The organism is Luteibacter sp. RCC_6_2 (assembly GCF_041360655.1).
In the GTDB taxonomy this organism is placed as follows: Bacteria; Pseudomonadota; Gammaproteobacteria; order Xanthomonadales; family Rhodanobacteraceae; genus Luteibacter.
The window spans coordinates 57,672-102,399 of sequence record NZ_JBFUPQ010000015.1; the positions used below are offsets into that span (position 1 = coordinate 57,672).

At 65.0% G+C, this 44,728-nt stretch carries 43 protein-coding genes and 1 pseudogene (1 of these 44 running past the window's edge); 18 read left to right on the plus strand and 26 right to left on the minus strand.

The window, feature by feature from the left end:
* Positions 1–1,084, minus strand: partial view of a glycosyltransferase family 39 protein gene (locus AB6730_RS15855; protein ID WP_371024578.1) — the 5' portion only. The gene continues 494 nt to the left of window position 1, outside the view; only the first 1,084 of its 1,578 coding nucleotides appear in the window; the start codon lies at positions 1,082–1,084; its stop codon lies off the left edge, out of view.
* Positions 1,085–1,202: 118 nt separating this feature from the next.
* Between AB6730_RS15855 and AB6730_RS15860 the strand changes: the two genes are divergently transcribed.
* Entirely contained in the window at positions 1,203–2,168 is a 966-nt protein-coding gene (locus AB6730_RS15860; RefSeq protein ID WP_371024579.1) for a glycosyltransferase family 2 protein, read from the plus strand.
* A 32-nt stretch (positions 2,169–2,200) separates the two neighbouring features.
* Here the strand turns inward: AB6730_RS15860 and AB6730_RS15865 are convergent.
* From AB6730_RS15865 to AB6730_RS15890, 6 genes and pseudogenes are all read right to left on the minus strand, one after another.
* Positions 2,201–2,665, minus strand: a pseudogene (locus AB6730_RS15865) (acyltransferase); the annotation flags it as partial.
* Positions 2,662–4,491 carry a glutamine--fructose-6-phosphate transaminase (isomerizing) gene (gene glmS / locus AB6730_RS15870; protein WP_371024580.1) on the minus strand — a complete coding sequence of 610 codons (1,830 nt, stop codon included), beginning with the start codon at positions 4,489–4,491 and terminating at the stop codon, positions 2,662–2,664. The gene glmS and the pseudogene AB6730_RS15865, both read right to left, overlap by 4 nt.
* A 16-nt stretch (positions 4,492–4,507) precedes the next feature.
* Positions 4,508–5,878, minus strand: a complete 1,371-nt coding sequence (locus AB6730_RS15875) for a pyridoxal-phosphate dependent enzyme (protein WP_371024581.1) — start codon at positions 5,876–5,878, stop codon at positions 4,508–4,510.
* 180 nt (positions 5,879–6,058) lie between these two features.
* A complete protein-coding gene (locus AB6730_RS15880) occupies positions 6,059–6,286 on the minus strand; it encodes a YdcH family protein (RefSeq protein WP_371024582.1) in 228 nt (75 codons plus the stop codon).
* 464 nt (positions 6,287–6,750) lie between these two features.
* Positions 6,751–7,416 (minus strand): DUF4398 domain-containing protein, encoded by a 666-nt coding sequence (locus AB6730_RS15885; RefSeq protein WP_371024583.1) that lies wholly within the window; start codon positions 7,414–7,416, stop codon positions 6,751–6,753.
* Entirely contained in the window at positions 7,416–7,943 is a 528-nt protein-coding gene (locus AB6730_RS15890) for a DUF4398 domain-containing protein (protein WP_371024584.1), read from the minus strand. Before AB6730_RS15890 ends, AB6730_RS15885 begins: the two co-directional genes overlap by 1 nt.
* A 120-nt stretch (positions 7,944–8,063) precedes the next feature.
* Here AB6730_RS15890 and AB6730_RS15895 point away from each other — a divergent pair, with 120 nt between their 5' ends.
* Positions 8,064–9,146: a PilT/PilU family type 4a pilus ATPase gene (locus AB6730_RS15895; protein ID WP_371024621.1), complete on the plus strand. Its 1,083-nt coding sequence runs from the start codon at positions 8,064–8,066 to the stop codon at positions 9,144–9,146.
* 117 nt (positions 9,147–9,263) lie between these two features.
* Here the strand turns inward: AB6730_RS15895 and maiA are convergent, their stop codons facing one another.
* A complete protein-coding gene (maiA, locus tag AB6730_RS15900) occupies positions 9,264–9,911 on the minus strand; it encodes a maleylacetoacetate isomerase (RefSeq protein ID WP_371024585.1) in 648 nt (215 codons plus the stop codon).
* A 99-nt stretch (positions 9,912–10,010) separates the two neighbouring features.
* Between maiA and AB6730_RS15905 the strand changes: the two genes are divergently transcribed.
* Both AB6730_RS15905 and AB6730_RS15910 read left to right on the plus strand, forming a co-directional pair.
* A complete protein-coding gene (locus tag AB6730_RS15905) occupies positions 10,011–11,192 on the plus strand; it encodes a phosphoglycerate kinase (RefSeq protein ID WP_371024586.1) in 1,182 nt (393 codons plus the stop codon).
* Positions 11,192–11,842 carry an HAD hydrolase-like protein gene (locus AB6730_RS15910; RefSeq protein WP_371024587.1) on the plus strand — a complete coding sequence of 217 codons (651 nt, stop codon included), beginning with the start codon at positions 11,192–11,194 and terminating at the stop codon, positions 11,840–11,842. Before AB6730_RS15905 ends, AB6730_RS15910 begins: the two co-directional genes overlap by 1 nt.
* A gap of 16 nt (positions 11,843–11,858) precedes the next feature.
* Here the strand turns inward: AB6730_RS15910 and AB6730_RS15915 are convergent, their stop codons facing one another.
* Positions 11,859–13,952, minus strand: a complete 2,094-nt coding sequence (locus AB6730_RS15915; RefSeq protein WP_371024588.1) for an acyltransferase family protein — start codon at positions 13,950–13,952, stop codon at positions 11,859–11,861.
* 108 nt (positions 13,953–14,060) lie between these two features.
* Entirely contained in the window at positions 14,061–16,073 is a 2,013-nt protein-coding gene (gene tkt / locus AB6730_RS15920; protein ID WP_371024589.1) for a transketolase, read from the minus strand.
* Positions 16,074–16,300: 227 nt separating this feature from the next.
* Between tkt and AB6730_RS15925 the strand changes: the two genes are divergently transcribed.
* Both AB6730_RS15925 and AB6730_RS15930 read left to right on the plus strand, forming a co-directional pair.
* Positions 16,301–17,032 (plus strand): porin family protein, encoded by a 732-nt coding sequence (locus AB6730_RS15925; RefSeq protein ID WP_371024590.1) that lies wholly within the window; start codon positions 16,301–16,303, stop codon positions 17,030–17,032.
* 216 nt (positions 17,033–17,248) lie between these two features.
* On the plus strand, positions 17,249–17,833 hold the full coding sequence (locus AB6730_RS15930; RefSeq protein ID WP_371024591.1) for a porin family protein: 585 nt from the start codon (positions 17,249–17,251) through the stop codon (positions 17,831–17,833).
* An 81-nt stretch (positions 17,834–17,914) separates the two neighbouring features.
* Here the strand turns inward: AB6730_RS15930 and AB6730_RS15935 are convergent, their stop codons facing one another.
* The 4 genes from AB6730_RS15935 to AB6730_RS15950 form a co-directional block, all read right to left on the minus strand.
* Positions 17,915–18,940 (minus strand): class I fructose-bisphosphate aldolase, encoded by a 1,026-nt coding sequence (locus AB6730_RS15935; RefSeq protein ID WP_371024592.1) that lies wholly within the window; start codon positions 18,938–18,940, stop codon positions 17,915–17,917.
* A 106-nt stretch (positions 18,941–19,046) separates the two neighbouring features.
* Complete coding sequence (locus tag AB6730_RS15940) at positions 19,047–19,517, minus strand: energy transducer TonB (RefSeq protein ID WP_371024593.1); 471 nt, start codon at positions 19,515–19,517, stop codon at positions 19,047–19,049.
* Between the two features lie 293 nt (positions 19,518–19,810).
* Positions 19,811–21,280 (minus strand): pyruvate kinase, encoded by a 1,470-nt coding sequence (pyk, locus tag AB6730_RS15945; RefSeq protein ID WP_371024594.1) that lies wholly within the window; start codon positions 21,278–21,280, stop codon positions 19,811–19,813.
* A gap of 6 nt (positions 21,281–21,286) precedes the next feature.
* Entirely contained in the window at positions 21,287–22,114 is an 828-nt protein-coding gene (locus AB6730_RS15950) for a S1/P1 nuclease (RefSeq protein ID WP_371024595.1), read from the minus strand.
* Between the two features lie 173 nt (positions 22,115–22,287).
* Here AB6730_RS15950 and gap point away from each other — a divergent pair, with 173 nt between their 5' ends.
* Both gap and AB6730_RS15960 read left to right on the plus strand, forming a co-directional pair.
* On the plus strand, positions 22,288–23,304 hold the full coding sequence (gene gap, locus AB6730_RS15955) for a type I glyceraldehyde-3-phosphate dehydrogenase (protein WP_371024596.1): 1,017 nt from the start codon (positions 22,288–22,290) through the stop codon (positions 23,302–23,304).
* 80 nt (positions 23,305–23,384) lie between these two features.
* Complete coding sequence (locus AB6730_RS15960) at positions 23,385–23,924, plus strand: hypothetical protein (RefSeq protein WP_371024597.1); 540 nt, start codon at positions 23,385–23,387, stop codon at positions 23,922–23,924.
* Here AB6730_RS15960 and AB6730_RS15965 read toward each other — a convergent pair.
* The 3 genes from AB6730_RS15965 to hppD are packed head-to-tail and all read right to left on the minus strand — an operon-like array spanning position 23,914 to position 27,321.
* Positions 23,914–24,894 (minus strand): fumarylacetoacetate hydrolase family protein, encoded by a 981-nt coding sequence (locus AB6730_RS15965; protein WP_371024598.1) that lies wholly within the window; start codon positions 24,892–24,894, stop codon positions 23,914–23,916. The genes AB6730_RS15960 and AB6730_RS15965 overlap by 11 nt on opposite strands.
* A 15-nt stretch (positions 24,895–24,909) precedes the next feature.
* Positions 24,910–26,220: a homogentisate 1,2-dioxygenase gene (hmgA, locus tag AB6730_RS15970; protein ID WP_371024599.1), complete on the minus strand. Its 1,311-nt coding sequence runs from the start codon at positions 26,218–26,220 to the stop codon at positions 24,910–24,912.
* Positions 26,221–26,256: 36 nt separating this feature from the next.
* On the minus strand, positions 26,257–27,321 hold the full coding sequence (gene hppD / locus AB6730_RS15975) for a 4-hydroxyphenylpyruvate dioxygenase (RefSeq protein WP_371024622.1): 1,065 nt from the start codon (positions 27,319–27,321) through the stop codon (positions 26,257–26,259).
* Between the two features lie 113 nt (positions 27,322–27,434).
* On the opposite strand from hppD, the gene AB6730_RS15980 reads away from it, so the two are divergent.
* A complete protein-coding gene (locus AB6730_RS15980) occupies positions 27,435–27,884 on the plus strand; it encodes a MarR family winged helix-turn-helix transcriptional regulator (RefSeq protein ID WP_371024600.1) in 450 nt (149 codons plus the stop codon).
* A 203-nt stretch (positions 27,885–28,087) separates the two neighbouring features.
* Here AB6730_RS15980 and AB6730_RS15985 read toward each other — a convergent pair whose 3' ends face one another.
* Entirely contained in the window at positions 28,088–29,593 is a 1,506-nt protein-coding gene (locus AB6730_RS15985) for a peptide MFS transporter (protein ID WP_371024601.1), read from the minus strand.
* 71 nt (positions 29,594–29,664) lie between these two features.
* A complete protein-coding gene (locus AB6730_RS15990) occupies positions 29,665–30,513 on the minus strand; it encodes a tryptophan 2,3-dioxygenase (protein WP_371024602.1) in 849 nt (282 codons plus the stop codon).
* A gap of 228 nt (positions 30,514–30,741) precedes the next feature.
* Here AB6730_RS15990 and pdhA point away from each other — a divergent pair, with 228 nt between their 5' ends.
* The 5 genes from pdhA to AB6730_RS16015 all read left to right on the plus strand — a co-directional run bounded on the left by pdhA (position 30,742) and on the right by AB6730_RS16015 (position 35,243).
* Positions 30,742–31,821, plus strand: a complete 1,080-nt coding sequence (gene pdhA / locus AB6730_RS15995; protein ID WP_371024603.1) for a pyruvate dehydrogenase (acetyl-transferring) E1 component subunit alpha — start codon at positions 30,742–30,744, stop codon at positions 31,819–31,821.
* 13 nt (positions 31,822–31,834) lie between these two features.
* Entirely contained in the window at positions 31,835–32,815 is a 981-nt protein-coding gene (locus tag AB6730_RS16000; protein ID WP_371024604.1) for an alpha-ketoacid dehydrogenase subunit beta, read from the plus strand.
* A 13-nt stretch (positions 32,816–32,828) separates the two neighbouring features.
* Entirely contained in the window at positions 32,829–34,217 is a 1,389-nt protein-coding gene (locus tag AB6730_RS16005; protein ID WP_371024605.1) for a dihydrolipoamide acetyltransferase family protein, read from the plus strand.
* Positions 34,218–34,314: 97 nt separating this feature from the next.
* The gene (locus AB6730_RS16010; RefSeq protein WP_371024606.1) at positions 34,315–34,779 is read left to right on the plus strand and encodes a DUF1456 family protein; all 465 of its coding nucleotides are present in this window, start codon (positions 34,315–34,317) and stop codon (positions 34,777–34,779) included.
* An 80-nt stretch (positions 34,780–34,859) separates the two neighbouring features.
* Positions 34,860–35,243: a VOC family protein gene (locus AB6730_RS16015; RefSeq protein ID WP_371024607.1), complete on the plus strand. Its 384-nt coding sequence runs from the start codon at positions 34,860–34,862 to the stop codon at positions 35,241–35,243.
* A gap of 86 nt (positions 35,244–35,329) precedes the next feature.
* On the opposite strand, the gene AB6730_RS16020 is transcribed toward AB6730_RS16015, so the two are convergent.
* The 4 genes from AB6730_RS16020 to AB6730_RS16035 form a co-directional block, all read right to left on the minus strand.
* Positions 35,330–35,656 carry a hypothetical protein gene (locus tag AB6730_RS16020; protein WP_371024608.1) on the minus strand — a complete coding sequence of 109 codons (327 nt, stop codon included), beginning with the start codon at positions 35,654–35,656 and terminating at the stop codon, positions 35,330–35,332.
* Positions 35,657–35,659: 3 nt separating this feature from the next.
* Positions 35,660–37,075 carry a tryptophan--tRNA ligase gene (locus tag AB6730_RS16025; protein WP_371024609.1) on the minus strand — a complete coding sequence of 472 codons (1,416 nt, stop codon included), beginning with the start codon at positions 37,073–37,075 and terminating at the stop codon, positions 35,660–35,662.
* A gap of 320 nt (positions 37,076–37,395) precedes the next feature.
* Positions 37,396–38,316 (minus strand): arginase, encoded by a 921-nt coding sequence (gene rocF / locus AB6730_RS16030; RefSeq protein WP_371024610.1) that lies wholly within the window; start codon positions 38,314–38,316, stop codon positions 37,396–37,398.
* A gap of 10 nt (positions 38,317–38,326) precedes the next feature.
* On the minus strand, positions 38,327–38,716 hold the full coding sequence (locus tag AB6730_RS16035; protein WP_371024611.1) for a rhodanese-like domain-containing protein: 390 nt from the start codon (positions 38,714–38,716) through the stop codon (positions 38,327–38,329).
* A 97-nt stretch (positions 38,717–38,813) separates the two neighbouring features.
* Between AB6730_RS16035 and AB6730_RS16040 the strand changes: the two genes are divergently transcribed.
* Entirely contained in the window at positions 38,814–39,710 is an 897-nt protein-coding gene (locus AB6730_RS16040; RefSeq protein ID WP_371024612.1) for a LysR family transcriptional regulator, read from the plus strand.
* On the opposite strand, the gene AB6730_RS16045 is transcribed toward AB6730_RS16040, so the two are convergent.
* Complete coding sequence (locus tag AB6730_RS16045) at positions 39,707–41,071, minus strand: serine hydrolase domain-containing protein (protein WP_371024613.1); 1,365 nt, start codon at positions 41,069–41,071, stop codon at positions 39,707–39,709. The genes AB6730_RS16040 and AB6730_RS16045 overlap by 4 nt on opposite strands.
* Before the next feature lie 315 nt (positions 41,072–41,386).
* Here AB6730_RS16045 and AB6730_RS16050 point away from each other — a divergent pair, with 315 nt between their 5' ends.
* Positions 41,387–41,626: a hypothetical protein gene (locus AB6730_RS16050; protein WP_371024614.1), complete on the plus strand. Its 240-nt coding sequence runs from the start codon at positions 41,387–41,389 to the stop codon at positions 41,624–41,626.
* Between the two features lie 5 nt (positions 41,627–41,631).
* Here the strand turns inward: AB6730_RS16050 and AB6730_RS16055 are convergent, their stop codons facing one another.
* Positions 41,632–41,967, minus strand: a complete 336-nt coding sequence (locus tag AB6730_RS16055; RefSeq protein ID WP_371024615.1) for a hypothetical protein — start codon at positions 41,965–41,967, stop codon at positions 41,632–41,634.
* A gap of 420 nt (positions 41,968–42,387) precedes the next feature.
* Here AB6730_RS16055 and AB6730_RS16060 point away from each other — a divergent pair, with 420 nt between their 5' ends.
* The gene (locus tag AB6730_RS16060; RefSeq protein ID WP_371024616.1) at positions 42,388–42,975 is read left to right on the plus strand and encodes a class I SAM-dependent methyltransferase; all 588 of its coding nucleotides are present in this window, start codon (positions 42,388–42,390) and stop codon (positions 42,973–42,975) included.
* Between the two features lie 85 nt (positions 42,976–43,060).
* On the opposite strand, the gene AB6730_RS16065 is transcribed toward AB6730_RS16060, so the two are convergent.
* Complete coding sequence (locus tag AB6730_RS16065; RefSeq protein WP_371024617.1) at positions 43,061–43,888, minus strand: hypothetical protein; 828 nt, start codon at positions 43,886–43,888, stop codon at positions 43,061–43,063.
* Between the two features lie 361 nt (positions 43,889–44,249).
* On the opposite strand from AB6730_RS16065, the gene AB6730_RS16070 reads away from it, so the two are divergent.
* Positions 44,250–44,728 (plus strand): helix-turn-helix domain-containing protein (locus AB6730_RS16070; protein ID WP_371024618.1); only part of this gene is annotated, 479 nt, incomplete at its 3' end.

Sequence of the window (44,728 nt, forward strand, 5' to 3'; positions counted from 1 at the left end):
TCAGCAACGCGGGCAAAAGGTAGACGAACGGCAGCAGCACGCTGAAGTGGTGGGCCCAGAGCCGGTGACCGAACAGGGAAGCGACCGCGACGAATGAGATCGGCAGCAATGCCGGCAGGATCGCCATTGCCGAGCGCGGCTGACGTCCGAGCACATGAATGATGCCGAGTACGATCAGGCCAAGGACACTGCAAGCAAGCCACCACACCTTGCTTGCACCCCAGGGACTGGATATCGCCTGGCCGAAGATCATGCCCTCGTTGGCGGCATCGCTCGTCGCCAGGCCGAACATGTCCCACGCGTAAGCGAAGTTGTTCCTCGAGGCACCACTGGCGTCGAAGGGTTTCAGTTGACCCAGCATCCCGCGGACGAACTCGAGCGTCGGCTCCAGGCCGTGTTTCTTAGCCAGCAGCGACAGAAAGCCGAGCAGGAAGGGGCTTACGCCTAATGCGGCCCCCGCTACCCAGCGCCCCCAGTCACGGCGGGGAACCCAGCACGCGACAAGCACGACCATGGCGGGGGCGAAGAACGAAAGGACGAAGTAGCCGTAGCTGGCAAGGCCGAAACATACACCGGACCATAAGACCCGGCGTCGTACGATCCTGGACCCGGCCTCGGCGGGAAGTGCCAGCAGCATCGACAGGATGAACCACGCCGCCCCACCCAGCACGATGTAGAACTGCGTACGGAACGACGCGGTGAATGCGAGTTCCGTGGCAAGGCCGACGCAGACGGCAACGGCCAGCCCGCGCGACCCCGTGAGCCGGCGGCTCAGGTGGTACAGCGCGAGGAGCAGGATAAGGCCAAACACCGCCTGTTCGAGGCGCAGGGACGTAACGCTGAAGCCGGCTACAGCGAAAAAGGGCAGACCCAGGTAAGCGTTCTGCAACCCGTGGTAGAAGCTGCCGAGGATGGGAAAGATCTTCGACGGTATGCCTGCGCCGGGATTATGGCCGCGATGCAGCCATTGCGCCGCGAGGAAGTCGGGGTTCGCCGCGTCCATGTAGATGCCGGGGAGGTCCGCATGGAGCAGGACGAGGCCCAGGAACATCGCCAGGGGCAGCAGCCAAGCCAGGCGCGACATCCATGCTTCCTTCCGCTGAACCAAGGCGATCCCCTCTTTGGCACGCCCCGGTGGCGGCGCCGGCGATTATACAATCGCCGGATTGAAGCGCCCCGATCCTCCGAAGGACGAACGTCACATGCAGACAGATATTCCAGGCCATGGCCAGGACGTCGCCGTACTGATCCCCTGCTTCAACGAGGCATTGGCGATCGCCCGGGTGATCAGGGACTTCCACACCGCGCTACCGCATGCCCGCATCCACGTGTTCGACAATGCCTCCACGGACCGTACGGTCGAGATTGCCAGGGAAGCCGGAGCGATCGTGCGCACGGTGGGCCTCCGCGGCAAGGGCAACGTGGTGCGGCGCATGTTCGCGGACGTGGATGCCGACATCTACGTCCTGGTCGACGGAGACGCGACCTACGACGCTTCGAGCGCGCCCGTGATGATCCAGCGGCTGCTGCATGAAGGGGCTGACATGGTGGTCGGCGCCCGCAAGGACGACAACCTCGCGGGGGCTTACCGTAGCGGGCACCGGCTCGGCAACCGGCTGCTTACCGGCTGCGTTGCCATGATCTTCGGCGGCACATTCACGGACATGTTATCCGGCTACCGAGTATTCACTCGCCGCTACGTGAAATCCTTCCCCGCCCTGTCCGCCGGCTTCGAGACGGAAACGGAGCTGACCGTGCATGCGCTAGAACTGCGCATGCCTTGGAGTGAAGTGGACACGCCCTACTCGACCCGGCAAGAAGGCTCGGAGAGCAAGCTTTCGACTTACAAGGACGGTCTGCGCATCCTGCGGATGATCCTGCGCCTGTTCGTCGCGGAGAGACCCCTTCATTTCTTCGGGCTCGTGGGCGCGCTGTCGCTGGTCACCGGCATCGCCATCGCCGTGCCGTTGCTCACGACGTACCTTGCCACCCATGAAGTGCCACGGCTTCCCACGGCGCTGCTGTCCACGGGCCTGGCACTCGTGGCGGTGATCTCGCTGGTGTGTGGCCTGATCATGGACGCCGTCACCCGCGGGCGCAGGGAAATGAAGCGCCTGTTCTACCTGAGCATCCCAGGGCCCACGAAGCCTGACGACATCAGGCCCTAGACGGCGTCGCCGCCATGGGACGGCGCGCCGTCCACATAGCCGATCACGCGCGCGGGATTGCCGACGACAATGGCCCTTTCGGGCACGTCGTGCGTGACCACCGCCCCAGCCCCGATCATCGCCCTGGAGCCGATCTCTAGGCCAGGCAGGATCGTGGCGCCTCCGCCTATCGATGCACCGGTCCGGACCACCGTCTGCTGGAACGGCTGGCTGTGCTCCCTCGACCGCGGAAACCGGTCATTGGTAAACGTCACATTCGGCCCGACAAAAACATCATCCTCAAGCCGCAACCCATCCCACAACTGCACCCCACTCTTCACCGTCACCCGATCGCCAACGACCACATCGTTCTCGATAAAGCAATGCGAGCAGATATTGCAATCGTCACCAATAGTGGCCCCCGGCAGGATCACGACGAACTGCCACACCCGCGTCCGCTCGCCGATGCGCAACGACTGCACATCGGCGAGGGCATGGATGTACGGCTGGTCGCTCATTCCACCGTCACCGACTTGGCCAGGTTCCGGGGCTGATCCACATCCGTCCCGCGCTGCACCGCCACGTGATACGCCAGTAGCTGCATCGGCACGGTAAACACCGCCGGAGCGATCAGGTCGCCACCACCGTCGACACGCACGGTGGCGATATGCTCCGCATCCGTGTCCATCTCGGCGCGCTCATCGGCGAACACGATCAACTCGCCGCCACGTGCGCGCACTTCCTGCAGGTTGGACTTCAGCTTATCCAGCAGCGGACCGTTCGGTGCCACGGCGACGATCGGCATGTTCTCGTCCACGAGCGCCAGCGGGCCATGCTTCAACTCACCCGCCGGGTAGGCCTCGGCGTGGATGTACGAGATCTCCTTGAGTTTCAGCGAACCTTCCAGGGCCACCGGGTACTGCGCGCCGCGCCCCAGGAACAATGCGTGCTGCTTGTTGATGAAGTGGTCGGCGATCTTCAGGACTTCCGGCTCGCTCTTCAACGCATTCTCGATGTAGCGCGGCAACGACTGCAGTTCCTTGCAATGGTCGAGGTAACGGGTGCCATCCAGGCCACGGCGGCGGCCGAGGTCCAGCGCCAGCAATGCGAAAGCGGCCAACTGGGTCGTGAAAGCCTTGGTCGAGGCCACGCCGATCTCGGGGCCCGCCCGGGTCATCAGGCGCAGGTCGGATTCGCGCACCACCGAGGACTCCGGCACATTGCAGATGGCGAAGGTGGCGAGGTAGCCGCGGCGGCGCGATTCGCGCATGGCAGCCAGGGTGTCGGCGGTTTCGCCCGACTGCGACACGGCCACGAACAAGGTGTTTTCCGGCACCACCACGTCGCGGTAGCGGTATTCGCTGGCCACCTCGACCACGACCGGGATGCGTGCCAGTTCCTCGATCCAGTACTTGGCGACCATGCCGGCGTGATAGCTGGTGCCGCAAGCGACGATGTGGATGCCACGTGTCTTGTCGAGGATGGGGTCCGCATCGATGCCGAAGATGTTCGGCAGCACGCCATGCGGCCCGATGCGGCCTTCCAGCGTGTCGGCGACGGCCCGCGGCTGCTCGAAGATTTCCTTCTGCATGTAATGGCGGTATTCGCCACGCTCGACGGAGTCGGCGCTGATCTCGCTTTCATGCGCGGTACGGTCCACCGGGTGGCCATCGAGGTTGAACACCTCGACGGTGTCACGGGTGATCTCGACGACGTCGTCCTCTTCGAGGTACATCATCCGGTTGGTGACCTTGATCAACGCCTGCGCGTCGGACCCCAGGAAATGCTCGCCAATGCCGATACCGACCAGCAAGGGACAGCCGCGACGGGCGCCGACGATACGCTCGGGTTCGTCCAGGCTCATCACGGCGATGGCGTAGGCACCTTCCAGTTCGCGCACGGCGGCGGTCACCGCCTCGCGCAGCGGCATGCCGGCCTGCACGTGCTCGTCGATCACCGCGCCCATCACCTCGGTATCGGTTTCCGAGTGGAACGTCCGGCCCTTGGATTTCAGCGACTCGCGCAGCGACGCGTAGTTCTCGATGATGCCGTTATGCACGATCGCGATGCGGCCCTGTACGTGCGGGTGCGCGTTCTTCTCGCTCGGCACGCCGTGCGTCGCCCAGCGTGTGTGCGCGATACCGGTACCGCCCCGCACGGGATCGGCGTCATAGAGGGCTTCCATCTCGCGGACCTTGCCCTTCGCGCGGACCCGGCGGATCTCGCCGCCATCGGCGATGGCCATGCCCGCGGAATCGTAACCACGGTATTCCAGGGCTTTCAGCCCGGCGATGAGGATGGGCGCGATGTCACGCTGCGCGACTGCGGCGACGATTCCACACATGACGCTTCCCCTTTCCTTAATTGACTTTGCGGCGCAGGTAATTGAGCAGGTCGATACGGGTGATGAGGCCGAGGAACTGCTCGCCATCCATCACGATCGCGACGTGGCCCTTCTCGAACACGGGTAACAGCGCCTCGATCGGCGAGGTGACCTGGAGCATCTCCGGCGAGGCGATCATCGCCGTCGACACCGGGTCACGAAACCGGGTTTCGTCCGCGTGCACGTGCAGGAGCACGTCGGACTCGTCCAGAATGCCGACCAGGCGGTCGTCTTCCATCACGGGCAGCTGCGATACGTCGTACAGCTTCATGCGGTTGTAGGCGGTGATCAGCATGTCGTCCGGCTTCACCACCACCGTGTCGCGCTGGGCGTACGGACGCAGGATGAGGTCGCGCAGGTCGCCGAAGCGCTCGCGTTCGAGGAAGCCGTTGTCGAGCATCCAGTAGTCGTTGTACATCTTCGACAGGTACTTGTTGCCGGTGTCGCAGACCAGGGTCACCACACGCTTCGGCGTGGTCTGTTCACGGCACCACTTCAGCGCGGCGGCGAGCAGCGTGCCCGTGGACGAGCCACCCAGTACGCCCTCTTTCGCCAGCAGTTCGCGCGCGGCGAGGAAGCTTTCCTTGTCGCTGATGGCATACGCCTTCTTCACCATCGAGAAATCGCTGATCGAAGGGAGGAAGTCTTCGCCGATACCTTCCACCATCCAGCTGCCGGACTTCTCCGAGAGCGTGCCCTCGTTGATGTACTGGGCCAGGATCGAGCCGACGGGGTCGGCCAGCACGATCTCGGTGTTCGGCGAATGCTCGCGCAGGTAGGCGGTGAGGCCGCTCATCGTGCCGGACGAACCGCAACCGACCACGATCGCGTCGACCCTGCCATCGAGTTGCTCGAGGATCTCCGGACCGGTGGTCTGCACATGGGCCAGCGGGTTATCCGGGTTGCCGAACTGGTTGATGAAGTAGGCCCCCGGCGTTTCGCGGGCGATGCGCGCGGCCATGTCCTGGTAGTACTCGGGATGACCCTTGGCCACGTCCGACCGCGTGAGCACCACCTCGGCGCCCATGGCCTTGAGGTTGAAGATCTTCTCGCGGCTCATCTTGTCGGGGACGACCAGGATCAGGCGGTAGCCCTTCTGCTGCGCGACCAGCGCCAGGCCGAGGCCGGTGTTGCCGGCGGTGCCCTCGACCAGGGTATCGCCCGGCTTGATCTTCCCGGCGCGCTCGGCGCCCTCGATCATGGACCGGCCGATGCGGTCTTTCACCGAACCGCCCGGGTTGGCGCTTTCGAGCTTCAGGAACAGTTCGCAACAGCCCGCATCCAGGCGCTGGGCACGCACCATGGGGGTGCGACCGATCAGTTCGAGGACGCTGTCATGAACACTCATTGGGACTCCGTGGATGATCCGGCGCGGCCCCTTCGACCTCGCCCTTTGGGCGCACATGATAAAGGGTGGCGCGCTGAACCGATGCCCGGCTTCACGGCCGATCCAAAACGATGTATGGGAAGACCACAAAAAAACGGGCACGTTCCCGTGCCCGTTTTCGTCCTGGACCGGTCAGCCGGCTCAGTGTCGTGAGTTTTGCCAGCTTTCCCACATTCGCTGGAGTTTCTCCTTGGCCTGCAGCTTTTCCTTCTTGAGTCCGGCCAGGCTCTTGTCATCGATGGGCAGGCAGCCGATGTTGGCATCGTGCAGCTTGGTATCGAGTTCCTGGTGACGGTAGAAGAGACGACGGGTTTCGGCATCGGCGTGGATGAACTTTTCGACGTCGTCGCGCTGCTGGTTTTCGAACATAGCAATCTCCTCGCGGTGGGATCGGCCCGCGGCGCGGACCGGTCGTGAGGGGAGACATGCGAGGCACTGTCCGCGCATCGGCGGAAGGGAGGATCGCGATGCGATGTGCCTGGTGAACGTACGCATGCTCCGGCAGGGCCGCCACGTGTTTTTCCCGTGACGGGAGTTCGAAGCTACTCCGCTCGCCAAGGGGGTGCAAGGGCGATCTTTCTGAATTTCCCGTAGGAAAAAAGTTGCCGGTGCAACGGTTTACGCGGCAGGCTTCCGTCAGGCCGCGTGGTTGCTGATGGCGCGCCCGAGGTAGCGGCCGGGAGGCGGTGGGTCCTAGCCGCAAGGCTTAGGGATCGAGGGTGGGAAGCCGCTTAAGCGGCGATGGGTGCTCGCATCACCCCGTCCCGCTGCCGCGGGATCGCCGCTTAAGCGGCTTCCCACCCTTCCTACCCACCTATCTACCAGGGGACGGCTTAGTTGCCGCCACCCTTCTTGCTCTTCTTGGGCGTGCCCGTGGCCGGCGTGGACGCGGGGGCGCCGCCGTCGGACGAGTTGATGTCGCGCATCGCCCGGGCGGCGGCTTCCGCCAGCGCCGCCTGTTTCTTGGCGGCGTTGGCGACCTTGGCCTGCGCGGCGGCGACCTGGCGGGCTTTCTCGCCCTCGGCTTTGGCCTGCTCCAGCGCCTGGGAGTACTCCACGCCCTGCTGCTGCAGGCGGGCGGCCTCTTCCTGGATCATCTGGTTCTGCATGCGCTGCTGTTCGAGCTGGCGGCGGGCCATCTCGGCGTCGAGGCGGCTGGCCTCGAGCAGGATGGCGTCGTGCTCGCGGTCCAACTGGGCGCTCTTGTTCTGGGCATCCTGGTACTGCGCCATGGCCTTGGCGATGTCCACGCGGCGCTCGGCGATGTACCGGTAGTGGGCGTGTTCCTTGTCCTTGGGCTTGAACTGGGCCATCTGGTTGATCGCCTCGCGGGCACGCGCCTGTTCCGCCTGGGCGTAGCCGCCAAGGGACGGATCGGACGAAAGCTGGTCGAGGCTGGAATTCAGGCGGCGCACGTCGAGGTCGTCGGTGGCGGCCATGGCGCTACCCGCCGAAACGGCAAGGACGAGCGCGGAAAGGAGGAGAGTCGAACGCTTCATCACTGGCCTCCCTGGTTGTCGTTCAGGGGCTGGGTCTGGCCGCCGGCCGGCGGTGGGGTGTTGTCGGTCGGCTCCGGCAGGACCGTCTCGGATTCATGCACGTTGCTGGGAATCGGCACCGTGTCGTTGGCATGGTTGTCGATCATCTCCACGCGCATCCGCGAGTTTTCCTGGCTCTTGGCGGTGTTCTGCGCGCGGGCCGCGCCGAGGCGCGCCTTGGCGCGAGCCAATTCGCTGTCCGCGCGGGACTCCTCGGCCAGCGCGGCCGCCTCGTCGTACTTGCGGCTGGCCATGGCCGCCTGGGCCTGGCGGAACTTGCTTTGCGCGTAATCGAGGTCGACCGGCGCATAATCGGCCGCCCCCGCATCGCGCGCGGCTTGGAGTTGGGCGAGGGCCTGATTCATGGCGCCATCGGGCGGGGGCACGCTGGCACAGCCAGCGAGGGTGGCGATCGCCATGGTCAGGGCGGCCACGGCAAGGAGCCGGCGGCCCTGGGACAGGGCTTTCGACGGCAAGTTGTGCACCATCACTCGTTCCTCATACAGATTTGCGAGATATTGTCGATATACAGGTCAGTGAGACCGTCGTCTCGATTGTAATGCGAACGCCCGGGGGTTTAGGTGGATATCGGTTATTTCCTGAAGCTAATGGTGGACAAGGGCGCGTCGGACATGTTCCTGACGACCGGCGCCCCCGTGAACATCAAGGTGGAAGGCAAGCTTTACCCGCTCGGAAATACCGGCCTGCCGAGCGGCATGGTCAAGAAAATCGCCTATTCGCTGATGGACGAGGGCCAGGTACCCCAGTTCGAACGCGACCTCGAGCTCAACATGGCCCTGGCCGTGAAGGAAGCCGGGCGCTTCCGCATCAACGTGTTCAAGCAGCGCGGCGAGATCGGCATGGTCATCCGTGCGATCAAGAGCGAGATCCCCTCGCTGGAAGAACTGCGCCTGCCCACGATCTTCCGCGACCTCATCATGGAGCCGCGCGGCCTGATCCTGGTCGTGGGCGCCACCGGCTCGGGCAAGTCGACCACCCTGGCCGCGATGCTCGACCACCGCAACAACAACAGTTCGGGCCATATCCTCACCATCGAGGACCCGATCGAGTACCTGCACCGGCACAAGCGTTCCATCGTCAACCAGCGTGAAGTGGGGCTGGACACCCACAGCTATCACGAGGCGTTGAAGAACGCGATGCGCGAGGCGCCGGACGTGATCATGATCGGCGAGATCCGCGACACCGACACCATGGAGGCCGCCATCTCGTTCTCCGAAACCGGCCACCTGTGCCTGGCCACCCTGCACTCCAACAACGCCGACCAGACGCTGGAGCGCATCCTCAACTTCTTCCCGGAATCGGCGCACAAGAACGTGCTGATGAACCTGGCCCTGAACCTGCGCGCGGTGATCAGCCAGCGTCTGGTGATCGGCAAGGACGGCCGTCGCATGCCGGCCACCGAGGTGTTGCTCAACACCCCGCTGATCCGCGACATGATCCGCCGCGGCCAGATCCACGAGGTGAAGGACGCCATGGACCGGAGCCTGCAGGAAGGCATGCAGACCTTCGACCAGTCGCTCTACCGGCTGTACAAGGAAGGCCAGATCACCCTCGACGAGTGCCTCAACAAGGCCGACTCGCGCGATGGCCTGGCGTTGAAGATCCGGCTTTCGGAAGGGGCGTCGGGCAACGAGTTCGCATCGAGCGACCCGTACGGGATCGGCGTCTAGCCGCTCGATAGCGGCCACGTGTGTGTGACCTATGTGGGAGTCTGTGACCCATGTGGGAGCCGCCCCTGTGGCGATTCCGCCCTGCTCTGGTGGGAGCCGACCCTGTCGGCGATGCTCTCAGGGAGCGTCCGGCTGCGCCTCAGGCGCGGCCCGCTGGAACGCCTCCAACGCCTGGCATGCCTCCGCCACCCGCCGGATCGTCGGGTACGGCGCCAGGTCCACGCCCCAGCGCACGGCGTTATAGAACTGCGGCACGAGGCAGGCATCGGCCAGCGTGGGCGTATCGCCGTGGCTGTAGCGGCCCGTCGGTCCCTGCGCCAGCAAGGCCTCGAGCCCGTTGAACCCATGGGCGATCCAACGGCGCGACCATGCCTCCTTCGCCGCCGCGTCGGCTCCGAACTCCGACTCGATGGCCTTGAGCACCCGCAGGTTGCCCAAGGGATGGATATCCGCCGCGACCGCCTGCATCAGTTCACGGACGCGCGCCCTGCCCTCCGCATCGGCCGGCATCAGGGGTGGCGTGGGCCGCGTCTCGTCGAGGTATTCCATGATCGCCATCGACTGACGGATGACGCGGTCGCCATCGAGCAGCGTGGGTAGCTGCGCCTGGGGGGACACCTCGCGGTAGGCAGGCTTCAGGTGTTCGCCGCCGTCGTTGACCAGATGGATGGGGCGGGCCTCGTAATCGAGGCCCTTGAGGTTCAGGGCGATGCGCACGCGATAGACGGCGCTGGAGCGCCAGTAGGTGTAGAGGACGAGGGACATGCAGCTTCCTTCTATGGCGTGGCGGATTCTAATGGGTGGCGGCGGGGATGCCTTGCGCGGACAATATCCGTTTCCCTCGACCCAGAGCTGGAGTCCACCGTGTCCGTCACCCGCATGCAAGACCTCGACCTGCGCGGCAAGCGCGTGCTGATCCGCGAAGACCTCAACGTTCCCGTGGAGAACGGCAAGATCACCTCCACGCAGCGCCTCGACGCTGCCCTGCCCACCATCGTCGCCGCGCGCGACGCCGGCGCGAAGGTCATGGTCATCTCCCACCTGGGCCGGCCGAAGGAAGGCGAGTTCGACGAGGCTTCGTCACTAAAGCCAGTGGCCGAATGGCTGGGCAAGAAGCTCGGGAAAGACGTGCGCCTGGTCCGCGACTACCTCGGCGGCGTCGACGTGGCCGATGGCGAAGTGGTCGTCCTCGAGAACTGCCGCATGAACATTGGCGAAGGCAAGGACGACGAAGCCCTGTCGAAGAAGTACGCCGCCCTCTGCGACGTCTTCGTCATGGACGCCTTCGGTACCGCGCACCGCGCCCAGGCGTCCACCCACGGCGTGATCCGCTTCGCACCGGTCGCCGCCGCCGGCCCGCTGCTCGCGAAGGAACTCGACGCGCTGGGCAAGGCGCTCGAGAACCCCGACCACCCGTTGCTGGCGATCGTCGCCGGCTCGAAGGTCTCGACCAAGCTCGAACTGCTGCAGAACCTCGTTGGCCGGGTCGACCAGCTGATCGTGGGTGGCGGTATCGCGAATACCTTCATCCTCGCCGCGGGTCATAAGGTCGGCAAGTCCCTGGTGGAGGCCGACCTGCTCGATACCGCGAAGAAGATCATGGCCGACGCCAAGTCGCGCGGCGCCGAGGTCCCGGTTCCGACGGACGTCGTCGTCGCCACCGAGTTCTCCGCCAGCGCCAAGGCCACGGTGAAGGCCGTCGACCAGGTGGGCGACGATGAGATGATCCTCGACATCGGCCCCGACACCGCCAAGCGCTATGCGGATCTGATCGCCAAGGCGGGCACGGTCGTGTGGAACGGTCCGGTCGGGGTGTTCGAATTCGATGCCTTCGGCAAGGGCACCGAGACGCTGGCACGCGCCATCGCCGCGTCGAAAGCCTTCTCGATCGCGGGCGGTGGCGACACCCTCGCAGCGGTCGACAAGTACGGCATCGAGGACGGTGTCTCCTATATCTCCACGGGCGGCGGGGCTTTCCTTGAATTCCTCGAAGGCAAGGAGTTGCCGGCAGTCGCCGCGCTCCAGGCCCGTGCGGATAGCAAGTAATGCTGATCCTCTTCGACCTCGACGGCACCCTGATCGACTCGGAAATCGGCATCTTCGCTGGCGTTCGCCATTCGCTGGCGAGCGTCGGCGCGGAAGCGCCCGACGACACGGCACTGCGTTCCTGGATCGGTCCGCCGCTGCGGGTCAGCTTTGGCGAAGTCCTCGACGGTGACAGCATTCGCGTGGAAGCGGCGGTCGCCGCGTATTCCCAGCGTTTCCGTGAGATCGGCTGGTCCGAGCACACGGCCTACGACGGCATCGCGGATGCCATCGCATCCCTCGCCGGCGCGGGCCACCGCCTGGCGGTGGTGACGAGCAAGGTGCGTGCACACGCGGAACCCATCCTCGCCCACCTCCCCTTCGGCCATCTCTTCGAACGCCTTTACGCCCCCGGCCCTGCGACGGCGCACAGCGAGAAAGCCGAGATGATCGCAGCGGCACTGGCCGATTTCGACCACCCCGCCGACGACACGATCATGGTCGGCGATCGTCGCTTCGACATCGAAGGCGCGGTCGCCAATCGTGTTCGTGGCCTCGGCGTGCTGTGGGGGTTTGGCGATCGCGACGAGTTGGAGACCGCGGGCGCCTGGAAGGTGATCGAAAAGCCGGCCGAGATCGTGGCGGTTGCGGGGATGCTCGTTCCAGGTTGACGCATGACGGGTTCCGTTACGGGTGCGACGTTCCAGAGGGGACTTCGCCACGCGTTGGTCGAGCCGCCCACATGGATGCGACAAATGCAGGGTAGATCACCTGGCTCCCATAGGCACTGAGGTGGTCGCCATCGAAGAACAACGGCCGGCCATCGCGAAACCCATCACATAGCCTCGTCCCTTCGGGACATAGCGATGGAAGTGGGTCGAATATCGTGACGTCATCGTCTGCCTTGGCGAGTGATTCCAGGTCCGCAAGTACCGGAGCACGAAGCACCTCGAACTCCTCCCGAAGCGTCGACGTACCGGCTTCGCAGATGGGATTGCCCCTGTTCCACCAGTCCGCGCAGCGAAATAACGGTGCCTTGAGCAAGAGGTTGGGGGCCTGAATCGAAACATGGGCGCCCGTCTGCCTGAGTCGATGAAGCAAGGCTACCGCCACTAGCGACGCCGCACGCCGTGAGGCTTGAGCTTCGGCGCCATGAACCTGCGCTACGACGGTCTCATCGGACATGACCCAACCCTGTTCGACATACCTGGGCACCCGCAGCGACGGAAGGAAGATGACGTCGGACGGCCCGAGGCGGGGCAACAGGTCCGCGATGGCAAGATCGGCGGCCTCAATGCAGTGTGCGCTGGACTCGCGGCTCCCTTGCAAGCTCAGGAGCGGGCACCCGCCGTTGTTGTAGACGGTTACGGTCGCACCTGTCTCCATGGCATAGCGTGCGAAGAGAGGACCGTATGCCAGTGCGTGCGAGTCCCCTACGACGAAGACCTTGGGGGCGGATACCGCCGCCGGGCATCCGACGCGTTCGAAAGTCTGATGCCATCCCAGCGGGAGGTCGACACGATGGGGGGAAACAGAACATCCGCTTGGCGATCGTAGTCGTAACGCGCGTGATGGATACCAATCGGCACGCTCCTTCGCCACCACGCTTGGGGAAATCCGATGCTGCTGTTTCTGCAGTGTCTGTGCGGTGAAGGCTGCGATCGCGACGGCAAGAACACCAAATCCTATCGTCCGGGCTGGGCGACGCGCCCCTGGCGATGCCTTGAAAGGTCGTTCTATAAAACGCTGCGATACCCATGCCAGTCCGAACGACAACATCAACGCGGACAGCATGTGAAGAGGACCCTCTAAACCGACGGTCCAGCGAAACAAGACGAAGATGGGCCAATGCCACAGGTAGAGCGAATAAGACAACTCTCCGATGCGTCGCAGTGGCTCGATGCCGAGCAGTCGCCCCAACCACCGCCGCGCTCCCTGCCCGTGCAACGCGGCAATCAGGAGCGCAGTAGCTACCATGGGCAACCACGCACCCCGCCCAGGGAACGAGTCGGGGCGACTGGACGCGAATGCGATACCAAGGGCGATGAGCGCGACCGGAGGTGTCCATGTTCCGAGCATTTCCAACGGTCCATGCGCGGAACTAACATCCTTGCGATTTCCCAACAGCCAACCAAGCGCGACACCCGCCGCCAGTTCCCAGAACCGGGTAGTGAGCAGGTAATAGGCCGCGCCACCCTGGTTGCCACCCATCCACGCATAAGCACCGGAAGCCACTGCCGCCATCGCCAGGATGACGCCAGCACCGATCCTCCATCGACCACCGCAAGTCCAACCCCATAGGAGCAAAGGCACGGCGAGATAGAACTGCTCCTCGACCGCGAGCGACCAAGTGTGCGTGAACGGATTGAACGTGGAGACAGGTGAAAAATAATCGTTGGCGTTCCGGGCGAGCTCGATGTTGCTCATCCCGAAGAAAGCGAGGCGACCTGTCCGGGGAATGGAATCACTCAGCCAAGACGCGGGAATCCATAGTGCCGATGCCCACGACGTGACGAGCAGGCAAACGACGAGCGCGGGAAGAATCCGCAGGAATCGGCGTGCGAGGAAATCGCCGAGAAACGTCAGCGGCGAATTGCTTCCCCGGGACAGCGAGGAGATCGTGACGACGAATCCAGAGATGACGAAGAATACGTCGACGCCAGCGAAGCCACCGGGAAGCACCTCTGGAGCGAGGTGGTACAAGACGACAGCGAGAACGGCGATCGCTCTGAGACCGTCGATGTAAGGCAGGTACGTTGCGCGATGGGAGGTCGTCTTCATGACAGTCATGCTCCTGGGCCGCGAAGACTAGCAGCTTTTTTTCAGGACATGGCTTGCCTGATCAAGGTCCCTGAAAAACGAGGCCCCCTTCCGGGGGCCTCGCTCGTCTTACTTGATCACGCTCTTCACCGCATCCACCACGGCCGTGGTGGTGATGCCGAAGTGTTCATACAGCTTGTCGATCGGGGCGGAGGCGCCGAAGGTCGTCATGCCGACCGCCTTGCCGTCCAGGCCGATGTACTTCGACCAGAAGTCGACGCTGGCCGCTTCCACCGCCACGCGGGCACGGCACCACGACGGCAGGACGCCTTCGCGGTATTCAATCGGCTGGGCGTCGAATTCTTCCGTGCAGGGCATCGAGACGACGCGGACCGGCACGCCCTGGTCGCCCAGTGCCTGCGCGGCTTCGACGGCGATGCCGACTTCCGAGCCGGTGGCGATGATGATCGCCTTGAACTTCTCCTGCGATTCCCAAAGGACGTAGCCGCCCTTCTCGATGTCGGCGACCTGCTGCTCGGTGCGCGGATTGTGCTTGAGGTTCTGGCGCGAAAAGATCAGGCACGACGGGTTACCCGCGCGCTCGATAGCCTTCTTCCAGGAAACCGCCGACTCCACGGCATCGGCCGGGCGCCACACGCGATTGTTCGGGATGAGGCGCAGCGAGCCCAGATGCTCCACCGGCTGATGGGTGGGACCGTCTTCGCCCAAGCCGATCGAGTCGTGGGTATAGACATGGATCGCATGCGCCGGGATCAGCGCCGACATGCGCACGCCGTTGCGCGCGTAGTCGGAGAACACGAGGAAGGTGGCGTCGTAGGGAACGAAGCCGCCGTGCAGGGCGATGCCGTTCGAGATCGCCGTCATGCCGAACTCGCGCACGCCGTAGTGGATGTAGTTACCTTCGGCGCCACCGGTGGCGATGTTCTTCGAGCCCTTCCAGATGGTGAGGTTCGACGGGGCGAGGTCGGCCGAACCGCCGATCAGTTCCGGCAGGAGCGGACCGAACGCATCGAGAGCCATCTGCGACGCCTTGCGCGAAGCGACCACCGGGCCTTCCGCCTGCAGCTTCTTGACATAGGCGGCTGCGCTTTCCTTCCAGTTGGACGGCAACTCACCCGCGATACGGCGCTTGAATTCGGCGGCGAGTTCCGGGAACGCCTTCGCGTACGCGTCGAACTTATCGTTCCAGGCCTTCTCGGCCTTGGCACCGGATTCCTTGGCGTCCCACGAGACGTAGATCTCTTCCGGAATCTCGAAGGGACCGTATTTCCAGCCCAGCCTTTCACGGGCGGCCTTCACTTCGTCCGGACCCAGCGGCGCGCCGTGCGAGGATTCCTTGCCTTCCTTGTTGGGGGCGCCGAAACCAATCACGGTCTTGCAGATCACCAGCGAGGGCTTTTCGCTCTGCGAGGTGGCCGCGGCGATGGCCTTCTTGATCGCTTCGGCGTCGTGGCCGTCCACCGGCTTGTCGTCGTCACCGACGACGACGTTCCAGCCATAGGCACGGAAGCGCTCGGCGGTGTTGTCGGTGAACCAGTCGTGGACTTCGCCGTCGATCGAGATGCCGTTGTCGTCGTAGACGGCCACGAGCTTGCCGAGCTTCAGCGTGCCGGCGAGCGAGCAGACTTCATGCGAGATGCCTTCCATGAGGCAACCGTCACCGACGAACACGAAGGTGTGGTGGTCGACGATGTCGTGACCAGGACGGTTGAAGCGCGCGGCCAGCACCTCCTCGGCGATGGCGAAACCGACGGCATTGGCGAGACCCTGGCCGAGTGGGCCCGTGGTGGTCTCGACGCCGGGGGTGTGGTGGTACTCGGGGTGGCCGGCGGTGCGGAACCCCAGCTGGCGGAAGTGCTTGAGGTCCTCGATACCCAGGTCGTAGCCGGTGAGGTGGAGCAACGCATACTGCAGCATGGAGCCATGGCCGTTGGACAACACGAACCGGTCACGGTTGGGCCAATGCGGATTGGTCGGGTTATGGTGGAGGAAGTCACCCCACACCACTTCAGCGATGTCGGCCATGCCCATCGGCATGCCCGGATGCCCGGACTTGGCGGCTTCGACACCATCCATGGCCAGTGCGCGGATCGCGTTTGCGCGTTCGCGGCGTGTCGTCATCGGCGTTCTCCAGTTAGCAGGCGGCGGAAAAACTACGATTGTCGCGCATTGGTTCCTGCTTGTCGTGGACGTTCGTGCCGCAGCGCACAAGTTAACCTCGGCTTAATCTTTTAACACCGATTTTTGAATCTCTTCAGGTACGGGCGGTTCTAATCGTTCACGGCCATCGACCTTCCCCCATCCCCCAAACGGACGGTGGCCGCCCCGAAAAGAAGAGGAACATCTCCATGAAAAAGGCAGCTCTTGCCCTTGCGGTTTCTTGCGTCTCGTTCGCGGCCATTCCGGCCTTCGCCCAGGACAGCAATCCTGCTGTGTCCGGCAACTACCAGCCCAGCCAGGCCGTGGGTAGCGGCAACTGGTTCATCGGCGCCAACGTCGGCCGCACCAACGGCAGCGACACCGGTGGCTTCGGCAGCGACACCGGCGGATTCAACTTCCTTCACGGCGAGAAAGATCGTCGCACGGGCTACGGCCTGCTCGGCGGCTATCGCTGGAAGGTCGGTCCGGACCTCGGCCTCGGCGTCGAGGCGGGCTATGCGGACCTCGGCAACTATCGCGTGAAGAACGTCTTCGAGTCGGGCCAGGACGTGGACCAGAAGGGCACGCGCAATGCACTGCGTGGCTGGATGGTCGGCGTCAACGGCAAGATCAACCTGGTGCCGCAGTGGTACATCAGCGCGCACGGCGGCTACTTCCGCGCCAATGACAACAACCAGAACTACAACAACAGCGTAGGCCAGGATCTCGGCTTCTCCAGCGGCGGCCGCCCGGATCGCGGCAGCTGGTATGCCGGCCTCGGCACCGGCTGGGACGTCAACGAGCATTTCGGCGTGGGTGTCAGCTATGACTACTTCCATGCCGACGCCGGCAAGGTCCGCAACAACACCACGGGCGAAGTCTCCCGCGGCCTGAAGCGTTCCACCGGCATCGTTTCGCTCGCGGGCGAATATCGCTTCTAAGCTTCACGTAAAAACTGTCCTTCAACGACAGAGCCGCGACGCCACCCCCGTCGCGGCTTAATCGTTTCTTAATACTGCACTAAGCGGTATTGAATCTATCGGACAGCCCCACATCTAACGTTCTACGCACGGCACCCCCGCTCGTGCGCCGCAGCGCATACGGCATTCCCCCATGGCCGCGCAGCGAACAAGAACAAGAAGCAGGAGAGATCCACCATGAAGAAGACCCTTATCGCCCTCGCCCTGGTCGCCGCCGGCATGGCCGCGGCTCCCGCTTTCGCGCAGGACGCCAATGGCGCCGGCGGTTGGTTCATCAACGGCAATGTCGGTCGCACGTCGGTCGACAAGGACCGCTACGACGGTCACGACACCGGCTATGCGCTCAACGGTGGTTATCGCTGGGCCGTGACCCCGTGGGCCGCCCTGGGTGTCGAGGCCGGCTATAACGACCTCGGCAACATCAACGCGAAGAACTTCTTCAACGGCGACCGCGTCGTCGACCGCCGCAAGTCGGAACTGCATGGCTGGACCGCCGGCGTGAACGGCCACTTCAACGTCGATCCGAAGTGGTACATCAGCGGCCGCGCCGGTATCTATGGCTGGAAGGGCCATGGCGTCAGCAACGACGACGTCACCCGCCGCGACCTCGACAAGACCAGCTGGTACGCCGGCGTGGGCGTGGGCTACGACTTCACGCCGAACTGGAGCCTGGGCATCAACTACGACCACTACGATGCGAAGAAGGACGGCCTGGACCTGTCGACGAACATGACCTCGGTCTCGGCGGAATACCGCTTCTAAGCCCGCTTCGGCTTCGGTCGAAACAAAAAAACCCGGCGCCTCGCGGCGCCGGGTTTTTTCTGGGCGAAACCGGAGGGGCTATCAGCCGCCCTTCTTCCAGCGGCCGAGCGCGGCATCGCCGTTTTCCTTCGCACGCGCATAGACCACGTCCTGGGCCTTCTTCACGTTGTTCTGCTGGTCCTTCGACCAGACGTTCAGCGCCTCGGCCACGAGGGCGCGACCGTAGGAGAAGCTGACCGGCCACGGGTGCGGGCCCATCTGGTTGATGATGTTCAGGTGTTCGGTGGCCTGGGCGTCGGTCTGGCCGCCGGAGAGGAAGACGATGCCCGGCAGGGTGGCCGGCACGGTGGTCTTCAGGACGCGGATGGTGGCATCGGCGACTTCTTCCGGCGTGGCCTGGGCTTCCTTGGGCGCGTGCTTGCCCGGGATCACCATGCTGACCTTCAGGATGGTGCCTTCGAGCATCACGTTCTGCTCGTACAGGGCGTTGAACAGGCTGCGCAGGACGGCCTCGTGCACCTCGTAGCTGACGTCGAGGTCGTGCGTGCTCTCCGGGCCGTCCATGACGATTTCCGGCTCGACCATCGGCACCAGCCCGGCTTCCTGGCACAGCGCCGCGTAGCGGGCCAGCGTGTGCATGTTGGCTTCGATGGCGGTGGAGCTGGGGTTGTCCTCGGTGATGTTGATCACCGCGCGCCACTTGGCGAACTGCGCGCCGAGCTGGGCGTATTCCTTCAGGCGGTCACGCAGGCCATCGAGGCCTTCGGTGATCATGTCGCCCGGGAAACCCGCGAGCGGCACCGGGCCCTTGTCCACCTTGATGCCGGGGATGATGCCGGCCTTCTTCATGGCTTCGACCAGGGGCACGCCGTCCTTGGTCTTCTGCCGGATCGTCTCGTCGAACAGGATCGCCCCGGAGATGTGCTCACCGAGCTTCGGCGTGGTCAGCAGGAGCTCGCGGTAGGCGCGCCTGTTTTCCTCGGTGTTCTCGACACCCGCGGCGTCGAAGCGCTTCTTGATCGTGCCGGTCGACTCGTCGACGGCGATGATGCCCTTGCCCGTGGCAACCATCGCCTGCGCGATCTGTTCGAGGTTTTCGATGCTCATGACAACTCCGTGGAAGTAGTGGTATGCCCCGCGAAGCCTGGGGGGGCGGATGCAAAAACCGGCGGAGTATATGGGAATACCCCGTGGACGCCGTTGTGCGGCGCGATCAACTGGTCTGGTCGTACCCGGGCAGCTTGCACTGGCTCAGGATCGAAGCCTTGCGGGCCGGATCGTCGGGCAGGTTGAAGCCGGCGACGTAGTAGGTCTGCACGGGCTCGGCGGTACCGTTCTGCGCGCCCTTCACGTAAACCAGCTGCTTCACGATGCTGACGCCGACCTGGCCCAAGTCGCCTTCCGGCACGACCTTCGCGATCGTGGGATTTCGCGTCCTGCCGTCGGAGCCGATCATGTAGGTGACGGCGACACAACCGGGCTGGTTGAGGTTCTTGCCCGTGTTGGGCACATCGGCGTCGATGGTCTTGTTGGTGAGGAACCAGTAGCCGGTGAGGCGCTCGGGGGCGACGCGGCGCACGGTCTGCGCCGCGGCGGTGCCGGCGGCGAGGAGGAGGACGGCGGCGATGGCGCCGGTGCGGAAGCTGATGCGGATCATGACGCCCTCGTGGATTTGCCAGGGCATCGAGTTTACTCCCGCCGGGGGATGCGGTGCGTGTGAAATCGTGCGGTGGGCGATCTGGGCCGGCTCGTGATGGTGTTTGCTCCCCTTGCGAACCCCCGACGGAACCCGTGAAGGAGCCACCCCTGAGGCAGCCCTTTGTGGGAGCCGCTTCAGCGGCGATGGGTGCTAGCCCCAGACTGCCCGCTGCCGCGGGATCGCCGCTGAAGCGGCTCCCACAAGGCGGAGTTTCACCGCGGAGCTCGCGGTGGAGCTTCCACGGTGGCGTACCGCCGTTATGGCCAGAGACGGGCCTCTTACAAGTCGCGCAAGCTATCCGCGATACCGTCTTCCCCGACAACCAGCAACTTCAGCGTATTGGTACCGCCACCCCGGCCGATATGGTCGCCGTGGGTGAGGATCACGCGGTCGCCCTTGGTCAGCTTGCCCAGCGCGAACAGGTGCTGGAGCGCGGCACGGGCGGTGTGAGCGGGGTCGAGGTTGCTCTGCTCGAAGTCCACCGGCTGCACGTCGCGCAACACCAGCATGCGGCGGCGGGCCATGTCGGAAGGCGACATCGCGTAGATCGGCACGGCGAAGCGATAGCGCGACAGCCACTGCGCGGTAGCGCCGGATTCGGTCAGCGCGACGATCGCGCGAACGCCGACCTGGGCGGCCAGCAGCATCGCCGCGAGGGCGATGGCCTGGTCGGAACGGTCGATCGAATGCGTGTCCGGGCGCAGGTCGTCGCGCGGCTCGAACTGGCGCTCGGCACCGAGGCAGATGCGGCGCATCGCGGCCACGGCCTTGTCCGGGTGCGCGCCTGCCGCGCTCTCCTGCGAGAGCATCACGGCGTCGGTGCCGTCGATCACGGCATTCGCCACGTCGAGCACTTCGGCGCGGGTCGGGATCGGCGCGGTGACCATCGACTGCAGCATCTGCGTGGCGGTGATGACCGAGCGGTTGCGCTGCACGGATTCGCGGATGATCTTCTTCTGCAGGCCCGGAAGCTCGGCGTCGCCGATCTCCACGCCGAGATCGCCACGGGCGACCATGACCACGTCGGAGGCGTCGATGATCTCGCCCAGCACGGGGATGGCGTCGGCGCGCTCGATCTTCGAGACGATGGCCGCGTCGCCGCCAGCTTCGCGCAGGAGACGGCGTGCTTCGTGCAGGTCCGCGGCGGAACGGACGAAGGACACGGCGAGGAAGTCAGCGCCCATCTCGGCGGCGAGCTTGATGTCGTTACGGTCCTTGTCCGACAGCGCCGCGACCGACAGGCCACCACCCTGGCGGTTCAGGCCCTTGCGGTCGGACAGGCGGCCACCGATCGCGACACGGCAGCGGATCTCGCTGCCCACGACTTCGACGACCGCGAGCGCGACCAGGCCATCGTCCAGCAGCAGGATGTCGCCAGCGCTCACGTCCTTGGGCAGGTCGTAATAGCTCACGCCGACGCGGGTCTGGTTGCCCGGAGGCGCGTCGGGACGGCAGTCGAGGACGAAGCTGTCACCGGTCATCAGGTCGACCGGGCCACCCGCGAATTTCTCGATGCGGATCTTCGGACCCTGCAGGTCGGCCAGGATGCCGACCTCGCGGCCGACCTTGTCGGCCGCCGCGCGTACCGCGGCGGCGCGAGCGCGATGGTCGTCCGGCTGGCCATGCGAAAGGTTCAGGCGGACGATATCCACGCCTTCCTCAAGGATTTTCTCAAGCATCCCCGGCGCATCGGTGGCGGGGCCGAGGGTGGCGACGATCTTGGTGCGGCGTACCTGGATTTCGGTCATGGAGTATTACCTTGTCAGCGTCTTGTTGAGCAGGTCGGCGAGGCGCTTGGCCGCTTCGCGCAGGCGCGTCTCGGCGATCGGCAGGTTGGTCGCCACATAGGCGTCATCGACGCGGTGGCCGTCGGGATAGAAGCCCGGGGTGGCCACGATCGCGCACGATTCCTCCGCCCACTGCGCGTACGGGTTGTCGAAGGGCGCGATCGGGCGCGGCAGCTTCACCGGGCCTTCGGCGGCCAGGCGATCCGCGTAGGCCTGCCATTTGAGGTCACGCGTATAGAGCATCTGCGAGTCCCACACGCGGTGCAGGTTCGTGCCCTTGCCGTCGAACTGCACCTGGTATTCGTTGCCGCCCTTGTCGTCGCGGTTGCCCGCGTGCAGCGGCTGATGCACGTCGCCGACGAAATGGACCACGAATTTCAGCGCCTCGGCGCGTTCCTCATTGGATTTGTGCCGGTCGCCGAGGATGGCCACGTACTTCTCCAGCCCGCCGACGACGCAACGGCCGTCGGCGCAATCGCGCGGCGGCACGTAATGGCACTTCCCGTCGCGGAAATTCACGTAATGCAGGGGTCCGGTGGCCTTGCCCAGGTCTTCCTTCCCGGGCATGTCGCGCAGATGGTCGGGCCAGCTGGCGATGTCGGGCAGGGAATCGGAACCGTCCGCCTTCAGCAGCCGGGTCACCTCGGCCCGGGCCGAGGGGTCCAGCTGGCGCCAGGCCAGTTCGGCGACGATACGATGGCCTATGTCGCCCCAGGCCTGCACGGTGGCGGCGAAGGCGGGAATGGCGAGGGCCAGCAGGGCGGCGATGGTGCGGCGCTTATGGAGGGCTTTCATGGACCAGCAAACGTTTCCGGGCGGGCGAACGGGCAAGTGTGCCACAGCCGGGCTGAGGTCCGGATGACAAATCGCGGCGATGCAGCAAGCAGGGTCCGGGGGCCTTCCGTTACCATGGAGGTTTACACCACCCGCCCCTACTTCGTTAGCACATCCCATCCCGGAGGCAGCACATGACCATCAAGGTCGCCATCAACGGTTACGGTCGCATCGGTCGCAACATCCTGCGCTCGCTCTACGAGGCGAAGAAGAACGGCCAGGACATCCAGATCGTCGCCGTCAACGACCTCGGCAACGCCGAGACCAATGCCCACCTCACCCAGTACGACACGGCCCATGGCCGCTTCCCGGGCGAGGTGTCGGTCGACGGTGGCGACCTGATCGTCAACGGCGACCGGATCAAGGTGTTCGCCGAGCGCGATCCGTCGAAGCTGCCCTGGGGCGAGCACGAGGTCGACGTGGTGATGGAATCCACCGGCTTCTTCACCTCCAAGGCCAAGGCCGGCGCGCACATCGCCGGCGGCGCGAAGAAGGTCATCATCTCCGCCCCGGGCGACAAGGACGTGGACGGCACCTTCGTCATGGGCGTGAACGACGACAAGCTGACCTCGAAGCTCGAAGTCATCTCGAACGCCTCGTGCACGACGAACTGCCTCGCCCCGCTGGCCAAGGTACTGCACCAGAAGATCGGCATCGTCCATGGCCTGATGACCACCATCCATGCCTATACGAACGACCAGGTCCTGACCGACGTCTACCACTCCGACCTGCGCCGCGCCCGTAGCGCCACGCACAGCCAGATCCCGACCAAGACCGGCGCCGCCGCCGCGGTGGGTCTGGTGCTGCCGGAACTCAACGGCAAGCTCGACGGCTTCGCCATGCGCGTGCCGACGATCAACGTCTCGGTGGTCGACCTCACCTTCACCGCCGCGCGCGCCACGACCAAGGAAGAGATCGACGCCGCCATCAACGAAGCCGCGAACGGTTCGCTGAAGGGCATTCTTTCGGTCAACACGCAGCCGCTGGTCTCGATCGACTTCAACCACAACCCGCACTCGTCGATCTACGATTCGACGCAGACGCGCGTGATGGAAGGCACCCTGGTCAAGGTCCTCTCGTGGTACGACAACGAGTGGGGCTTCTCGAACCGCATGCTCGACATGGCCAAGGCCTTGATGGCCGCGAAGTAAGCGCCGCCACAATCGAATAGGTACGGCCACGGGGGGCCCGCAGCGATGCGGGCCCTCTTTTTTTGCATGGAGAACGACCGATGTATCAAGGATTCATCCTGGCCGCCTGCCTGTTGTGGTTCGCGCCGCCAGTCGCCGCGGCCGATTGCACGGCCACTCGGCCGTCGACGGTGGACATCATGGACGAGGGCCTGTTGACTCCGTCCGTGCCCATCGAACGACGCAGGAGGCTCTCCGACCGCCTGCTCTGCTCCGCACTCGCGGGTAATGCGGCAAGCCAGGAACTGGCGGGAACGCTCTACTACCAGGGGCAGTCACGAAAGGGAAACGTGCTGACTCGCGACATGTCCAGGGCACGCCATATGCTCACCGCGGCGGCGAACCGGGGGCGCCGTCACGCGATGCACCGGCTCGCGGAGCTGGAACTATCCGACGGGCACCTCTATGAGGCCGCTCTTTGGACCCGCGTCGAATACGTGATGCACGGGCTCCCGCTGCCGCCACTGGCGCAGCTGAATCGCACGATCGAGGCACGGGTATCGCGCGATTCCCGACTGGAGGCGGACGTGCTCTTGAAGGTCGCGGCGATACACGAAGCGATGGAGGCTCCTACGCCTTGACGATCGCCTGTTCGATCGATCCGAAGATGGAAGCGCCCTCGTTGTCGGTAACGTCGATCCGCACCGTGTCGCCGAACGACAGGAAGGGCGTGCTCGCCTTGCCGTCGCGCAGGGTTTCCACGGTCCGCTGCTCGGCGAGGCAGGACGCGCCCTTGGACGTGTCCTGGTTGGCGATCGTGCCCGAGCCCACCAGCGTGCCGGCGGTCAAAGGACGCGTCTTCGCCACATGCGCCACGAGCTCGGCGAAATCGAACTGCATATCCACGCCGCATTCGGCTTCACCGAACCACGCGCCATTGATCCACGTGCGCATCGGCAGGTGCAGTTTGTCGTCCCGCCATGCCTCGCCCAGTTCGTCGGGCGTGACGAATACCGGGGATAGCGCCGAGCGCGGCTTCGACTGGAGGAAGCCGAAACCCTTCGCCAATTCGGCGGGAATCAGCCCGCGCAGCGACACATCGTTGACCAGGCCCACGAGTTGGATATGTCCCGCGGCCTGCGCGGGGGTCACCCCCATGGGCACGTCGTCGGTCACCACCAGCACCTCGGCTTCGAGATCGATACCGAACGCTTCGCTCGACACGACCACCGGGTCGCGCGGGCCGAGGAATCCGGCACTCGTCGCCTGGTACATCAGCGGATCGGTGTAGAACGACTCCGGCACTTCCGCGCCACGCGCCTTGCGCACGCGCTCCACGTGCGGCAGGTAGGCGCTGCCGTCGACGAATTCGTAGGCACGCGGCAAGGGCGCGGCGAGCTTCGCGATGTCGAGGTCGAAAGCACCCTCCGCCTTGCCGGTGTTCAACGCCTCGGAAAGGGCGTTGAGGCGAGGCGCCACCGCGTGCCATTCATCCAGCGCCGCTTGCAGCGTCAGTGCGATGCCCGTGGCCTTCACGGCACGGGTGAGGGACCGATCGACCACGACGAGCGTGCCGTCGCGGCCGCCTTCCTTCAGCGAAGCGAGTTTCATGCTGTTCCTTACAGATCAGGTGGCCGATGGATCGAAGTGTTTCTTCAACCCGCGCCAGCATTCGTAGTAATCGCCTTGCAGCGCCGTCGATTCCAGGGCTTGCCGGCTGGGGCGGATGACCTTGCGCGTTTCGAACATGAAGGCCATGGTGCCAACGATATGGTCCGGACGCGAGGTATCGGCGGCCGAGGCCTTCTCGAAGCTCGCCGCATCGGGGCCATGCCCGCTCATGCAGTTGTGCAGGCTCGCCCCACCCGGCACGAAACCGCCGGCCTTGGCATCGTATGCGCCGTCGATCAATCCCATGAACTCGCTGGCCACGTTACGGTGGAAATACGGCGGCCGGAACGTATGTTCGGCCACGAGCCATCGCGGCGGGAAGATCACGAAATCCATGTTCGCCACGCCCGGCGTGTCGCTGGACGAGGTGAGTACCGTGAAGATCGAGGGGTCCGGGTGGTCCACCGCGATCGAACCGATCGTGTTGAAGCGCCGCAGGTCATATTTGTAAGGGGCGTAGTTGCCGTGCCATGCGACCACGTCCAGCGGCGAATGGCCGATGGAGGCAGCCCACAGGTTTCCCTGGAACTTGGCGACGAGTTCGAACTCGCCATCGATATCCTCGTAGGCCGCCACGGGCGTGAGGAAGTCGCGCGGCTGGGCAAGGCCATTCGCGCCGATCGGACCCAGGTCCGGCAGATGCAGCGGCGTTCCGAAATTCTCCGCCACATAGCCACGCGCTTCGCCATCGGGCAACTCGACGAGGAAGCGAATGCCGCGCGGCACGACCGCGATCTCCAGCGGCTCCACGTCGAGCACGCCGAGTTCCGTGCGAACGCGCAACCTGCCCTGCTGCGGCACGATCAGCAGTTCGCCGTCCGCGTCGTAGAAGTAGCGCCCCTCCATCGACCGGTTGGCGCAATAAAGGTGGATGCCGATGCCAGCCTGCTCCGCCGCCCCGCCGTTGCCACCCATCGTGACCAGGCCGTCGAGGAAATCCGTGGCCTGCGCCGGCATCGGCAGCGGATCCCAACGAAGCTGGTTCGGCGTGGCCGGTGCTTCGTCGAAACGGTTGTGGAACGTCGCGTGCCGCCGTTCCGTGAATGGCGAATGCTGCGCCGCCGGACGGATGCGATACAGCCAGCTGCGCCGGTTGCGATGGCGAGGCGCGGTGAAGGCGCTACCCGAAAGCTGCTCGGCATACAGCCCCTTGGCCACGCGCTGGGGCGAGTTCTGGCCGGAGGGCAACACACCGTCCACGGCTTCGGTGGCGAACTCATTGCCGAAGCCGGTCTGGTAGCCGCGGGTATCGTCGGTGTGGCTCATCGTGGTGGTCCTTATGCGATGACGGCCGGTCCGGCGTCAGAGCACGCCGCGGCGCATCTGGTCGCGTTCGATCGATTCGAACAACGCCTTGAAATTGCCGTTGCCGAAACCTTCGTTGCCCTTGCGCTGGATGATCTCGAAGAAGATCGGCCCGATGGTGTTCTGGGTGAAGATCTGCAGCAGCAACTTCTTCTTGGTCTCGTCGTCAGCGTCGATCAGCAGCTTGTTCTCCTGCAGGCGGGCCACGTCTTCGCCGTGGTCCGGCACGCGCACGTCGATCACTTCGTAGTACGTCTCGGGCGTGTCGAGGAAGGCGACATTCCGTGCGCGCATCGCCTCGACCGACTCATAGATGTTGTCGGTGAACAGCGCGATATGCTGGATGCCTTCGCCGTTGTACTCGCGCAGGTATTCGTTGATCTGCGACTTCTCGTCCGAGGACTCGTTCAACGGAATGCGCACGAGGCCATCCGGCGCGGTCATCGCTTTCGACACGAGGCCGGTCTTCGCGCCCTTGATGTCGAAGTAGCGGATCTCGCGGAAGTTGAACAGGCGCTCGTAGTACTCCGACCACTTCTCCATGTTGCCGAAATGGAGGTTGTGCGTCAGGTGGTCGATGAAGGTGAGGCCGAAACCCTTTGGACGACGATCGACGCCCGGCAGCCACTCGAACTCGGCGTCGTACACCTCGCCCTTGGCGCCATAAGTGTCAATCAAATACAGCGCGGCACCACCGATGCCTTCGATGGTCGGCACCTGCAGGGCCAGCGTCTCCGGCTTGAAGCCGATCTTCGTGGCGCCATTGGACAGCGCCGTGGCCTGCACGTCGGTGGCGGGGCGGTTGAAGCGAATGGCGAAACCGCAGGCGGACGGGCCGTGCTTGGCGACGAAATCCGCGGCGAAGGAGTCCGGCTCCTCGTTCACGAGGAAGTTGCAGTCGCCCTGGCGGTAGAGGGTGATCTTCTTCGTCTTGTGCTTCGCGACCGGCGTGAAGCCGAGCCGGGGAAACAAGGCGTGCAGCAGCCCCGGATCCGGTGCTGCGAATTCCACGAACTCGAAGCCATCGACACCTTGCGGGTTTTCGAAGGTGGTGACTTCCATACCGGTGTTGGGCTGGGCGCTCATTGGGCGATACTCCTGCGACGGGCACGGCTTGCGCCGTATACCGCCACGTTATAGTTTCACTTGTAACCATTTGCAAGGACCAGCGCAGCATGACCTTCGAAACCGTCCCCGCACATGCCCCGTTGGAGCTGGAGCGCTTCCTGCCTTACCGGCTTTCGATCCTGTCGAATACGGTCAGTCAGTCCATCGCGGCGGAATACCAGGACCGATTCGAACTCAGCATGACGGAATGGCGCGTGATGGCGGTCCTGGGGCGCTTCGCGGAGCTCTCGGCTCGCGAGGTCGCCGAACGCACGGCGATGGACAAGGTGGCGGTGAGCCGTGCCGTGGCGCGGCTGGTCGAGGCGGGCCGGGTCGACCGCAGCACCCATGGCGGCGACAAGCGCCGTTCCGTGCTGAAGCTTTCCGAGGCGGGCTGGGCTATCCACGACGAGGTCGCGCCGATGGCCAGGGCGCATGAGCGGGAGCTGCTGGCGAAGCTGGATGAGGGCGAGCGGGTGCAGCTCAACCGGATACTGGATAAGTTGCTGGCGTCCTGAGGCTTATCGCCGCTGAAGCGGCTCCCACAGGGTCCGGCTCCGTAGGCACCGGCCACAGGGTTCGGCTTCTGTGGGCATCGGTTCGCATGTCTATCGCCGACAGGGTCGGCTCCCACCGGCATAGCAAAAGTCCGGCTACCTGGTGGGAGCCGCTTCAGCGGCGATGCTCCTGCTTGGTGGGAGCCGACCCTGTCGGCGATGCTTCACTTCACCCCGTGCATCAACCGGTTGATCAGCGGCGCGATCAGGAGCAGCACGATGCCCGCGCCGATCAGCAGTTCGAAGCTGAAGCTGAAACCGGACAGCGCCGAGGACACGGTCATGCCCGTCTCGCCGCTGATGTGGCCCGCCAGCAGGCCCGACAGGTTGTTGCCGATGGCCGTGGAGAGGAACCAGCCGCCCATCGCGAGGCCGACCACGCGGATCGGCGCCAGCTTGGTCACCATCGACAGGCCGATCGGCGACAGGCAGAGCTCGCCGATGGTCTGCAACACGTAGCACGCCGCCAGCGGCCAGAACGGGATCAGGCCGTTGCCGCCCACGAGGCTCTTCAACGCATACATCAGCACGAAGAAGCCCAGCGCGTTGAAGATGAGGCCCAGCCCGAACTTGCGCGGAATGGACGGCTCCTTGCGCAGGCGCGCCGACCAGCCCCAGGCCAGCGCCACGATCGGCGCGAAGACCAGGATCGCCCCCGAATTCACCGACTGGAACCATCCGGTGGGGAATTCCCAGCCGAACATCTGCCGGTCGACGATGTTCTGGGCGAGGAAGTTGAACGAACTGCCTGCCTGCTCGAAGAACATCCAGAACAGCACGTTGAAGGTAAACAGCAACAACATCGCGATCACGCGATGGATCTGGATGCGGTCGTGGCGCACCGCCTCGATCACCAGCATCACCGCCACCCCGATGAACAGGGCGCCGAGCAACCAGGCGATGAAGATCGCGCCGGCCTTGGCCATCAGCAGGTAGACGAGCGGGATGGCGACCAGGATGCCGACGATCACCGCGACGAGGTTCTTCCCCTCGTGGCGCTCCGGCGGCGGGACACCCACGCCCTTGAGCTGGTGCTTGCCGACGAGGAACCAGATGAAGCAGATCACCATGCCCACGCCGGTGGCGGCGAACACGGCCTTGTAGTTGTCCTGCAGCGGCGTGTCCGTCAGCACGGAAGCGAGCCAGCCCGTGACCAGGGGCGCGAGGAACCCGCCCAGGTTGATGCCCATGTAGAAGATCGTGAAGCCACGATCGCGGCGGTCGTCACCGACCGGGTAGATCTGCCCCACCAGCGAGGAAATGTTCGGCTTGAAGAGCCCGTTGCCCACGATCACCGTGGCCAGGCCGGCGAGGAACACCTGCTGGTTCGGCACCATGACCATGAACAGGCCGGCACCCATCACCGCCGCGCCCACCAGGATGGAACGCTGGTAACCGAGGATGCGGTCGGCCACCCAGCCACCGAAGATCGCCGAGGCATAGACCAGCGCCAGGTAGGCGCCATAGGTCCGGCTGGCATAGCCCTGCCCCGCCTGATCGCCGTGGAAGAACTCGGCGACGATGTACAGGGTGAGGGCCCAGCGCATGCCGTAGAAGGCGAAGCGCTCCCAGAACTCGGTCATGAACAGCATCCACAAGGGACGCGGGTGACCCAGGGTCTGCGGGTAGTCGGGCACGGGCCGGGCGGCGGCTGGGGCGGTCGGTGTCATGGCTTTCCCTGTGGAAGATTCGTGCAGGGTGTTTAGCTGGCCCGGCCCCATGCGTCAAATCCGCCGGGTTTTCAGGTGCCCAGGATCGTGCGCACTTCGATCAGTTCCGGGAAGAAACTCTGCTCCAGGGCCTTGCGCAGGAAGGCTACGCCGGAGGAACCGCCGGTACCGGGTCGGAAGCCGATGATGCGTTCCACGGTCTTCATGTGCCGGAACCGCCAGAGCTGGAACGATTCCTCGATGTCCACCAGTTCCTCGCTGAGATGGTACTCAGGCCAATGGTGGGCGGTGTCCTCGTAGATCCGCTTGAACACGGGCAGCAGCGCGGGCTGGCTTCGCCAGGGCTGGGTCAGGTCGCGCTGGAGCAATTCCACCGGCACCGGATGGCCGCGGCGCGCGAGGTAGCGCAGGAATTCGTCGTAAAGGCCGGGCGCCTCGAAGACCGCGCGCAGGCGTTCGTGCGCCACGGGATCGTGCTCGAACACGCGCAGCATGTCGGCGTGCTTGTTGCCGAGCAGGAACTCCACCATGCGGTATTGCAGCGACTGGAAGCCCGACGAGGGCCCGAGCACGTCGCGGAACTGCAGGTACTCCGCCGGTGTCAGTGTCTCCAGCACCCCCCACTGTTCGTAGAGCTGGCGTTGAATCTGCTTGACCCGCGCAAGGATCTTCAGCGTGCCGTCCACGTCGTCGGCGCGCAGGCGCTCGAGCGCGGCGTCCAGCTCGTGGATCATCAGCTTCAGCCACAGCTCGGAGGTCTGGTGCTGCACGATGAACAGCATCTCGTCGTGATGCGCCGGCTGGCTGCGCGGATGCTGGGCGGTGAGCACCTGGTCGAGCTTCAGGTACTCCGAATAGGTGAGGCTCCCGTCGAGTTCGGTGCGGATTCCGGGTTCGAGGTCGCGCCTGGGATTGGCCATGGGGACGAATTCACAATGAGGGGTTGACAGCCGCCAAACCCGCGCCATGACGCCATCCGTGGCCTCTGACGGGGAAATCCATGCTGCGCCGTGCCTTGCCGCGCCATAATACCCCTGATATCTAGTCCGGCTCGCAAGAACCCAAAAGCCGTGTCGCGCCCCGCTGGATGGGCCTGGCCGCTTCCCCAATCGTGCGTGTCGTTTCTAACCTTCCCCTGGGAGCGAGTCGTGTCCATCGCCGCCAAGTTCGAAATCGAATACCTGCAATACCTTGACCAGGACGGCAAGGAAACCGGAAAGGAACTTCCCGCATTCACCAAGGATCTCGACCACATGGTCGAGCTCTACAAGCTCATGGTCTCCACCCGCGTGTTCGACGCCAAGTCGATCGCCTTGCAGCGTACCGGCAAGCTGGGCACCTATGCCTCGTGCCTGGGCCACGAGGCCGCGCATGTCGGCATCGGCAGCGCGATGCGCCGCGAAGACTCCCTGGCGGTGTCCTATCGCGAGTACGGCGCCCAGCTGTACCGCGGCGTGAAACCGCGCGAGGTCTACACCTACTGGGGCGGCGACGAGCGTGGCAACGACTACGCCGATGCCCCCGCGCACGACTTCGCCTGGTGCGTGCCCATCGGCACGCAGTGCCTGCATGCCGCCGGTTCGGCGCTGGCCTTCAAGATTCGCAAGGAACCGCGGGTCGCCGTCTGCACCATCGGTGATGGCGGCTCGTCCAAGGGCGATTTCTACGGCGCCATCAACGTCGCCGGCGCGCAGGAGCTGCCGCTGGTGGCCGTGATCGTGAACAACCAGTGGGCGATCTCGGTGCCCCGCCGCATCCAGACCGGCGCCGGCACGCTCGCGCAGAAGGGCATCGCCGCCGGCCTGCCCTGCATCCAGGTCGACGGCAACGACATCATCGCCGTTCGCGCCGCGATGGAGATCGCACTGGAGCGCGCCCGCTCCGGCCAGGGCGCCTCGGTGATCGAGGCGGTCACCTACCGCCTCGGCGACCACACCACGGCCGACGACGCCCGCCGCTACCGCGGCGAGCAGGAAGTGAAGGACGCCTGGGAACGCGATCCTGTGCCGCGCCTGCGCAAGTGGCTCGAAGGCAAGGGCAAGTGGGACGACGCGAAGGAAGAGGCCTGGAAGGCCGAGTGCGACGACTGGATGGACAACGAAGTGAACGCGTACCTGGAAACGAAGAACCAGCCGGCCACGGCGATGTTCGACTACCTGTACGCCGAGCTCCCGGCCGACCTCGAAGCACAGCGCGAGCTCGTCGCTTCCCTCGATCGCAAGTCGTAAGGAATTTCGTCCCATGGCACAAATCACTCTTATCGAAGCGGTGACCCAGGCGCTCGCCTATGAGATGCGCAACGACGACAGCGTCGTGGTGCTCGGCGAAGACGTCGGCGTCAACGGTGGCGTGTTCCGCGCCACGCAGGGCCTGCAGGAACAGTTCGGCGAGATGCGCGTCATCGACACGCCGCTGGACGAAGGCACCATCGCCGGCCTCACCGTCGGCCTTGCCGCGCAGGGCATGAAGCCGGTGGCCGAAGCCCAGTTCGAAGGCTTCATCTACCCGATGATGGAACACATCGCCTGCCATGCCGCGCGCATGCGCAACCGCACCCGTGGCCGCATGACCGTTCCCGCCGTATGGCGCGCCCCCTGGGGTGGCGGCATCCGTGCGCCCGAGCATCATTCGGAAGCCAACGAGCACCTGTTCACGAACATCCCGGGCCTGCGCGTGGTGATGCCGTCGTCGCCGGCGCGTGCCTATGGCCTGCTGCTCGCCGCCATCCGCGATCCGGACCCGGTGATCTTCTTCGAGCCCAAGCGCATCTATCGCCAGTACAAGGAAGAGGTGCCCGACGACGGCGAGGCGCTGCCGCTCGACGTCTGCTTCGTCCTGCGCGACGGTACCGACGTGACCCTGGTGACCTGGGGCGCGCAGGTGAAGGAATGCCTCGAGGCCGCCGACGAGCTGGCCCAGAAGGGCATCAGCGCCGAGGTGATCGACGTCGCCACGCTCACGCCGCTCGATTTCGACACCATCGCCGAATCGGTGACCAAGACCGGCCGCTGCGTGATCGTGCACGAAGCCCCGAAGACCGCCGGCTTCGGCGCGGAGATCGCCGCCCGCCTCGCCGAGGAATGCCTCTACAGCCTGCTCGCGCCGGTGGAACGCGTCACCGGTTTCGATACCCACATCCCGCTGTTCCGCCTGGAAATGAAGTACCTGCCCAGTGTGGAACGCATCGTCGAAGCCGCCCAGCGCACGCTGGCCGCCTCCTGAGGAACCGATAGAAATGGCCGATATCAAGACCTTTTTCCTGCCGGACCTCGGCGAGGGCCTTCCCGACGCGACCGTCGTGGAATGGCACGTCAAGGAAGGCGACACGATCAAGCTCGACGCACCGCTGGTGTCGATGGAAACCGCCAAGGCCGTCGTCGACGTGCCTTCGCCTTACTCCGGCACCGTGAAGAAGCTGCACGGCGCACCGGGCGACATCATCGAGACCGGCGCCTCGCTGGCCGACTTCGAGATCGACCCGAACGCGCGCCAGCGGGCCGAGGCCGAATCCACCGGCCATCACCACGGCCCGAAGAAGGGCGTGGGCAGCCCCGCCCCGGACGACGCCTCCAAGGTGGTCGCTTCCGATGACGGCGGCGAGATCGACTCGGGTGACGGCAAGGCCGATCGCGAAGACGAAGGCACCGTCGTCGGCGCCATGGTCAGCGGCAACGCCGTGCACACCGAGCAGGTGAGCAGCGCCGGTGGCGTGAAGGCCGTGCCGGCCGTGCGTGCCGCCGCGAAGAAGCTGAAGGTCGACCTCACCCGCGTGCAGCCCACGGGCGCCGGCGGCGTGATCACCATGGGCGACGTGAAGAACGCCGCCGCCAACGGTAGCGCCGCGTTGGGTGCCGCTCCGGCCCGTCCGGCCGCCGCCCAGCACCTCGCCCCCACCCTCCCCGAGCCGGGCCCGGCGCCGCAGCAGCGCACCGCCGTGTCGCTCGCCGGCAAGGCCGTCCGCACCGCGCCTCCGGGCAAGGAAGCGATGGGCCAGCCGGAGCAGTTGAAGGGCGTCCGCCGCAACATGGCGCGCGTGATGGCCGAGGCACATGCCAACGTCGTCCCGACCACCATCGTCGACGATGCCGACCTGCATGCCTGGATCGGCAAGCAGGACATCACGGCGCGTCTCATCCGCGCGATCGTGGTGGCGTGCAAGACCGTACCCGCGCTCAATGCCTGGTTCGACGGCAAGAACCTCAGCCGCACCCTGCATCCGCACGTGGACATCGGCATCGCCGTGGACACCGAGGACGGCCTGTTCGTGCCCGCGCTTCGCAATGCCGACGTGCTCGACGGTGCCGGCATCCGCGCCGCGATCAAGCGCCTGCGCAGCTCGGTGGAAGACCGCAGCATCCCGGCCTCTGAGCTGTCCGGTTACACCATCAGCCTGTCGAACTTCGGCATGTTCGCTGGCCGCTACGCCACCCCGGTGGTCGTGCCGCCGACGGTGGCGATCGTCGGCGCCGGCAAGCTCAGCCATGACGTGGTCGCGGTGATGGGCGGCATCGAGGTACACCGCCGCATGCCGCTGTCGCTCACCTTCGACCACCGCGCCGCCACGGGCGGGGAAGCCGCGCGCTTCCTGAAGGCCATGATCGACGACCTGGGGCTGCCCAACTAAGCCGGCTCCCCTCCTGAAGGCGGCTCCCACCGGCCCATGCCTCGTGTGGGAGCCGCTTCAGCGGCGATAGCGGTACCGCGATGGTACCCTTGGCGCCATGCTCAACAACGACACCCTCCGCAGCATCCGCTACATGCTCGACCTCGGCGACGTCCACGTCGTCGAGATCATGAAGCTCAGCGGATTTCCCGCCACCCGTGAACAGGTCGAACCCTGGCTGCGCAAGGAGGACGAGCCCGACTTCGCGGAAATGCCCGACACCGCGCTGGCGCACTTCCTCGATGGCCTCATCATCCATCGTCGCGGACGTGACGAAAGCCAGCCGCCGCGACCGGTCGAAAACCGCGTCAACAACAACGTGGTGCTGAAGAAGCTGCGCGTCGCCTTCGAACTGAAGGAAGACGACATCCTGGCCATCATGACCGAGGCGGGATTCCGCGTGTCCCGAGGCGAGATCAATGCCCTCTTCCGCCAGCCCAAGCACACCAACTTCCGCCTCTGCGGCGATCAGTTCCTGCGCAATTTCCTGAAAGGCCTGACGGCCCGCCTGCGCGGGCAGTAAGCACCGCGTCGACGCCGGGATCACGTCGTCTCGTTGTTCGCGGTGATAGCGTCGGCCTCCCCTTCCGTGGAGGCCCGATCATGCATCACAGCAGGCTTTGCACCCTCGTCCTCGACTGCCACGATGGCGATCTCGCCGCCGCTTCCGAGTTCTGGAGCCGCGCACTCGGCAAGCCCATCGAGACCACCGATGACGACGGCGATGGCAAGTACGCGGTGCTCAAGATGGAAAAGGACGAACTGCGCGTCCTGTTGCAACGCGTCGACCATCACAGCCACGTGCACCTGGACATCGAAACGGACGACCTCGAAGCCGAAGCCCGGCGGTTGGAGGCCCTGGGCGCGAAACGGATCGGCTTCGTGAAGCGCTGGTGGGTGATGGAAGCCCCGACAGGACACCGCTTCTGCATCGTCCCGAGACAAGGCGACGACTTCGGCCCCCACCTCAATCAATGGGACAACTAACCGCTAGCCCGGTGGGAGCCGCTGCCTGATGGAATCCACAGCCCGCAGGACCCGCGGCCCGGTGGGAGCCGACCTTGTCGGCGATCCTACGGAGCGCGCCTCTTCCAGACCACCTGGCGAATAACCAGCGCGACCACCAACACGCCCACGAACGCCCCGTACCCATACAGCGCCGGCACCACCTGCTGCCAAATGGCCCCGCTCTTGGGCCCGAACTGATCCGCCGCTGGAAGTTCGACGGCATCGAACGCGATCACGGCCGCCTGAATCGCCGCGACCGTCGCCGCCAACAACGCCAGCACGTCGAAACCGCGCCGCGTCATGTTCGTCAGCAGCGACTTCGGATAGGCCCAATACGCCCACCCCAGCACGACCAGCCATGGCGCGAGCAGCATGATCGCGAGGTAGCGCATGCGTCAGGCCCCCTGCCGGGCGGCGTTCGCCTTGGCTGCCGCCTCTTCGGCGGTCGCGGCGGCCAGCACGTCCAACGCCGTGCGTAGACGCAGCACGCCCGCGGCCCGCGCCACTTCATCGGGGTAAGACGCACCGTTGGCCACGACCTTGCCATCCACCAGCAGCGCGACATGATCGCCTTGCGACTCGATGGTGGCGTGCGCGCCACCCATCGTGGAAAGCGCCTGGCGCAGCGTTCCTGCCGCCTTCGGATCCGAGAACGGCGCCGACAGCAACAGTTCTTCACCGTCCGCGGCGAACAGACGGAAGCGGAAGCTGCCGTCGGTGTCGCGGAAGCTGGCGAAGCGAGGCGGCTTCGATTTCTGCTCGACCGGCGCGCTTGCCGGTTCCTCGGGAGACTTCAGCTTGTGCCGCGCGCTGCGCAAGCCCACGGCATCGCGCAGCGTATCCAACAGCGGTGCGGCGATCGCGCGCGCTTTCACGGCACCGGCAAGAAGAATGTCTTCCATATCGTCCGGGCGCGCCATCAGCGCATCGTAGCGCTCGCGCATCGGCGCCACCTCGGCCTCGATCCGCTCGAACAGCACCTGCTTCGCCTCTCCCCAACCGATACCGTTGTGCAGGGCATCGGCGAACGCCGTCGTTTCCGCGGGCGATGCGAATGCCTGGAAGATGGTGAAAAGGGCCGAGTCTTCGGTGTCCTTGGGTTCACCCGGCGCACGCGAGTCGGTGACGATCTTCATGATCGCCTCGCGCAGGCCCTTGGGACCACCTTCGAACAACGGAATCGTGTTGTCGTAGCTCTTGGACATCTTGCGGCCGTCGAGCCCGGGCAGCGTCGCCACCTGTTCCTCGATCAAGGCCTCGGGCATCACGAAGAACTCGCGTCCGTAGGTATGGTTGAAACGCTGGGCGATATCGCGGGCCATCTCGATATGCTGGATCTGGTCGCGGCCTACCGGCACCTTGTTCGCGTTGAAGGCGAGGATATCAGCGGCCATCAGCACCGGGTACATGTAGAGGCCCGCGGTGACGCCGGCATCCGCGTCTTCCTGGGTTTCGATGTTGCGGTCCACGGCCGCCTTGTAGGCGTGCGCGCGGTTGAGCAGGCCCTTGGATGTCACGCAGGTGAGCAGCCACATGAGCTCGGGCACTTCGGGAATGTCCGACTGCCGGTAGAACGTGGCGACGTTCGGGTCCAGCCCGGCGGCCAGGAAGGTCGCGGTGATCTTCAGCCGCGAGGCCTCGACGCGATCCGGATCGTCGCTCTTGATCAGGGCGTGGTAGTCGGCCATGAAGTAGAACGCATCGACCTCGGGATCGCGACTGGCCAGGACGGCCGGCCGGATGGCGCCGACGTAGTTGCCGAGGTGCGGCGTGCCGGTGGTGGTGATGCCGGTGAGGACGCGGGTATGCATGGGGACCTGGGAGCCTGGACGGACGGTAACCGCTCGAGTGTAGCCCGCGTGACGGTTCCGAGGCGACCCGGTTGTGCGGCAGGTTGCCGCGCTGCGCGCGTATCGCCGACAGGGTCGGCTACCACCAGAGCCCCCTCCGGGCCCGGCCATCAGCGGAACGGCTGGAAGCCGCCCCTGTCGGCCAGACTCCAGCGGAAGGGATAGGAATCGGCCCTGTCGCCAGCTCCAACGGAAGAGGTGGGAGCCGACTTTGTCGGCGATGCGAGCCGCCGCGGTCCATCAGGCCCCTCGACCCACCAGCCCAGCAACTCATCAAAGCATCACCGCATCAACGTCGACTTGCCAAACAACGACTCCACCAGGTCCACCGCCAGCTTCGCCGTCTGGTTCCGCTTATCGAACGCCGGGTTCAACTCCACGATATCCAGCGAGCCGACCCGGCCGGTATCCGCGATCATCTCCATGCACAGCTGGGCCTCGCGATAGTTCGGCCCGCCGCGCACGGTCGTGCCGACACCCGGCGCGATCGACGGGTCCAGGAAATCCACGTCGAAGCTGATGTGCAGGTGCGTGTCCTCGTCCACTCCCGCCAGCGCCTCTTCCATGGCCGCCTTGATGCCGATCTCATCGATGTAGCGCATGTCGTAGATATCGATGCCCACCTCGTGGACGAAGCGCTTCTCGCCCTCGTCCACGGAGCGGATGCCGATCTGGCGGAACACGCCGGGCGTGGTCGCCGGCACGGTGCCGCCGATCTCCGTGAGCGCATCGGGGCCGTACCCGCACAGGCACGCCACCGGCATGCCGTGGATGTTGCCGGACGGCGTGATCTGGCTGGTATTGAAATCCGCATGCGCGTCGAGCCACAACACCCGGAGCTTCTTGCCGTTCTCACGGCAATACCGCGACACGGCGGAGATCGAGCCGATGGCGAGGCAGTGGTCACCGCCGAGCATCACGGGCAGGTGACCGGCGTTCAATTCGGTATAGATGGCCTCATGCACCGCCGTGTTCCAGGCGACGACCGCCTCGAGGTGGCGGTAACCGTCCGTGGGCGGCAGCCAGGGGTTGAGCGGTCCGGAAAGATTGCCGCGATCCACGACGTGCATGCCGCGCTTCGCGAGCCGCTCGCCGAGACGGGCGACACGCAGGGCTTCCGGGCCCATGGAACTGCCACGGTGACCGGCACCGATGTCGGTGGGGACGCCGATCAAGGCGACCGAACGGGTGGTTGGACTCATGACGGGGGACTCAGGGTGAGGGATGTTCTTGGACGAGCGGCCGTCCTTCGGCACGCCAGGCATCGGCACTGCCCTCGAGCAGTTGCACGTGGGTGTATCCCAGCGCCTGGAGGGTGTCGCGGGCGCGGGCGGCGCGCTTGCCGGTCTTGCAATAGACGACGAGCTCGCGGTCGTGTGGGATGCCCAGCACCCCGTGGCGCGCGGCGACCTCGTCGACGGGCACGTTCAGTGCGCCAGCGAGGTGCCCTTCGCGGTATTCCGCAGGCGTGCGCACATCGAGAAGCAGCGGCGTCTCGTGCGCCGCCATCCGTGCGGCGAGCGCATCTCGGGACAGGTCTTGCGCCCAACCGGCGGCGGGAAGCAGGAAAACGGCAAGCAACGACACGCGGAAGCTGGTCATTCCGCAAGTTTACACCGGACCTTGCAACAGCCACGTTGCAGCGCGTCAGGATGAAAAAAAGGGCACCATAGGCATACACCTCGAGCGAAGCGCCGCGATGATTCGACTGGACGATGTGCAGATCTTCGTGCATACCGCCGATGCCGGCAGCTTTTCGGCAGCCGCCCGCCTGCTCGACAGCACGCCCGCCATGGCCAGCAACGCCGTCCAGCGATTGGAGCGGGAACTCGGCACGCGGTTGTTCGTGCGCTCGACGCGCAGCATGCGGCTCTCGGACGACGGCGAGCGCTACCTGCCCCACGCCAGGGCGATGCTCCAGTCCCTTGCCGGTGGCACCCAGGCGCTGGCCGAGGCCCGCGGTGAGATCGCGGGGCCGCTTCGCCTCTCTGTGCCTTCCGATCTCGGCCGCAACGTGCTGCTGCCGTGGCTCGATGCCTTCCAGGCCAATCACCCGGGTGTTTCACTGCAATTGCGGGTCAGCGACCGCGCCGCCGACCTGCACCGTCATCCCATCGACGCGGCCATTCGCTACGGCACGCTCGACGATTCCGGCCTGGTCGCGCAGTCGTTGGCGCCCGACAACCGCCGCGTCCTCTGCGCTTCGCCGGATTACATCGCGCGCCACGGGGCACCACGGCAACCCGACGACCTGCGCGAGCACAACTGCCTCTGCTTCGTCTGGGGGGAACAGGTACACGACCGCTGGATCTTCGACCTGCCGCGCGGGCCGCACACGGTAAAGGTCACCGGAAACCGCATCAGTGACGATGCGGAGGTCACCCGCCGATGGGGCCTGGCCGGTCATGGCATCGTCTACAAGTCGCACATCGACGTCGTCGCCGATCTCGCCGCCGGACGGCTCATCGACCTGATGCCGGGCATCGGCGAACGTGCGCCGCTGAATCTTGTCAGCGCGCATCGCTCGCAGCTCACGCCGGCGGTGCAGCGGCTCAGGGATTTCCTGCGTGTGCGGCTGGGCGAGTTGCTCGGTTAGTCCGGGGTCTTACGCGCCACGCGTGATCCGACACGCAAGCTCCCATCGTCATCCACCGTCACGGCATAGCCTGTCTCCGGTGCGACGAATGCCTGGGCGGATGTCGGCACCAAGCCGGTCCGTCCGATATCCGACAGATCCAGGAACCACCGTGCCCCTTCGCGAATCAGCGACAGGTCGCGGTCCCCTCGCGAGTCGGCATCGTCGAACCGGTAGTGCCCGACGTAACGGGCCATCACGTTTTCATCGAGCTTGACGCGTGTCACGGCCCGTGGCGTGAAGTCGGGCCAGCCATAGGCGGCAGCGACGGCCTTGGTGAACTCGCCAGCCAGGTAGGAACCGTTATCGCCATCGGTCAAGACGACCACCCCGTTTCCGCTCTCCAGGAACATGACGTAGCTGCTCTTGAAGCCAAGGTTGCCGCCGGAATGCATGAATCGCCGGTGTTCACCTTCGCCGCTGATGAATACTCCCAGCCCGTACTTGTTCATCCCCGGTGCGAGCATGGTTCTCGCCGCTTCGGCGGGCAGGAAGGAAGGCTGCCCCTCCTCGGCGTCGCGTACCCCGATCAGCCAGCGCGCGAGGTCATCCGGCGTGGTCCAGAGTCCCGCGGCGGCGAGTTCGGGATAGGTATTGGCACCGCCGGGTACCGGCTTGCCGTCCGCGGCATGGCCTGAGGCATGAGGTATCGATGCCGGCAACGGCTGAGCGAAGGTGCTGTCGCGCATGCCGGCCGGCATGAGCACCTCACGTTGCATCAGGTCGGCGAACGAAGCGCCCGCGCAATGGCTCACGGCAATCTGGGCCACCGTGTACCCGCCGCCCGAATAGGCATACATGCTCCCGGGAGTCGTGGCGATCACGACGGCAGGCGAATTCGCCGATGCTTCGCCGCGTACGACCTGCTCCGGTGTCGGCACCGATTTGCCGGGCGCATAACCGTCGAAACCGTTCACCGTCGCGCCGGACGTGTGTTGAAGAAGGTTGCGCAGCGTCACGGGATGCTCCGCGTCCTGCTTTCCCGGAGGCAGGGTCAGCGGGGCCAGGCAGGCGTCCACGGGGGCGTCCAGTTCGATCGTCCTGCGCGCGGCCAGGATGGCGGCGAGACTGCCGGTCACGCCTTTGCTCAGCGACGCTGCCTGGAAGCGCTCGTTCGTCGCAGGAAGGCGGACGCTCCCATCGATCCCATAAGTGGCGGACCAGACAACGCGCCCACCTTCGATGACAGCGACCGCCACGGTCGGGACGTGATAGCGCCGCATCCGTTCGTAAACGTTCCACAGGATGGCTGGCTCACCGGCCACTTCCACGCGGGGCCGAAGACCGTGTTCCACGGCCTGTCGGCGGGAGTCGTCGCGCACTTCGTTCCCTGCGCAACCGATGAGCGTTCCGAGCAGCGCGACGCTTGCCGTTGCCTTGAGCCCTGTCAATGCAAATCCCACGTTTCCTTCCCCGTCGCCATGCGGTGCGCACGAACGGGATAGATGCCTATGAGGATGGGAAGGTTTAGCCCGGCGAAGGCGGTCGATATCGCATCAGCGATGTCCGCATTGTCCGCGTTTTTGTGTCCGCGGACGTTCCGAGGAGACCACGCGAGGTGGCCAGTCGCCACCGCGCGGCGCCTTCGGGCTTGGCACACCCATTGCTGTCCTCCATGCATCGCAAGGACCTGCCGCGTGATCACTCCCTCGGACCTCAGACAAGGAATCCACCCTTTCACCCGCCTACCCTGGCGGGTGCAGATGTTCGTCGTGTTCTATCTCAGGGCCAACGGCTATGCCTGTACGGAAGAAGAACGCGAACTGGCCGCGGCGCTGCTCGAACAGCGCATCACCCATGGCCCGGTGGACCACCGTGTACTGTCGATCGTGCTCGATCGGCAATTCCCCCGCGAGCGCAAGGGCGGTGCTTCATAGATTCACTAGGCGGTATGTCGTGTGACCGCATTCGATACGGACGTGTCCTCGACAGGCAGGCGCCTGAATGTCAGGACGTGCATGGTGTAATTCCTGCAACTGACCTCGCGCCCCCACCACAACGTTCTCTCGAAACAGAACACCGCCACGACGGTCAGCCACGGTGCGATAGTCCAGCCCGTCGAGAACGCGATGGCCGCGACGATCGTCATGCCGATGAAGGCCGTATATGCCACCTGGTGCAGGAAGACGTCTCGTTCCTGCTCCCTTCTCAGGTGGTCGTAGATCTCGCTCGCCGAGCCATAGAAGGTGGTGAGGTCTGTGTGTGCAAGGCTTTTCATGTCCTGGTCCCCCGGTACGACTGGCTCGGTCGAGCATCCCCGGGGACGGACTTTGAGGGGGAATAGTCACCCATGCAACTACCCCTGCCGGCATGGTGCAATGCGGCGATGGCCTGGGCGGATGGGGCGACAAGGTGAAGGTAGGCTGTAGGCGATCTCCTACAGACAGTTAGGCGCTCCCGGCGCAAAATGCGCGCGAACTGACTGGACATTCGCCATGCGCTTCCTTTGCCTGCTTAGCCTCGCCTGTGCCGCCCTCTCTGGTTGTGCCAGCACCCAGCCGCACTGGAGGACCGACGAGGGCTCTGTCGGCCCCGTCACGCCGACCGCACAATGCTCGTCCAGCGGTGGGAACGCCGGTCCGTGTGCTGCAACGATCGCCGTGAACGCGGTCATTCATGGCGTCCAGAAATAGCCCGCATGAACATCGACCGCTCCGAAGGCTGGGACGCCATCGCCGAGCAGTTCATGGCCCTCCGCTCCGACATTGGCGCAGCGCTCGTACGCTCCTGGGCACGAGATCATCTGCCGCCGTCGAGTTCGATCGTCGATGTCGGTTGCGGCTCGGGAGTACCGGTCGCGCAAGCTCTCATCGAGGACGGTTTCACCGTCTTCGGGATCGACGCCTCGCCGACTCTGATCGCCGCGCTCAGGCGCCTCGTTCCCGAAACGCAAACCGCGTGCGAGGCTGCGCAGGACAGCGCGTTCTTCCACCGGACCTTTGCCGGGGCCGTTTCCATCGGCTTGCTGTTTCTTCTCTCCGCGGACGACCAGCAGAAGGTTCTGCGCGGGGTCGCGAACGCGCTGGTACCGGGCGGGCGATTTCTCTTCAGCGCACCGCGCGAAGCCTGCGAGTGGCGGGACAGGCAGACGGGCCGGTCGTCACGCTCGCTTGGTCAGCAAGCGTACGAACGGCACCTGGAAGCAACGGGATTACGCCTGATCGGCTGTCGCCTCGATGAGGGCGAAAACAATTACTTCGAAGCCATCAAGCCGTCCGTGGGCTAGATTTTGGCTGAATTTCTGGTGCCGACACCCGGCACCGTAAATCGCCTTAAAACCCTTTCCCCCCAACGGATGTAGGCAACGCCGATCATATCGTACTCACGTCCGTACCCGCTTCATGAGCGGGCGATTGATCTGAAGCTATGCCGAGGTAGGTTGTGACGACCTTCCTTGTCATATCCATTACGGTCTCTCGCGTCATGGCCCCCGCCTTTAGGTGGTTTCCGTGCCTTACAGGATCGGCATCGTCCTTGATCTTCATGAGATCGTCCTTCGTGCAGCCTGCTTGGCGTCGGAATTCCTCCCACTGACGGCCTTCGGATTTGCCAGCCATCCCCGAGTTCTCAATGGAGTGCTGGTTCAGTGACTCAATGGCGCGGTAGCAATAGAAGGCTGCATCGCTCGGGTGCTGCAGTGCCATTGAAAGATCACTTAGGCACCGAGTGATAAACGCCCCTAGCCTTCCCGTGGCCATATTCCTAATATGGCCGAAAATGTCGGGCCGCCCTGCACTCAACTCGATGCCCCTGCCGTCGCCGGGAGCGGCGTAGACGTAGTTGATTCCTTGCCCGACGTGGAAGGCCTGGGTGATCTCGATCGTGAATGCATAGCCACAAAGGAAGCTAGCGATCGCTACCTGACCGTCAATGGCGCCCCATGCATATTGCTTCAGGTGCTCGAGATCGCGAGGTGCATCCGTATACAGGTGGACCACGATGCGCCCATTTATGACGGACGCGAGCATCACGATAGGCGCCTCTGAGAGGCTATCAGCCCCTCGGAAGGAGAATTCCGGAATATTCAGCAAGGCACGCTCGGGATGCGCGGTTCCAAGGAGCACATATGGCTCGGGATTAAGCGAGTAGGTTTGGATCCATCCCTTGATCTTGTTCCGGCGCTCTTCGAATTCATTCACTAGGGTCCATCCTTTTTTTGATTTATTAGCCCGAAGACGTTGGCGCGCAATGGCTTTAGATTAACCCCTGTGCGAACCCCTAATCAAAGAGGGGATTTTTCCCTCCGTGAGAGGGCGGTCGATTTCCGAGCTCGATGCACGCAGACCTTTTTTGCGCACCCGCCCCTCGGCCGGAATGGCGCATGCGGCCCAAAGCCCAGTGGCGGCCGGGCGTGGAGGGGGTCGTCCCGCGAATTGTGGATGCGCGGATTTTAGGGAACGGTCGGTCTAGGATCGGCGCCCGAAGACTTTCGACTGCCCCACCGGTGATCTCAACCGATCGATGCAACACCGTAGTCTGATCAAGACGGAGGTGGGCATCATGAGCAGAGCAGTCAGGCTTTGGCGTCATTTGTCGACGGCGGACCGTGAACGGATCTGGGCGGACTGGCGGGCTGGTGTGTCGCCCGCGGCCATCGGCCGGTCGCTGGATCGGCACCCTGAGACGATTCACTACGTGTTGAAGAAGCACGGCGGATTCGCCCCACCGCCTCGGAAGCGGGCGGCCCAGGCGCTTCAGTTGGCGGATCGCGAAGAGATTTCCCGCGGCTTGTGTCAGGGCCATTCCCTGCGCCGGATCGCCCAGAGCCTCGGGCGAGCCCCCTCCAGCATCAGCCGTGAGGTGAGAGGTAACGGAGGCCGTGAGGCCTATCGCGCGGCGAACGCCGACCAGCGAGCCTGGGCGCAGGCCAAACGACCCAAGGCGTGCCTGCTGGCCCGCCAGGGCGCCCTTCGTCGCGTGGTCGCCCACAAGCTGGCCCATCGCTGGGCACCCCAGCAGATCAGCGGATGGCTTGCCCG

Excerpts from the sequence above, each read along its gene's own strand:
- AB6730_RS15860 (WP_371024579.1), top strand. The coding sequence starts at position 1,203 with ATGCAGACAGATATTCCAGGCCATGGCCAGGACGTCGCCGTACTGATC.
- glmS (WP_371024580.1), bottom strand. The coding sequence starts at position 4,491 with ATGTGTGGAATCGTCGCCGCAGTCGCGCAGCGTGACATCGCGCCCATC.
- AB6730_RS15875 (WP_371024581.1), bottom strand. The coding sequence starts at position 5,878 with ATGAGTGTTCATGACAGCGTCCTCGAACTGATCGGTCGCACCCCCATG.
- AB6730_RS15880 (WP_371024582.1), bottom strand. The coding sequence starts at position 6,286 with ATGTTCGAAAACCAGCAGCGCGACGACGTCGAAAAGTTCATCCACGCC.
- AB6730_RS15885 (WP_371024583.1), bottom strand. The coding sequence starts at position 7,416 with ATGAAGCGTTCGACTCTCCTCCTTTCCGCGCTCGTCCTTGCCGTTTCG.
- AB6730_RS15890 (WP_371024584.1), bottom strand. The coding sequence starts at position 7,943 with ATGGTGCACAACTTGCCGTCGAAAGCCCTGTCCCAGGGCCGCCGGCTC.
- AB6730_RS15895 (WP_371024621.1), top strand. The coding sequence starts at position 8,064 with ATGGTGGACAAGGGCGCGTCGGACATGTTCCTGACGACCGGCGCCCCC.
- maiA (WP_371024585.1), bottom strand. The coding sequence starts at position 9,911 with ATGTCCCTCGTCCTCTACACCTACTGGCGCTCCAGCGCCGTCTATCGC.
- AB6730_RS15910 (WP_371024587.1), top strand. The coding sequence starts at position 11,192 with ATGCTGATCCTCTTCGACCTCGACGGCACCCTGATCGACTCGGAAATC.
- AB6730_RS15915 (WP_371024588.1), bottom strand. The coding sequence starts at position 13,952 with ATGAAGACGACCTCCCATCGCGCAACGTACCTGCCTTACATCGACGGT.
- tkt (WP_371024589.1), bottom strand. The coding sequence starts at position 16,073 with ATGACGACACGCCGCGAACGCGCAAACGCGATCCGCGCACTGGCCATG.
- AB6730_RS15925 (WP_371024590.1), top strand. The coding sequence starts at position 16,301 with ATGAAAAAGGCAGCTCTTGCCCTTGCGGTTTCTTGCGTCTCGTTCGCG.
- AB6730_RS15930 (WP_371024591.1), top strand. The coding sequence starts at position 17,249 with ATGAAGAAGACCCTTATCGCCCTCGCCCTGGTCGCCGCCGGCATGGCC.
- AB6730_RS15935 (WP_371024592.1), bottom strand. The coding sequence starts at position 18,940 with ATGAGCATCGAAAACCTCGAACAGATCGCGCAGGCGATGGTTGCCACG.
- AB6730_RS15940 (WP_371024593.1), bottom strand. The coding sequence starts at position 19,517 with ATGCCCTGGCAAATCCACGAGGGCGTCATGATCCGCATCAGCTTCCGC.
- pyk (WP_371024594.1), bottom strand. The coding sequence starts at position 21,280 with ATGACCGAAATCCAGGTACGCCGCACCAAGATCGTCGCCACCCTCGGC.
- AB6730_RS15950 (WP_371024595.1), bottom strand. The coding sequence starts at position 22,114 with ATGAAAGCCCTCCATAAGCGCCGCACCATCGCCGCCCTGCTGGCCCTC.
- gap (WP_371024596.1), top strand. The coding sequence starts at position 22,288 with ATGACCATCAAGGTCGCCATCAACGGTTACGGTCGCATCGGTCGCAAC.
- AB6730_RS15960 (WP_371024597.1), top strand. The coding sequence starts at position 23,385 with ATGTATCAAGGATTCATCCTGGCCGCCTGCCTGTTGTGGTTCGCGCCG.
- AB6730_RS15965 (WP_371024598.1), bottom strand. The coding sequence starts at position 24,894 with ATGAAACTCGCTTCGCTGAAGGAAGGCGGCCGCGACGGCACGCTCGTC.
- hmgA (WP_371024599.1), bottom strand. The coding sequence starts at position 26,220 with ATGAGCCACACCGACGATACCCGCGGCTACCAGACCGGCTTCGGCAAT.
- hppD (WP_371024622.1), bottom strand. The coding sequence starts at position 27,321 with ATGGAAGTCACCACCTTCGAAAACCCGCAAGGTGTCGATGGCTTCGAG.
- AB6730_RS15980 (WP_371024600.1), top strand. The coding sequence starts at position 27,435 with ATGACCTTCGAAACCGTCCCCGCACATGCCCCGTTGGAGCTGGAGCGC.
- AB6730_RS15985 (WP_371024601.1), bottom strand. The coding sequence starts at position 29,593 with ATGACACCGACCGCCCCAGCCGCCGCCCGGCCCGTGCCCGACTACCCG.
- AB6730_RS15990 (WP_371024602.1), bottom strand. The coding sequence starts at position 30,513 with ATGGCCAATCCCAGGCGCGACCTCGAACCCGGAATCCGCACCGAACTC.
- AB6730_RS16000 (WP_371024604.1), top strand. The coding sequence starts at position 31,835 with ATGGCACAAATCACTCTTATCGAAGCGGTGACCCAGGCGCTCGCCTAT.
- AB6730_RS16005 (WP_371024605.1), top strand. The coding sequence starts at position 32,829 with ATGGCCGATATCAAGACCTTTTTCCTGCCGGACCTCGGCGAGGGCCTT.
- AB6730_RS16010 (WP_371024606.1), top strand. The coding sequence starts at position 34,315 with ATGCTCAACAACGACACCCTCCGCAGCATCCGCTACATGCTCGACCTC.
- AB6730_RS16015 (WP_371024607.1), top strand. The coding sequence starts at position 34,860 with ATGCATCACAGCAGGCTTTGCACCCTCGTCCTCGACTGCCACGATGGC.
- AB6730_RS16020 (WP_371024608.1), bottom strand. The coding sequence starts at position 35,656 with ATGCGCTACCTCGCGATCATGCTGCTCGCGCCATGGCTGGTCGTGCTG.
- AB6730_RS16025 (WP_371024609.1), bottom strand. The coding sequence starts at position 37,075 with ATGCATACCCGCGTCCTCACCGGCATCACCACCACCGGCACGCCGCAC.
- rocF (WP_371024610.1), bottom strand. The coding sequence starts at position 38,316 with ATGAGTCCAACCACCCGTTCGGTCGCCTTGATCGGCGTCCCCACCGAC.
- AB6730_RS16035 (WP_371024611.1), bottom strand. The coding sequence starts at position 38,716 with ATGACCAGCTTCCGCGTGTCGTTGCTTGCCGTTTTCCTGCTTCCCGCC.
- AB6730_RS16040 (WP_371024612.1), top strand. The coding sequence starts at position 38,814 with ATGATTCGACTGGACGATGTGCAGATCTTCGTGCATACCGCCGATGCC.
- AB6730_RS16055 (WP_371024615.1), bottom strand. The coding sequence starts at position 41,967 with ATGAAAAGCCTTGCACACACAGACCTCACCACCTTCTATGGCTCGGCG.
- AB6730_RS16060 (WP_371024616.1), top strand. The coding sequence starts at position 42,388 with ATGAACATCGACCGCTCCGAAGGCTGGGACGCCATCGCCGAGCAGTTC.